At 57.3% G+C, this 57671-nt stretch carries 52 protein-coding genes and 2 tRNA genes (1 of these 54 running past the window's edge); 25 read left to right on the forward strand and 29 right to left on the reverse strand.

The features are described from left to right. Nucleotides 1-178 precede the first annotated feature (178 nt). The 9 genes from msrQ to mrcB form a co-directional block, all read right to left on the reverse strand. Nucleotides 179-799, reverse strand: coding sequence for a protein-methionine-sulfoxide reductase heme-binding subunit MsrQ (msrQ, locus tag PspCFBP13528_RS13765; protein ID WP_137200406.1), 621 nt, complete (start codon nt 797-799; stop codon nt 179-181). Continuing rightward, nucleotides 799-1812, reverse strand: coding sequence for a protein-methionine-sulfoxide reductase catalytic subunit MsrP (gene msrP, locus PspCFBP13528_RS13770; RefSeq protein ID WP_137200407.1), 1014 nt, complete (start codon nt 1810-1812; stop codon nt 799-801). The genes msrQ and msrP overlap by 1 nt, the downstream gene beginning before the upstream one ends. A gap of 63 nt (nt 1813-1875) precedes the next feature. After that, a complete protein-coding gene (pssA, locus tag PspCFBP13528_RS13775) occupies nt 1876-2733 on the reverse strand; it encodes a CDP-diacylglycerol--serine O-phosphatidyltransferase (RefSeq protein ID WP_065952211.1) in 858 nt (285 codons plus the stop codon). 146 nt (nt 2734-2879) lie between these two features. Further along, nucleotides 2880-3896, reverse strand: coding sequence for a ketol-acid reductoisomerase (gene ilvC, locus PspCFBP13528_RS13780; RefSeq protein WP_003176099.1), 1017 nt, complete (start codon nt 3894-3896; stop codon nt 2880-2882). Between the two features lie 46 nt (nt 3897-3942). Next, nucleotides 3943-4434, reverse strand: a complete 492-nt coding sequence (gene ilvN / locus PspCFBP13528_RS13785; RefSeq protein ID WP_003176102.1) for an acetolactate synthase small subunit — start codon at nt 4432-4434, stop codon at nt 3943-3945. Between the two features lie 2 nt (nt 4435-4436). After that, complete coding sequence (locus tag PspCFBP13528_RS13790; RefSeq protein ID WP_137200408.1) at nt 4437-6161, reverse strand: acetolactate synthase 3 large subunit; 1725 nt, start codon at nt 6159-6161, stop codon at nt 4437-4439. Between the two features lie 431 nt (nt 6162-6592). Then, nucleotides 6593-6922: a YqcC family protein gene (locus PspCFBP13528_RS13795; protein ID WP_065892292.1), complete on the reverse strand. Its 330-nt coding sequence runs from the start codon at nt 6920-6922 to the stop codon at nt 6593-6595. Beyond that, a complete protein-coding gene (locus tag PspCFBP13528_RS13800; protein ID WP_137200409.1) occupies nt 6922-7656 on the reverse strand; it encodes a tetratricopeptide repeat protein in 735 nt (244 codons plus the stop codon). The genes PspCFBP13528_RS13795 and PspCFBP13528_RS13800 overlap by 1 nt, the downstream gene beginning before the upstream one ends. A gap of 16 nt (nt 7657-7672) precedes the next feature. Then, complete coding sequence (gene mrcB, locus PspCFBP13528_RS13805) at nt 7673-9997, reverse strand: penicillin-binding protein 1B (RefSeq protein ID WP_065952209.1); 2325 nt, start codon at nt 9995-9997, stop codon at nt 7673-7675. 118 nt (nt 9998-10115) lie between these two features. Here mrcB and PspCFBP13528_RS13810 point away from each other — a divergent pair, with 118 nt between their 5' ends. The 3 genes from PspCFBP13528_RS13810 to PspCFBP13528_RS13820 all read left to right on the forward strand — a co-directional run bounded on the left by PspCFBP13528_RS13810 (nt 10116) and on the right by PspCFBP13528_RS13820 (nt 12576). Then, complete coding sequence (locus PspCFBP13528_RS13810) at nt 10116-11672, forward strand: bifunctional aminoglycoside phosphotransferase/ATP-binding protein (protein ID WP_137200410.1); 1557 nt, start codon at nt 10116-10118, stop codon at nt 11670-11672. A gap of 92 nt (nt 11673-11764) precedes the next feature. Beyond that, nucleotides 11765-12109: a pentapeptide repeat-containing protein gene (locus PspCFBP13528_RS13815; protein WP_065952207.1), complete on the forward strand. Its 345-nt coding sequence runs from the start codon at nt 11765-11767 to the stop codon at nt 12107-12109. Between the two features lie 194 nt (nt 12110-12303). After that, nucleotides 12304-12576 carry a TfoX/Sxy family protein gene (locus tag PspCFBP13528_RS13820; protein WP_065952206.1) on the forward strand — a complete coding sequence of 91 codons (273 nt, stop codon included), beginning with the start codon at nt 12304-12306 and terminating at the stop codon, nt 12574-12576. Nucleotides 12577-12791: 215 nt separating this feature from the next. Here the strand turns inward: PspCFBP13528_RS13820 and PspCFBP13528_RS13825 are convergent, their stop codons facing one another. The 3 genes from PspCFBP13528_RS13825 to PspCFBP13528_RS13835 are packed head-to-tail and all read right to left on the reverse strand — an operon-like array spanning nt 12792 to nt 15471. After that, nucleotides 12792-13559 (reverse strand): heme ABC transporter ATP-binding protein, encoded by a 768-nt coding sequence (locus PspCFBP13528_RS13825; protein ID WP_137200411.1) that lies wholly within the window; start codon nt 13557-13559, stop codon nt 12792-12794. Next, nucleotides 13559-14542: an iron chelate uptake ABC transporter family permease subunit gene (locus PspCFBP13528_RS13830; protein WP_178084432.1), complete on the reverse strand. Its 984-nt coding sequence runs from the start codon at nt 14540-14542 to the stop codon at nt 13559-13561. The genes PspCFBP13528_RS13825 and PspCFBP13528_RS13830 overlap by 1 nt, the downstream gene beginning before the upstream one ends. 50 nt (nt 14543-14592) lie before the next feature. Then, the gene (locus PspCFBP13528_RS13835) at nt 14593-15471 is read right to left on the reverse strand and encodes an ABC transporter substrate-binding protein (RefSeq protein ID WP_065952203.1); all 879 of its coding nucleotides are present in this window, start codon (nt 15469-15471) and stop codon (nt 14593-14595) included. Nucleotides 15472-15667: 196 nt separating this feature from the next. On the opposite strand from PspCFBP13528_RS13835, the gene PspCFBP13528_RS13840 reads away from it, so the two are divergent. Then, nucleotides 15668-15985 carry a Rieske 2Fe-2S domain-containing protein gene (locus tag PspCFBP13528_RS13840; RefSeq protein WP_083218017.1) on the forward strand — a complete coding sequence of 106 codons (318 nt, stop codon included), beginning with the start codon at nt 15668-15670 and terminating at the stop codon, nt 15983-15985. Nucleotides 15986-16030: 45 nt separating this feature from the next. Here PspCFBP13528_RS13840 and PspCFBP13528_RS13845 read toward each other — a convergent pair whose 3' ends face one another. Beyond that, nucleotides 16031-16309: a c-type cytochrome gene (locus tag PspCFBP13528_RS13845; protein ID WP_161594760.1), complete on the reverse strand. Its 279-nt coding sequence runs from the start codon at nt 16307-16309 to the stop codon at nt 16031-16033. Between the two features lie 406 nt (nt 16310-16715). On the opposite strand from PspCFBP13528_RS13845, the gene PspCFBP13528_RS13850 reads away from it, so the two are divergent. From PspCFBP13528_RS13850 to PspCFBP13528_RS13890, 9 genes are all read left to right on the forward strand, one after another. Further along, nucleotides 16716-17153 carry a hypothetical protein gene (locus tag PspCFBP13528_RS13850; RefSeq protein WP_065952201.1) on the forward strand — a complete coding sequence of 146 codons (438 nt, stop codon included), beginning with the start codon at nt 16716-16718 and terminating at the stop codon, nt 17151-17153. A 136-nt stretch (nt 17154-17289) separates the two neighbouring features. Further along, nucleotides 17290-18588, forward strand: a complete 1299-nt coding sequence (locus PspCFBP13528_RS13855; RefSeq protein WP_065952200.1) for an FAD-dependent oxidoreductase — start codon at nt 17290-17292, stop codon at nt 18586-18588. Nucleotides 18589-18644: 56 nt separating this feature from the next. Then, entirely contained in the window at nt 18645-19424 is a 780-nt protein-coding gene (locus PspCFBP13528_RS13860; RefSeq protein ID WP_137200414.1) for a nucleotidyltransferase domain-containing protein, read from the forward strand. Then, complete coding sequence (locus PspCFBP13528_RS13865) at nt 19425-19973, forward strand: hypothetical protein (RefSeq protein ID WP_137200415.1); 549 nt, start codon at nt 19425-19427, stop codon at nt 19971-19973. A 63-nt stretch (nt 19974-20036) separates the two neighbouring features. After that, the gene (locus PspCFBP13528_RS13870; RefSeq protein ID WP_137200416.1) at nt 20037-21191 is read left to right on the forward strand and encodes an MFS transporter; all 1155 of its coding nucleotides are present in this window, start codon (nt 20037-20039) and stop codon (nt 21189-21191) included. 48 nt (nt 21192-21239) lie between these two features. Continuing rightward, nucleotides 21240-21890 carry a hypothetical protein gene (locus tag PspCFBP13528_RS13875; RefSeq protein ID WP_137200417.1) on the forward strand — a complete coding sequence of 217 codons (651 nt, stop codon included), beginning with the start codon at nt 21240-21242 and terminating at the stop codon, nt 21888-21890. Continuing rightward, entirely contained in the window at nt 21883-22704 is an 822-nt protein-coding gene (locus tag PspCFBP13528_RS13880; protein WP_161594761.1) for an NAD(P)-binding domain-containing protein, read from the forward strand. Before PspCFBP13528_RS13875 ends, PspCFBP13528_RS13880 begins: the two co-directional genes overlap by 8 nt. Further along, nucleotides 22701-23813: an aminotransferase class I/II-fold pyridoxal phosphate-dependent enzyme gene (locus PspCFBP13528_RS13885; RefSeq protein WP_137200419.1), complete on the forward strand. Its 1113-nt coding sequence runs from the start codon at nt 22701-22703 to the stop codon at nt 23811-23813. Before PspCFBP13528_RS13880 ends, PspCFBP13528_RS13885 begins: the two co-directional genes overlap by 4 nt. Continuing rightward, complete coding sequence (locus PspCFBP13528_RS13890) at nt 23810-24805, forward strand: NAD-dependent epimerase/dehydratase family protein (protein ID WP_065952195.1); 996 nt, start codon at nt 23810-23812, stop codon at nt 24803-24805. The genes PspCFBP13528_RS13885 and PspCFBP13528_RS13890 overlap by 4 nt, the downstream gene beginning before the upstream one ends. A gap of 77 nt (nt 24806-24882) precedes the next feature. Here the strand turns inward: PspCFBP13528_RS13890 and sfsA are convergent, their stop codons facing one another. Together sfsA and PspCFBP13528_RS13900 are read right to left on the reverse strand one after the other, a co-directional pair. Next, complete coding sequence (gene sfsA, locus PspCFBP13528_RS13895) at nt 24883-25596, reverse strand: DNA/RNA nuclease SfsA (RefSeq protein ID WP_137200420.1); 714 nt, start codon at nt 25594-25596, stop codon at nt 24883-24885. Then, a complete protein-coding gene (locus tag PspCFBP13528_RS13900) occupies nt 25596-26768 on the reverse strand; it encodes a pyridoxal phosphate-dependent aminotransferase (protein WP_065952193.1) in 1173 nt (390 codons plus the stop codon). Before PspCFBP13528_RS13900 ends, sfsA begins: the two co-directional genes overlap by 1 nt. A gap of 319 nt (nt 26769-27087) precedes the next feature. On the opposite strand from PspCFBP13528_RS13900, the gene dksA reads away from it, so the two are divergent. The 12 genes from dksA (at nt 27088) to PspCFBP13528_RS13970 (ending at nt 43769) form a co-directional block, all read left to right on the forward strand. Then, the gene (gene dksA, locus PspCFBP13528_RS13905; RefSeq protein ID WP_065883968.1) at nt 27088-27519 is read left to right on the forward strand and encodes an RNA polymerase-binding protein DksA; all 432 of its coding nucleotides are present in this window, start codon (nt 27088-27090) and stop codon (nt 27517-27519) included. An 84-nt stretch (nt 27520-27603) separates the two neighbouring features. After that, nucleotides 27604-28491 carry a tRNA glutamyl-Q(34) synthetase GluQRS gene (gluQRS, locus tag PspCFBP13528_RS13910; RefSeq protein WP_101219514.1) on the forward strand — a complete coding sequence of 296 codons (888 nt, stop codon included), beginning with the start codon at nt 27604-27606 and terminating at the stop codon, nt 28489-28491. Between the two features lie 62 nt (nt 28492-28553). Further along, a complete protein-coding gene (locus tag PspCFBP13528_RS13915; RefSeq protein WP_003176118.1) occupies nt 28554-28730 on the forward strand; it encodes a hypothetical protein in 177 nt (58 codons plus the stop codon). Then, complete coding sequence (locus PspCFBP13528_RS13920) at nt 28714-31668, forward strand: sensor histidine kinase (RefSeq protein WP_162515427.1); 2955 nt, start codon at nt 28714-28716, stop codon at nt 31666-31668. Before PspCFBP13528_RS13915 ends, PspCFBP13528_RS13920 begins: the two co-directional genes overlap by 17 nt. 22 nt (nt 31669-31690) lie before the next feature. Next, nucleotides 31691-33121 carry a sigma-54 dependent transcriptional regulator gene (locus tag PspCFBP13528_RS13925; protein ID WP_065952190.1) on the forward strand — a complete coding sequence of 477 codons (1431 nt, stop codon included), beginning with the start codon at nt 31691-31693 and terminating at the stop codon, nt 33119-33121. Between the two features lie 708 nt (nt 33122-33829). Continuing rightward, a complete protein-coding gene (locus PspCFBP13528_RS13935; protein ID WP_137200421.1) occupies nt 33830-35233 on the forward strand; it encodes a polynucleotide adenylyltransferase PcnB in 1404 nt (467 codons plus the stop codon). Between the two features lie 2 nt (nt 35234-35235). Then, nucleotides 35236-35721: a 2-amino-4-hydroxy-6-hydroxymethyldihydropteridine diphosphokinase gene (gene folK, locus PspCFBP13528_RS13940; protein ID WP_101219519.1), complete on the forward strand. Its 486-nt coding sequence runs from the start codon at nt 35236-35238 to the stop codon at nt 35719-35721. A gap of 363 nt (nt 35722-36084) precedes the next feature. Continuing rightward, nucleotides 36085-36885 carry a 3-methyl-2-oxobutanoate hydroxymethyltransferase gene (gene panB / locus PspCFBP13528_RS13950; RefSeq protein WP_101219523.1) on the forward strand — a complete coding sequence of 267 codons (801 nt, stop codon included), beginning with the start codon at nt 36085-36087 and terminating at the stop codon, nt 36883-36885. Beyond that, on the forward strand, nt 36882-37733 hold the full coding sequence (gene panC, locus PspCFBP13528_RS13955; RefSeq protein ID WP_137200422.1) for a pantoate--beta-alanine ligase: 852 nt from the start codon (nt 36882-36884) through the stop codon (nt 37731-37733). Before panB ends, panC begins: the two co-directional genes overlap by 4 nt. A gap of 224 nt (nt 37734-37957) precedes the next feature. Beyond that, nucleotides 37958-39622: a glucose-6-phosphate isomerase gene (gene pgi, locus PspCFBP13528_RS13960; protein WP_137200423.1), complete on the forward strand. Its 1665-nt coding sequence runs from the start codon at nt 37958-37960 to the stop codon at nt 39620-39622. Nucleotides 39623-39730: 108 nt separating this feature from the next. Further along, nucleotides 39731-40747 (forward strand): class I SAM-dependent methyltransferase, encoded by a 1017-nt coding sequence (locus PspCFBP13528_RS13965; protein WP_065952183.1) that lies wholly within the window; start codon nt 39731-39733, stop codon nt 40745-40747. 88 nt (nt 40748-40835) lie between these two features. Further along, entirely contained in the window at nt 40836-43769 is a 2934-nt protein-coding gene (locus tag PspCFBP13528_RS13970) for a DUF748 domain-containing protein (protein ID WP_137200424.1), read from the forward strand. Between the two features lie 860 nt (nt 43770-44629). Here PspCFBP13528_RS13970 and PspCFBP13528_RS13975 read toward each other — a convergent pair. The 14 genes from PspCFBP13528_RS13975 to folP form a co-directional block, all read right to left on the reverse strand. Continuing rightward, the gene (locus PspCFBP13528_RS13975; protein ID WP_065952181.1) at nt 44630-45250 is read right to left on the reverse strand and encodes a BON domain-containing protein; all 621 of its coding nucleotides are present in this window, start codon (nt 45248-45250) and stop codon (nt 44630-44632) included. A gap of 295 nt (nt 45251-45545) precedes the next feature. Further along, entirely contained in the window at nt 45546-47651 is a 2106-nt protein-coding gene (pnp, locus tag PspCFBP13528_RS13980) for a polyribonucleotide nucleotidyltransferase (RefSeq protein WP_049711495.1), read from the reverse strand. Nucleotides 47652-47845: 194 nt separating this feature from the next. Next, nucleotides 47846-48115, reverse strand: coding sequence for a 30S ribosomal protein S15 (rpsO, locus tag PspCFBP13528_RS13985; RefSeq protein ID WP_003176135.1), 270 nt, complete (start codon nt 48113-48115; stop codon nt 47846-47848). A 115-nt stretch (nt 48116-48230) separates the two neighbouring features. Next, nucleotides 48231-49148 carry a tRNA pseudouridine(55) synthase TruB gene (truB, locus tag PspCFBP13528_RS13990; RefSeq protein WP_003176136.1) on the reverse strand — a complete coding sequence of 306 codons (918 nt, stop codon included), beginning with the start codon at nt 49146-49148 and terminating at the stop codon, nt 48231-48233. Between the two features lie 3 nt (nt 49149-49151). Further along, on the reverse strand, nt 49152-49547 hold the full coding sequence (gene rbfA / locus PspCFBP13528_RS13995) for a 30S ribosome-binding factor RbfA (protein ID WP_065883945.1): 396 nt from the start codon (nt 49545-49547) through the stop codon (nt 49152-49154). Between the two features lie 159 nt (nt 49548-49706). Then, nucleotides 49707-52223 carry a translation initiation factor IF-2 gene (infB, locus tag PspCFBP13528_RS14000; RefSeq protein ID WP_065952180.1) on the reverse strand — a complete coding sequence of 839 codons (2517 nt, stop codon included), beginning with the start codon at nt 52221-52223 and terminating at the stop codon, nt 49707-49709. 27 nt (nt 52224-52250) lie between these two features. After that, complete coding sequence (gene nusA / locus PspCFBP13528_RS14005; protein ID WP_057725019.1) at nt 52251-53732, reverse strand: transcription termination factor NusA; 1482 nt, start codon at nt 53730-53732, stop codon at nt 52251-52253. Between the two features lie 47 nt (nt 53733-53779). Next, complete coding sequence (gene rimP / locus PspCFBP13528_RS14010; RefSeq protein ID WP_003235029.1) at nt 53780-54238, reverse strand: ribosome maturation factor RimP; 459 nt, start codon at nt 54236-54238, stop codon at nt 53780-53782. A 140-nt stretch (nt 54239-54378) separates the two neighbouring features. Further along, nucleotides 54379-54455: transfer RNA gene (locus PspCFBP13528_RS14015), tRNA-Met, on the reverse strand. Nucleotides 54456-54551: 96 nt separating this feature from the next. Beyond that, nucleotides 54552-54637: transfer RNA gene (locus PspCFBP13528_RS14020), tRNA-Leu, on the reverse strand. 21 nt (nt 54638-54658) lie between these two features. Next, on the reverse strand, nt 54659-55042 hold the full coding sequence (secG, locus tag PspCFBP13528_RS14025) for a preprotein translocase subunit SecG (RefSeq protein WP_010206600.1): 384 nt from the start codon (nt 55040-55042) through the stop codon (nt 54659-54661). Between the two features lie 4 nt (nt 55043-55046). Further along, a complete protein-coding gene (gene tpiA, locus PspCFBP13528_RS14030) occupies nt 55047-55802 on the reverse strand; it encodes a triose-phosphate isomerase (protein WP_065952179.1) in 756 nt (251 codons plus the stop codon). Between the two features lie 66 nt (nt 55803-55868). Continuing rightward, nucleotides 55869-57206: a phosphoglucosamine mutase gene (gene glmM / locus PspCFBP13528_RS14035; protein WP_101219532.1), complete on the reverse strand. Its 1338-nt coding sequence runs from the start codon at nt 57204-57206 to the stop codon at nt 55869-55871. 16 nt (nt 57207-57222) lie between these two features. Next, nucleotides 57223-57671, reverse strand: the 3' portion of a protein-coding gene (gene folP / locus PspCFBP13528_RS14040) for a dihydropteroate synthase (RefSeq protein WP_137200425.1). It continues 403 nt past the right edge of the window; 449 of the gene's 852 nt are visible here — the last part of the coding sequence; its start codon lies beyond the right edge, outside the window; it ends in the stop codon at nt 57223-57225.

Consider the following 57671-nt stretch of genomic DNA (forward strand, 5'->3'; position numbering starts at 1 on the left):
CTACAGCGTTACACGCTGCTGTCAACACCTCTTTTTCAACTTCCTGCTGGCTTCGATGAACTGAAGCAACTTGCTGTCGAAAACTACTTAACTCGTTGTTTACCAAGGAGTTTTCCGTTTCGACTGCGCCGGAAGTGGGGCGAATTATAGGCGCACAGAATCTGCCGTCAAGGCTTAATTACGCTTTTGTTGAAGAAGGCGCTTTTTTAGTAATAAGACGCGGGATTCGACGCATCACCGGCGGCACACGCAGCACCAGGAGCAGTGCCCCTATAGCCGCATATATCGCCCACTCTTTCAGATCCGCCCGAACGATCCAGAGCATATGCAGCAAACCGAGCCCCAGAATGACGTACACCAGGCGATGCAGCTTCTTCCAGCGGCTCCCCAACCGTCGCTGGCTATAACGATTGGAGGTCGCAGCCAAAACCAGCAAGCCCAGAAACCCCAGCGTGCCGACAATGATGTACGGGCGCTTACGCAACTCCACGCCCAACTGCGACCAGTCAAGCCCAAGTACAAATACGCAATAAGACGCCAAATGCAGCACCACATAGGCAAAGCACCACAACCCCAGTTGCCGGCGTACCGCAACCCACCCCGCCCAACCGCTCAGTTTCTGAAGCGGCGTCATGCCAAGCGTGATCAGCAAGAGAATCAAGGTGCCCAGGCCGAGACGATCCACCAGCACTTTCCCAGGGTCGGGCCCGAGGGCAGAACTCCAGGCTTCATATAGCCAGAACAACGGCCATACCGCGACAGCTATAAAGACGCCGATGCGCCAGAGCGGATAGCGCATCAATAGTTCTTCCGCAGGTCGAGACCCGCATATAACGAGGCGACCTCATCCGAGTAGCCATTGAACATCTGGGTCTCACGCACGTTCGGGCTGAAAAGGCCGCTCGGCAGACGACGCTCACGCGCTTGGGTCCAGCGAGGATGGTCAACCGTCGGGTTCACATTCGCATAGAAGCCATATTCATCCGCAGCAATACTTTGCCAGGTCGTTTTAGGCTGCTCGCTGACGAGACTGATGCGCACAATCGACTTCACACTCTTGAAGCCATACTTCCATGGCACCACCAAACGCAACGGCGCACCGTTCTGGTTAGGCAACTCTCGCCCGTACATACCAACGGCAAGAATCGCCAATGGATTCATCGCCTCGTCCAGGCGCAGCCCTTCTATATAAGGCCAGTCGATCAAACCGAAACTGGAGCGCTGACCCGGCATGCTCTTCGGATCCTGCAGCGTTTCAAAGCGGATGAACTTCGCCTTGGAAGTGGGCTCGACCTGCTTGAGCAAGGCGGAAATGGGGAAGCCGATCCAGGGAATAACCATCGACCACGCCTCAACGCAGCGCAGACGGTAGATGCGCTCTTCCAACTGGTAAGGCTTCATGAAGTCTTCAAGCGCGTAACGCCCAGGCTTTGCGACCTCACCATCAATCACAACGCTCCAGGGCTCAGTCTTGAGTGAACCGGCATTTGCCGCCGGATCGCCCTTGTCCGTGCCAAATTCATAGAAGTTGTTGTAGTGGGTTGCGTCCTTGAACGGCGTGATGGCCTCGTCTTTGACGGTCACTGCCTGCCACTTGGTGCCGGGGAGCTTTTGCGCAAACCAGTCAGGCGCCCTGCCCGGCTCGACATCGGCATAGCGTGCCGCCTCCTCAGCACTGGCCCAACGGGGCAAACTGCTGGCGGCAACACCGGCAAGCGCGCCACCGAGCAAGCTGCGGCGAGAGAGGTAGAACGATTCAGGCGTGATATCCGATTCATGGCAATCGGACGCTTTGGGGATCTTGATTAACATGGCAACTCCGCAGCATTGGAGGACAGATGCACCAATAGACTGCGGAGTATGGGGGAAATTACATTAAGGCAATGTTTTGTCCCGGCGAAGATGCAGCAAGTACTGGATCGGCCCGGAAGCAGCGTAGACCAGGAAGGCCAACAATAGAATGCGCGGCGGATCGCTGAACACCACCGCAAACACCAGCACCACAACGAGAATCGCGACGAAAGGCACACGCCCCTTGAGGTCCAGTTCCTTGAAGCTGTTGTACTTGATGTTGCTGACCATCAGCATGCCGGCCGCTGCAACCATCAGCGCTACCAGGAACGACATCTTCGACCCCTGGATGCCGTAGTCACTGAACGCCCAGACGATACCCGCCACCACGCCCGCGGCAGCGGGACTGGCCAGGCCAATGAAGTAACGCTTGTCGGCAGTGCCCACTTGCGTGTTGAAGCGCGCAAGACGCAACGCCGCACCTGCAACATAGATGAAGGCGACCATCCAGCCGACCTTACCCATATCCCCCAACGCCCAGGCAAACGCCAGCAACGCAGGGGCAACACCGAAGGCGACCATGTCCGACAACGAGTCGTACTCGGCACCGAAGGCGCTTTGGGTATTGGTCATGCGCGCCACACGACCATCCAGGCCATCAAGCACCATGGCGACGAAGATAGCGATGGCAGCGAAACCGAAGTACTTGCTGGCACTCGCGGCATCACCTGCCGCCAAGGCGCTCTGGGCGCTCATCGAGTTGATGATGGAATAGAAGCCGGCAAACAGGTTCGCCGTCGTAAACAGGTTGGGCAGCAGATAGATACCACGATGCCGGACCTTGCGGCCTTCCGCGTCATGCCCTTCTTCGACATGTTCATCGATCGGCAGCATGCTTTCGGCGTCGTAAGCCTGGTTTGGCTCTTCGGGACGTTCGCTCATGGACTTTACCTTGCAACGGTGTGAAAAAAATTCGACAGATACTTGCGGCGAGTGTTCGCCCGCAAACGATGCAGCTTTATACCAGAACCCGCTTACCCAAACGAAAAAACGCGGCCTAAGCCGCGTTTTCCCTTGATACGTACGACTTAGTTCTTGGCTTTGTCGACGATCTTGTTGGCACCGATCCACGGCATCATGGAGCGCAGTTGCTCGCCGATGACTTCGATACCGTGAGCGGCGTTGTTACGACGCTTGGCGGTCATCGAAGGGTAGCCGGTCGCGCCTTCGCTGATGAACATTTTGGCGTATTCGCCGTCCTGAATACGTTTCAGGGCGTTGCGCATGGCCTGACGGGATTCGGCGTTGATCACTTCCGGGCCGGTCACGTACTCGCCGTATTCGGCGTTGTTGGAGATCGAGTAGTTCATGTTGGCGATACCGCCTTCGTACATGAGGTCAACGATCAGCTTCAGTTCGTGCAGGCATTCGAAGTAGGCCATTTCCGGCGCGTAGCCCGCTTCAACCAGGGTTTCGAAACCGGCTTTCACCAGCTCGACGGTACCGCCGCACAGTACGGCTTGTTCGCCGAACAGGTCGGTTTCAGTCTCGTCCTTGAAGGTGGTTTCGATGATGCCAGTACGACCGCCGCCAACACCGGCAGCGTAAGACAGCGCAACATTCTTGGCGTTGCCCGAAGCGTCCTGGTAGATCGCGATCAGGTCAGGGATACCGCCGCCTTTGACGAACTCGGAACGCACGGTGTGGCCCGGGGCTTTCGGCGCGATCATGATCACGTCGAGGTCAGCGCGTGGCACTACCTGGTTGTAGTGAATCGCGAAGCCGTGGGAGAAGGCCAGGGTGGCGCCCTTCTTGATGTTCGGCTCGATTTCATTCTTGTACAGCGCGGACTGGAATTCGTCCGGGGTCAGGATCATGACCAGGTCGGCGGCCGCAACAGCGGAAGCCACGTCAGTCACTTTCAGGCCGTGGGCTTCAGCCTTGGCAACGGTAGCCGAGCCTTTGCGCAGGCCAACGGTAACGTCAACGCCGGAATCTTTCAGGTTGCACGCTTGAGCATGGCCCTGGGAGCCGTAACCGATGATGGCGACTTTCTTGCCCTGGATGATCGACAGGTCACAATCTTTATCGTAATAAACTTTCATGAGGTTCCTCTATATATCCAGGCCGTAAGGCCATTCGCTAATTGGGTTAGATGCTGAGTACTTTGTCGCCACGGGCAATCCCGGTGACACCACTGCGTACGGTTTCCAGAATCGAGGCCGTCCCGATCGACTGGATGAAGCTGTCCAGCTTGTCGCTTGTACCGGTCAGTTGAACGGTATAAACGCTGGCGCTCACATCGACGATCTGCCCGCGATAAATATCGGTAGTGCGCTTGATCTCGGCACGCTGGGCGCCCGTGGCCTTGACCTTGACCAACATCAGCTCGCGCTCGATGTGGGCACTTTCCGACAGGTCGACCAGCTTGACCACTTCGATCAGCTTGTTGAGGTTCTTGGTGATCTGCTCGATCACCTCATCGTGGCCCACGGTGGTCAACGTCAGCCGCGACAGGGTCGGGTCTTCGGTTGGGGCCACGGTCAGGCTTTCGATGTTGTAGTTGCGTTGCGAAAACAGGCCGACAACACGAGACAGAGCGCCGGGCTCGTTCTCCAGAAGCAGGGAGATAATGTGCCGCATGATTAAGTACGCTCCGTCTTGTTCAGCCACATGTCGCGCATAGAGCCGTCTTTGATCTGCATCGGGTAGACGTGCTCGCTGGTATCCACCTGAATATCGATGAACACCAGGCGGTCCTTCATGGCGAACGCCTCTTCCATCTTCGGCTTCAGATCTTTCAAATCGGTGATGCGCATGCCGACGTGGCCGTAGGCTTCAACCAATTTGACGAAATCCGGCAACGATTCCATGTAGGAATGGGAGTGACGGCTGCCATAGCTCATGTCCTGCCACTGACGAACCATGCCCAGTACGCCGTTGTTCAGGCAGACGATCTTCACGGGAAGACCGTACTGCAGGCACGTCGACAGTTCCTGGATATTCATCTGGATACTGCCTTCACCGGTGACACAGGCAACGTCAGCCTCCGGAAAGCTCAGCTTCACCCCCATGGCCGCAGGGAAACCGAAGCCCATCGTGCCCAGGCCACCGGAGTTGATCCAACGGTTAGGCTTGTCGAAGGTGTAGTACTGCGCGGCGAACATCTGGTGCTGGCCCACGTCGGAGGTCACAAAGGCATCGCCCTTGGTCACTTCGCACAGGGTCTCGATCACGGTTTGTGGCTTGATGATGCTGCCGTCGCCCTTGTCGTAAGGGAACAGGCCGCGGTCGCAGCGCCATTCGTCGATCTGCTTCCACCAGCTCGCAACGGACTCCTTGTTCGGTGTTTCGCCGATGTCCTTGAGCGCAGCGACCATTTCAGTCAGGACGCTTTCAACAGGACCCACGATCGGCACGTCCGCCTTGATGGTCTTGGAAATGGACGCCGGGTCGATGTCGATATGGATGATCTTGGCATTCGGGCAAAACTTGCTCGCACCGTTGATCACGCGGTCATCGAACCGTGCGCCCACGGCCAGGATCACATCGGCGTGGTGCATGGTCAGGTTGGCGGTGTAGCTGCCGTGCATGCCGAGCATGCCGACGAACTGACGGTCCGAACCCGGGAATGCGCCGAGGCCCATCAAGGTATTGGTCACCGGCAGGTTGAGCAGCTTGGCCAATTCGGTCAGCGGTGCGGAACCGCCCCCCAGAATCACGCCACCACCGGAGTACAGCACAGGGCGCTTGGCCGCCAGGAGCATTTCAGCCGCCTTGCGGATTTGCCCCGAGTGCCCGCGCACAGCCGGGCTGTAGGAGCGCAGCTTGGCTTTCTTCGGGAAAATGTATTCGAATTTCTCGGCCGGGTTGGTCATGTCCTTGGGAATATCCACCACGACAGGACCCGGGCGACCGGATTGTGCGAGGTAGAACGCCTTTTTCATGACTTCCGGAATTTCCGACGCGTGCTTGATCATGAAGCTGTGTTTCACGATCGGCCGGGAGATACCGATCATGTCGGTTTCCTGGAACGCGTCGGTGCCGACCATGGTGCTAGCGACCTGGCCGGAAATGATCACCATCGGAATGGAGTCCATATAAGCAGTCGCGATGCCGGTTATGGCATTGGTTGCGCCTGGGCCGGACGTTACCAGTACCACACCGGCTTTACCGGTGGCACGGGCGTAGCCGTCAGCCATATGGGTCGCGGCCTGTTCGTGGCGAACCAGGATGTGGGTAACAGCCGGTTCCTTGAACAGTGCGTCGTAGACATGCAGCAGAGCACCACCTGGGTACCCGTAGATATAGTCGACGCCTTCGTCACGCAAAAAGCGGACGAGCATCTCACCGCCAGATAAAAGCTCCACGTTGTTCACCTCTAAAACGCCAGAATACCGTCCGTTAAAAACCGACGGGTCTTAATAGGTTTACTTCTCAACAGAGCATGAGCGACGGTGGTCGCCGACTACGTCAGCACTGACTGAGCAAGTATTGGGATCGTCCCAAGTGTTGCGGGCTTTTCCCACCCAGCGCGAGGTAACGCGTTGCGGGTGTTACAGGTCGGCGCGGATGTGCGCCTCATGATCTGCTGAGCGGGCCTGCTTCTGGCAGTCCCGATACAGCGGACTTTGGATTCTTCTGTTTCAGGCCCTTCAAGTCAAGCAATAATTGCGCTTTTTTCCAACTAAGCGCATGAGAACGTAGAAGAAAGGGCTTTGAGGAGGGATAAAACTCGCCTGAATGTCGTCAAGCGGTAGAAATATGCGCAAGACTGCCGGAAAAACCGGCAGTCAGGCAATTAACGAGCGTCAGCGATCAATTGGTCGAACTTTTTCAGCGCATTGCGCAAGCCGAGGCTCTCCCGAGGACGGTCGGCGTAGACCATCTCGGCCATCTCCAGAATCCCGGAAGCATTGGGCAAAGGCAGGTCCTGTTCGAGGATCTGCTTCATACGGACCAGGAAAATCCATTGCAGCCATTGGTGGAAATCCAATGTATCGACCGAAAACGGTTCGACGCTGCCGAGCGCTTCGGCGCTGGGGGACACCTCATCCCACCAGCCCTGCACGCGCAGCTCTCGCTCGATCAGCAACAACTGTTCGGCAATCGCCGGAAAACGTTCATCCATCAGAGGTTGACCTTGGCTTTCGCCCGAGCCTGGGCAGCGCCGGCAGCGTCCCCCTGGGCGGCACGCGCGTCGCCGATCAACGCCCACAGGCTGGCTTGCAGGTCCGGACGACCGTTGGCCATGCTCAAACCACGGCGAGCGAACTGCTCGGCTTGCGGCGCATCACCCTGGGCCATGCGCACCTGGGCCAGGCGATAAAGCACTTGCGGCTCGCGAGGCGCAACGCGCTGGGCACGCTCCAGGCTCGACGAAGCGCCATTGAGGTCACCACCGGCCTGCTGTTGCTGGGCGGTGGTGAGCAGCGCCAATACCGGGCCGTCCAGTTGCTCGTCAGCGGACAGGCCGCCCGCGCTGGATGACGAAGGAATGCCGCTCGGCGTCGACGGCGTCGTGTAGGTGCCCTGGTTGACTGGCGCCGTCTGGATCGGCGCGGAGTCGACCGGCCCCGAAGTGCTTGGCCCCGGGGTCCAGGGTTCGGCGCTGATCGGTGCTGCGGTAGCAGCACCACTGCCAGGCACCATGACCACCACGCCCGAGTCCTGCGGCATTGCCTGCGGCTTGGCCTGTGCCGGACGGTTGGTCACGGTTTGACGAAACCCGCCCTTGGCCGAAATCCGCTCGCTATTGGAGACGCCCGTACTCGCGTCCACCACCGGAATAGAGCCGCGTTGCACGCTGGAGCAACCGCCGAGCAAAGCCAGAACTGTAATCGCTGGAATCCACAACTTGTTCACTTGAAACCCTCTTTGCTTAATTCATCCAGCCCTTGACCCAATCCATCACCGACTCCGCATCAGCCGGGGCACTGCCCCCGCAGGCGGCACCGGGTGGTGGCTCGCTGCCGCGAATATACGGCATCTGCACCGCCCCCGGGCAGTTGGCATCGGAACCCTGGCCTGTGTGCGGATCAATCCAGGCCTGCACGATATTGTCCGGCTGCGGCATGTTGAGTGGCAACGGGTCAGCCTTGCGCATGAAGCTGGTCCAGACCTGCAGCGCACCGGTCGCACCGGTGAACGGCGTCTTGCCATTATCGTCACGGCCCAGCCACACCACGGCCAGTACGTCCTGGCCAAAACCTGCGAACCAACTGTCACGCGAGTCGTTACTGGTGCCGGTCTTGCCCGCCAGCGTCAGGTTCGACGGCAGCACGCTGTAGACCGAGCGCCCGGTGCCTTCACGCATCACGCGCTGCATGGCGTTCTGGATCAGGTAGATGGAGCCCGCATCGAAACGCTGCTGGATCTGGAACGGGTAGCGCTTGAGCGGCTCGCCCTCGGCGGTCAGCACGCTGCGAATACCGCGCATCGGAGTATTGAACCCACCGTTGGCCAGGGTCTGGTACATGGTGGCCACTTCCATCGGACTCATGGCTGCCGCCCCCAGAAGCATCGACGGGAACGCCGGGAACTCTCGTTCGATGCCCAATCGCGCCAGCGTCTTCAACACATTCGGTACACCGACTTCGAGCCCCAGGCGCGACGTCGAAATGTTGTAGGAATGCGCCAGCCCCTGGTACAGAAACACGGTGCCGTGGGAGCGGCGGTCGAAGTTCTTCGGTGTCCACACTTGACCATCGGCGCCTTTGATCGACAGCGGATCGTCCGACAGCCAACTGGTGAGCGTGTACTTGCTCGGCTTCTCCAGGGCGGTCAGGTAAACCGCCGGTTTGACCAGCGAACCGATCGGCCGCACGGCATCCAGCGCACGGTTGAAACCGGCGAAACTGGCCTGACGGCTACCGATCATGGCCTGGACTTCACCGGTTTCCGGGTTGGTCACGACCATGGCGGCTTCGACTTCATCGGAGCCCTTACGGCCGGTCAGGCGTTTGAAGGTGTCATTGACCGACGCCTCGGCCTTCATCTGCAGAATGGGGTCAAAGCTGGTGAAGATGCGCAGGCCTTCCTCGGTCAAGTCTTCGTCGCGGTAGTCTTCGCGCAACTGACGTTTGACCAGGTCGATAAAGCCGGGGAACGAGCTGTCCGCCAGCTTGCCGCGGGTGGTGACGCCCAGCGGCATTTTCTTCGCGGCGGCGACCTGTTCGGCAGTGGCAACGCCCTGCTGTTCCAGAACATCGAGCACCAGGTTACGGCGCTCAAGCGCACGTTCCGGGTTGCGACGCGGGTTGTAATAGGACGGCCCCTTCACCATCCCCACCAGCAAGGCCACCTGATGCAACTTCAATTCGGACAGCGGCTGCCCGAAGAAAAACTGGCTGGCCAAACCGAACCCATGCACCGCGCGCTGACCGTCCTGGCCGACGAAGACCTCGTTGAGGTACGCCTCAAGGATTTCCTGCTTGCTGTAATGCAACTCCAGGAGCATGGCCATCATGGCTTCGGTGAGCTTGCGCGTCAGGCTGCGCTCGTTGGTCAGGTAGAAGTTCTTCACCAACTGCTGGGTGAGCGTGCTGCCGCCCTGGGTCATCTTGCCGCCGGAGGTGTTGACCCAGACTGCGCGGGCAATCGACTTCGGCGAAACGCCCCAGTGGCTGTAGAAATCGCGGTCTTCGACAGCGACCAGGGTTTCCAGCAAATACGCAGGCGCCTGATCGAGCTTGATCAGGATGCGATCTTCAAGGTTCTTCGGGTAAATGCCGCCAATCATCAGCGGTTCGAGACGTACCACCGGCAGCTTGGCGCCGTTGAGCGACGACAGCTCGGCCACATAATCGCCGGAAAAGCGCACGCGTACCGGCTGGGCTTTTTCCAGGCCTTCGTAGAATTGGAAGCCACGGGTGTTCAAGTCGACGGTATTGCCGCTTACCGCCGCCGCGCCCGGACCGTTGCTCACGGGCTCGCGTCGATAGCCCAGCGCATCGAGTTCGGTGAGGAAGTCTTCCTTGCTCAGTTTCTGCCCGGCGAACAATTCCAGCGGGCGTGCATACACCTTGGCCGGAATGGTCCAGCGCTTGCCGGAGAACTTCTCCTGGACCACGGCGTCGAGATACACCGCAACGCCGGCGAGCGCCACAAGGCCAACCAGGCCGAGCTTGAGCGCCCAGCCCAGCCACGGGCGCAGACTGCGCGAAGGAGGTTTTTTACGGGAACGGGGAGATCGGGTTCGAGTCATGGCGGCGGATTATACGCACTTTATTGATGATCAACATGAGCCGGACAGCGGTTTGCACGACCGCCCGTAGCGGCCATAATGCCTGCCATGATTTCTCCCAGACTTTGAAGGATCGCCCGTGAGCCAGTCCCTGATCGCAGCCCTGCAAAACCCGGCGTTGTACCCGCATCCGGTGGAAGCATTTCAAGTCATTGAAACCCATATTTCCTGGGTGATCCTGACCGGTCCTTACGCTTATAAACTGAAGAAACCGATGAACTTCGGGTTCCTGGACTTCACCGATCTGGAAAAGCGCGGCCACTTCTGCAATGAAGAGCTGCGCCTCAACCAGCGCCTGACCGAAGATTTGTATCTTGAAGTGTTGCCAATTACCGGCACTGCCGAGACACCGCAACTGGCTGGCGACGGCCCGGTAATCGAGTACGCGCTGAAAATGCGTCAGTTCCCGCAAAGCCAGATGCTGAGCACCTTGCAAGCCAACGGCGAACTCACCAGCGCGCACATTGACGAAATGGCCAGGCAGATTGCGCAGTTCCATCTCAACGCCCCAAAGGTTGCGCAAGAGCACCCGGCCGGCACCCCGCAAGAAGTGATGGCACCGGTACGCCAGAACTTCGAACAGATCCGTCCATTCCTCAGTGACAAGGCCGACCTGACTCAACTGGAAGCCCTGCAAGCCTGGGCCGAAAGCAGCTTCGAACGCCTCAAGCCGCTGCTGGAACAGCGCAAGCTCAATGGATTCACCCGCGAATGCCATGGTGACATCCACCTGGGCAACGCCACGCTGATCGACGGTCATGTGGTGATCTTCGACTGCATCGAATTCAACGAGCCGTTCCGCTTCACAGACGTGTACGCCGACACCGCGTTCCTGGCGATGGACCTGGAAGACCGCGGCCTGAAATGCCTGGCGCGACGGTTTATCAGCCAGTACCTGGAACTGACCGGGGACTATCAGGGCCTGGAGCTGCTCAACTTCTACAAGGCGTATCGCGCCCTGGTCCGGGCCAAAGTTGCGCTGTTCAGCATGCCGAGCGAAGCCGACCCGGTGCAACGCGCCACCACCCTGCGCCAGTACCGCAACTACGCCAATCTGGCTGAAAGCTACAGCACGATTCCCTCGCGCTTCCTGGCAATCACCCATGGTGTTTCGGCCGTGGGCAAAAGCCACGTCGCCATGCGCCTGGTCGAGGCCTTGGGCGCTGTTCGCCTGCGGTCGGACGTGGAGCGCAAGCGCCTGTTTGGCGAGCAGCACGTGGAAAATACACCGCAGGCCGGCATCTATAGCCATGACGCCAGTGCTGCGACGTACACGCGGTTGAACGAAATTGCCGACACCGTGCTTCGCGCCGGTTTCCCGGTGGTGCTGGATGCCACCTTCCTCAAACGCGAACAACGCGACGCGGCGGCCCGGGTTGCCGAAGCCACCGGGGCGCCGTTCCTGATTCTGGATTGCAATGCGCCCCAGGCCGTCATCGCCAGCTGGCTGGCACAACGTCAGGCAGATAAAAACGATCCGTCCGACGCAACGTTGGTGGTTATCGAGCAGCAGCAAGCCAATCGTGACCCGCTGACAGCGCAGGAGCTGCTGTTGAGCAAGCGCGTCGAGACCAACGAAAGCGGGACACTCGATGCGTTGGTTGCGCACATTCGTCATCGTTTGCCCGGCCTGTAAGAAATATTTCTTGGTCGTGTCGCCTACTTTGGCGCACGGCCCAGCAATAGTGGCACTATAATGGCGCCATAATACCAACAGGAGTCGCCATCATGAGTCAGCCCAAGCTTCTTGATACCCCGCTCTACGCGCTCCTGCACAAGGACGACATCCGCGGCTTCAATCAGGAACGCCCCGACGACGGGGTTATCGACATGCGTGGCGGCGACTTCCGAGGGCTGGACCTGCGCGAACTGAACACCGCAGGTATCGACTTTACCGACGCCTACTTCCGCTCCGCCGACCTGCGCGGGCTGGATTTACGTGACTGCTCATTGGAAGGCGCCAGCCTGGCCCATGCGCAGATTTCAGGCACTTACTTCTCTCCCGAACTGACGGCTGACGAGATTCTGATGTCGGTCAATTTCGGCACCCGCCTGCGTTACCGCACCAAATAACCTCAAGACTTCGGCTCCGGCTGCGCAAGTCGCGCCGGGCGCTTTACCCTGCCTGAGATGCAGCGGCGTTCTTATAAGCTTTTGAGCCGTTCCCGACCAAAGAATCACGCTTTTCCTACTGAGCGCTACACTCATTTTCAGGCTTGCCTGGTCACGATACCCACCGCACCCTTCGGCTGTCGCAAGGAGGCTTGATGAACGATGAGCTGCAGCACCTGAAAAATCTTGGCAAGACGTCGGCGCAGTGGCTGCATGCGGTGGGCATCCACAGCGCATCCGACTTACGTCGTCTGGGGGCGGTCGATGCTTACCGCGCCGTGCGAACTCGCGGGTTCCGAGCATCGAAAGTACTGCTGTATGCCATTGAAGGCGCATTGATGGATGTGCATTGGAACGACATTCCCACGGAGCGCAAAGAGGCGTTGAACCGTCAGTTCGATGCACTCTCGACGCACAAGAAGATTTAGGTCCGCGGACGGGTGCGTGGAGAAAAATACGGGAATGGATAAAACAACTGTTGACTCTCAAATGAGAATCGTTATGATTATCACAACTGGTCGCGAGATCAGCCGATAACTGGAAGACCATTGGTTCGGACTCTCAGATTATCTCCTCATCAGGCTAATCACGGTTATTTGACCCGGCTCTTGCCGGGTCTTTTTTTGCCTGGAAAACGCTGGGCTCAGCGCGCGATGATCAACGGATGACCACGTTCCGGATGCGACTGCACCAACACATCCAGACCAAACACCGCCTTGAGCGGCTCGGGCCGCAGCACCTGTGTCGGCGTGTCGAGGGCATGCGGGCGCCCGTCCTCCAGCAACAGGATACGATCACAATATCGCGCCGCCAGATTCAGGTCATGCAGGATCACCAGCACCGCTGCGCCACGATCGGCAAAGCTGCGGATGGCCTGTAACGTCGTATGCTGATGCAACGGATCGAGCATCGATGTCGGCTCATCCAGCAACAACGTCTGCCCCGCCTCGCCCGGCCATAATTGCGCCAATACTCGGGCCAGGTGCACCCGTTGGCGCTCCCCACCCGACAAGGCCAGGTAACTGCGACCGCTCAGGTGTCCCACATCTGCCGCATGCAGTGCTGCGTTGATAATGTCCTCATCTCGTACCCGACCGGTCTGATGGGGCAAACGTCCCATGCCTACAACCTCCTCGACACGGAATGCAAAATCCAGGGTTGAGGTCTGGGGTAAGACTGCCAGGCGTTGGGCGCGTTGCGCGCCGCTCAAATTCTTCAATTCCTGCTGACCCAGCCAGACCTTGCCCTGATCAGGCAACAATTCACCGCACAGCGCACTCAACAAGGTACTTTTACCCGCACCATTGGGGCCCAATACGCCGAGCACTTCGCCCGGCAGCAGGTCCAGGGTCACATCCGCCAACACGGTCTTGCCTGCGCGACGGATCTGCAACGCTTCCACCCGCAGCATCAGGCGCGCCCTCGCAACAACAAATAGAGAAAAAATGGTGCGCCAATGAACGCGGTAACGATACCGATCGGCAATTCCGCCGGCGCCAACGCCAAGCGTGCCACCAGATCCGCAAACAGCAGCAAACTCGCGCCCGCCAGCACCGACGCCGGCAGCAACACTCGGTGATCCGGCCCTGCCAGCAACCGCACCAGATGCGGCACCACCAATCCGACAAAGCCGATCATGCCGGCCGCAGCCACCGCTGCGCCAACGCCCAGCGCCGTGCAAAACACCAGTTCACGCTTGAGCTTTTCAACATCAATGCCCAGATGGCTGGCCTCGGATTCACCCAGCAACAGCGCATTCAACGCCTTCGCTCGACGCGGTAACCACAGCGCCACGCCCGCACTGACCAGCAGCAACGGCCATAATCGCGAATAGCTGGCACCGTTGAGGCTGCCCAGGTTCCAGAACGTCAGGGTGCGCAAGGTGGCGTCGTCTGCCAGGTAGGTAAACAGCCCGACTGTGGAACCGGCGAGCGCCGTCAGCGCAATACCGGCGAGCAGCATCGTCGCGACGTTGGTCTGGCCATTGCGCCGTCCCAATCGATAAACCAGCGCGGTGACGCCCAAGCCTCCCAGAAACGCGCAGATCGATAATAGATACGGCCCGACTGCGTCCGGTAACCCGCCAAAAAACGAGCCTGCGACAATGGCCACCGCAGCCCCCAATGCCGCGCCACTGGACACGCCGACCAGGCCAGGATCAGCCAGCGGGTTGCGAAACAACCCCTGCATCGCCACGCCCGACAAGGCGAGCACACCCCCGACAGCCAGGCCCAATAACGTGCGCGGCAAACGAATCTGCCCCAGGATCAACTCTGCCTGCTCAAGCCCCGGGGCATCGATCGGCACCCCAATCAATCGCAACGCCGCCCTGAGTGTGTCGAACAACGGCAGGCTGACCGGGCCCAGCGCCAATGAGAGCCAGATCGCCACCAGACACAACAGCGCCAGCCCGATAAACAGCGTTTTCGGTTTAACCAACGTCGTCATGGGGCGGGTTGCGCGCTGGACGGGTAAAAGCCAGCCGACAACTGCGTCAGGCTTTGCGGCAAGCGTGGCCCAAGCCCGCCCACCAGCAGCGTCGGGTCCAACTCAAACACTCGGCCGCTCTTGGCCGCCGGGGTGGTCGCGAGGATAGGATTTTCCTTGAACAGCGCTGCACGGGCTGCCTCACCGCTCAATGCTCGATCAGCAAATACCAGCACATCAGGACTCAACCCGGCCAGCGACTCCACCGAGAACAGCTTGTAACCGGTGTGAGTCGCCAGGTTATGGCCGCCGGCCTGCTGCACGATCCAGTCAGCGGCGGTGTCCTTACCGGCGATCAACGGCTTGCCGCCGGCGTGCCCGAGCAACAGCAACACGCCCGGTGCTTTTTGCGTCAACTGCGCCTTGGCCACCCAGGCTTTCTGCCGGTCCAGGGCTTGCTCATAGCCGCTGAACAATTGGTTGGCCTTGACCTCGCTGTCCAGCAGCTTACCCAAATGCGACAGGTTGGTTTTCAGGCTCGCTAAATCCGGCTGTGCCGAGAACATCTCAACCTGCACCCCGGCGCTGCGGATTTGCGCCAGCACCGGCGGTGGCCCCATCTCCTCGGTACCCACCAGCAGCTGCGGGCGCAGGCTGAGAATGCCCTCGGCCGACAATTGGCGCTGATAACCGATGCTTGGCAATGCCTTGAGTGACGCCGGATGCTGGCTTGTCGTGTCCACGCCGACCAGTTTCGATTCCGCCCCCAATGCCGTCACCCACTCCGATAACGCGCCACCGGCGCTGACCCAGCGTTGCGGCAGCTCCAGGGCTTGGGCCGCGTGGCTGACCAGCAATCCGGCAAAAAGCGCAATAACGCTGGCACTCAGGCGCATAACAGGGTTTCCTTTCAAGACAGAGCCGCTCATGCACTCATCAATGTGACAGATACAGCCTGTCCGGCATCGTAATGAGCACCCGACCAGCTGACGGGCGAAGCGGCATTTGATAATTGTTTGCATTTTCACGTCAAGCGACATGCTTCGGAACGAGCAGCTGTAAGGCCCGACCCGCTAGTAAAATAGGCTAAATATGAAGTTTGTTTGCCCATCCGATGCGCTCGCGCAAAATGCCAGCCGCGGTTTCGAAATTGATGGCCAAAAGCTGTTTGCCGTACGCCGGGAGGGTACTGCCTACTTTTATGTCAATCGCTGCCCACATCGCCGCGTATCACTGGAATGGGAACCCGATCAATTTCTCGACAAAAGCGCCAGCTTGATCCAGTGTGCAACCCACGGTGCACTATTTTTGATAGAAACTGGCGAATGCGTTTCCGGTCCCTGTGCTGGCCAACGTCTAATCACATTGCCCAGCACGGAAGATGAGAATGGCTTATGGGTACAGGTTTAGCGTCAGCGGATATTATTAAACAAGCTATTGAACACGGGCGATCATTTACTTTATGCCACTGAAGTACTCCGCCAACACTTCAATCTTCCTGTCATCCATATCCTTCATGACTCGGTTCATTACCGTACCGTGCGATATGTTGTGCTTATAAGCTTGCATCGCAGTACGGAGAAATTCCTTTGAGCGCCCTTGTAACGAAGGAATAGTGCCAGTAGCCCCGCCTCGCCCCTCATACCCATGACAATTAACGCACCCATTGCTCGCCATGATTCCGATGACGTTTTCTTCCGCTGCCGCCGTAGTCGTCCAGAGAAAAAACAGCATAAACATCAATCCTCGATTCAATACCACTCCATTACACCCTTGTATATTGATTAAACCATTAATACTACAAACAGCGAAATCCACGGCCCTTGGCACTATAACCACATGGCGCGCCAACCGACTGCTTATTAATTTATAGTGCGAAGTTTCGAAAGATCAAGGACGATATTCACTTAAAAACAAATCAGCCACAACGGTACTAATAGCGAACCCTACGCATTGACAGTCAAACACCCTATGTACAAAAAAGATAAATTTGTACAAATAAACACTTTGAAACATATTACAACTTGCCGATTATGAATCCTGTGGCCTTAACTATCGACTCGTGTAATCCCGCACAACTAACGCATTAATGGGGTTACGCACCAACCATCGAATCACAGAAAAGTGGAAAAGGAATTTCATGAAACGCTGCATAGCGCTGTCTATGATATCAATCGCACTGAGCATCAATGCTACCCAAGCCATGGCAGAGGATGCCAAGGCTGCCTTAGCGCCGCAGAAAGCTGTAGTGATAGTGTTCAATCCTCCCAAAGGCATGGAGCAGGAATTTCTTGAATCTTTCACTAAAGAGCAAGCGGCGAACTTCAAAGCGCATGGCAGCAGTGACAAAAAAACGACTGAGTCCATTAACCTAATTCCTACAAAATTAGGTGAGCCGCTCATTCATATCACAATACTCAAAGATAGAGCGGCCTACGAAAAAACCTTCCAAGCATTTGGTCCACAAGAAAACCGGGGCGCTTATGTAGGCAAGCACTCAGAAAAGTACGGCGACCTGAACATCCCTAAAATATACCTTCAAAACTCGCAATCTTACTTTGCAGACGTAGTTAAATAACTTCTTTCTTGTTCCATCTTCATAGAGAGCTTGCTGCCAAGGCCTGTTAAGGGCACTAAATCCGATTGGGTTTTTAGTGTACCGCTTGGCATACGCAAGCAGGCGTCAGGCAGTACGTGTGAATTCGGAAGATACAATGATAGATGATCGTAGAACTCTCCTTAAATGGTTGATCACGGGCGCCGGAATAGCTGCACTAGACGCAGCGGCAGGCCCTTCAATTAAGATGTCACAGGCAAAAGTTTATAAAGTTGTAGTGGTGGGTGGGGGGTTTGCAGGTGCCACATTCGCTCGCACGCTAAAACGTCTCATACCCAACACTGTAATAACATTAATTGAAGAGTATACGGAATACTTCTCGGGCCCGCTCAGTGCGGAGTGCCTGACAGGAAAACGTAATGAAGAGACCTTGACGTTCGACTATAAAAAGCTCGTATCTGAAGGGATAAATGTCGTGCATGAGCGTGCGCTGACAATTGATGCTACTCAAAAAGTAGTAAAAACACCAAACACCACCCACCGGTACGATCGATGCATTGTGGCTGCTGGTATCGACTTTGATTTTGACCATATTAAGGGTCATAGCGAAGGGCTTGCTGATGTTTTTCCACACGCCTGGAAAGGGAAAGACCAGTTGAGTGCCCTGAAAAAACAACTGGAAGAAATGCCGGACGGCGGTACGGTTCTGATGTCGGCTCCCAACACAGAATACAGGTGTCCACCGGGGCCGTATGAGCGAGTGAGTCAGATCGCCGAATACCTTATCGCGCATAAGCCAAACTCAAAGATTATCTTCCTCGACTCCAAAGAGAGGTTTCCCAAGCAAGCCCAGTTCGAATTGGCTTGGAAGCAGTTGTATGGGTACGGGACCGCAGAAAGCATCATTACCTGGATCGGCGCCCAACAGGGCGGAACGGTTACAGAATTGAGGCCGGACACGCGGGAACTTGTGTGCCAGGCAGGGGCTTTCAAGGGCGATGTCATCAATATTATTCCGAGACAAAAAGCCGACCTTTTCACCGCTGCAAACGGCCTGACTGGCGAGAACGGTTGGTGCCCGGTAAATACACAGACATTCGAGTCTTTGAAGGTTGCGAACGTTCATGTTATTGGCGACGCAGCAGACGCTCACAGCTTGCCAAAATCGGCATTCGCGGCCGCGTGTCAAGCACGGGTGTGTGCGCTGGCCGTGTATTCGCTGTTCAATCAATTGCCTCTCATGACACCAGAGTATATGAATGTCTGCTTCAGCCTCTGTGGCACGCATTACGCGATTTCGGTAACAGTGAGTTATCAACAAAATCCGCAAACAAATAAAATTGATGTTATTTCAACAAATATTACACCTCTCGACGCCCCGAAAACACAGTATGTGAGTGAAGTGCAATCCGCCTATGCCATGTTTAACAGCATGGCCAGCGGTGCTTTTGGCTAGCGATTGACAACTGAAGTGACGACACAAAGAACGCTCATAGAAACGGATGTTAACTCATGAATTTCATCGAAGAAGACTTTTTAAGTCGTCTAACAGACAAGGATATCGTTTATACGCTCGCGCTAACTGGATCAACAGCCAGAGGCGAGGCACGCAAGAATACCTCTCGACATGACTACACATCAGACATTGATGTACTTTGCCTCATAGACCCTAAAGATATACCGCAAACCTTGTGTTGTAAGAACGCCTACGAGAAGTGCAGTTCGCTGATATTGATGAGCAGCGAAGCTTTAAAGCACCCTTCAAACGCAATCCTTTCCATGGAGCTTGATTGGTTCGGAGACAATGGTCTTCTCTTGCAGAAACCTGACTTTAGTGGACACCGGGCAGATGAATTCCTGGCGTACCAGACACAACCTCTGGCGTACTACAATGCTCAATTAACGAACTCAACAGCACACGTCGCACGCAGGCTTTATAGCAAAATTTGTATCACCTGTTTAAAACTACTCTATCTATCTGAATATCCAGAACGACGACGTTTCGTATTCGAACACGAATTGATACCTCACCGCTTTCCCGAGGTAAGCACTGCCCTTGTCGAACACATTGTCAACCGAGACCTGCCAGATGATCAGTTGGAATCTGTCGCACAGCATCTAAAAAACTTAATTACACAGCACAGGCTTATAACTGAAAGTGCGACTTTCCTTGATTCGACAGCCCTCTATTTCTCAAGTGAAGACCAGCAGGCCGACAAGATAATCCAAGCCGTATTTTTGGAAAACAACAAGTTAAGTAAACCAGAAAGCTTATTTTTAAGAGTCCATTGAATGATCGATATAATAACGACCCTCGGCCCTATCGGAACCGATTCACACACACAAGCTGCGAGTACTGGATCCACTGTATCTTTACACTCGACCTTTCATGCAGCGATTGAACATGCAAAAAAATTCAAGACGAGGTTATTAGTGCCGGCGGGATTTAGAGAATACCGCGACGGTAAACAATTTTCGTGGGTAGATTTTCACTTCGAATACTTGGATTCATTCGAACTACAAAGCGTCTGGTTTGAAAAAACACTGCCTATGGCGTTATTGCACAAGTCTTATGACTCGATTGCACTACACCCGTCAACGTGCTCACTAATAGCCGACCTGAACTCATACAAAGAAATTAAATACACTCAATCGAAAATCCATGCCTATCAACTCTACAAAAAAGGAGAGGTAGCCTCGGCGTTGACGAGCAGCTCGACATTTGATCAAACACTCGATGAACTTTATATTAAATCCCAATTTACTCCAACAATGGTGTGGTGCCTTTACCGCGCGAATTCTTTAGACATGGGCGTTTCCCGATCAACTGGATCGCCTTAACGGTCGATAACTGTAGCTCATTATTGGAAAACCCAGCGGCGGACATAATCAAAAGGAAAGGCAGTGAAGCGTACCAAAAACCAGATCATCATACTGCTTTGCTTTGTAATTTCGCTCACTGAGCGGTTCACCCAAGCCTCAATACCGCTCATTGTTAACCATTTGGATCTTTCCGGGTTAGAAATGTCGTTATTTCTAAGTGCCATGTCCGCATCGACTGTTTTCATAGGCGTGGCCATTGCCCCCTGTATAGACAGTTTTAGTCAAAAACGTTTTCTTTGCTTGATTGGTTTATTTACGCTCATTGCATCTGTATCGTTCTTCTTGTTCAACCGTAACGAAGCGCTCATTTGGGGCTGTCTGTTGACATTCAACATCGGCGCTATTCTTCGCATAATAAACTTTAAACGACTTTCAACCATAAACCTCGAAGTAGATAAATCCAAATTATCCCACGCACATACTCGCATGCAGTTATCCATAACGCTAGCGATGGCACTGGCGCCATTACTCCTGGCCGTGACGGCGGCTGACAACTATCTGCACCTTGCCTTTTGCCTGCTCATAAGTTCCGTTATTTTAAGCAGCTGTACGTCGTCGGTCGCGCCTCACTCAAAACATTCTACCTCAGTTAAACCCGCAACCATCACAGTTTGCGCGATGACGTCGGCTCACCACTTTATCTTTATCGGCATGCTATTGTCAGGACTATTTCTAAGCATACTACTCAGATATTGCCAAAGCATATCAATTAATCCCACTCAACTTTACTCAACCATTTTGTTCTCGCAAGTCATCGGCTTAATTATTGCCAATAGTATGTTCGAGCGCTTTTTCAATCATCGCTTCAACCGATACGAGCTGCTAATCATCAGCATAGTTGTCGCTGAATCGGCTTTTATTTATACGACGTCGTTCGTGGTGGTAAACACGCTTTCCTTTATCATCGGCTTCTCATTTCAAATTATGTTCCTTAGGTCTCATAACCAGTTTCAGCGCATGATTCCTCATGGTTTGACCGCTAAAGCAAATGGCACGCGTGGACTGTATACGTTTGCAGGAGTCACCATCGGTTACTTCGCGGGGCCTCTACTGTATGAGTTTGGCGGAACGCCTTTATCTTTCGCGACATGCAGCGTCGTAGCGTTGCTTCTCTTTAGAGTTCTCAATCATCTACGCTTAAACAATTCACTCGATTATGCAAGACCTGGCATCTAGGAAGACATTGATGTCGTTTCAACTAAAACTCACTCAGAGGCATACATAATGATAGCCCCTTGGAAGTTTCAATGTAAAAATCTTCACATTCAATTTGAAGCAAACTTTTCTGTTAAAGCGCCAAAGCCTGCCCTATCACAGGCGCTGCGTGTGTTGCCTACTGATGCTGCGATCAGCAATACCTTTCTTCTGACCATTTCAAAAATGCGTTCAACTTGCTTTACTGATGAAGACTTCATCACAAGTCATGAAGCCATATTAAAAGTCGCCATTACATGGCGCTCTGCTCGTTACTATTTCCCGGTACTTGCCGTAGTCGACGCCCCTCACTCCATCGCGCGCGGAGCATTATTGGGCTACATGAAAGACATTGGCACTGTAGAAATGGAAAACGACCATAGTCAATTTGATTGGAACCGCACGGAAAACTCTATAACCTTAAGTTCCACTGACAACGAGATTGAAGATATCTTATTACTCCCACATCTCACATTTCGGAACTACCGCACCCCTGACGTAGGGGTAAAAGGATTATCGACACTGGATATCCAAGATCACACATGTTCGCCGACCTTGCGATGCACGTCGGCAGTGGTCAACCTTCCCTTTCTGGAAAATTTCGGAATATCACCCATCACGCCGTATAAGCTCGGCAAGTTGTCAGAATCTTTCACGCTGAATGGTTGCAACTATGCATAACATCCTTTTTGTTGGAAAAGGATTGATTACTACTTCACTGGCCGAACGCCTCAGTAGTGCTGACTGGAAAGTTGACTATTACTCTCGGACAGAGACAAGATTGAACTTTATCGATCTGTCGAAATATGACTATATTGTTTCTTGTCTTCCCAACGCAGAAATTTCTACACGCGTCTGGAGCAATATTTTAGCAGTCGCGCTTGCCAGCCATGCATTCCAAACAGTGTTCATTGAACTTTCGACACTCACCTGTGAAGCCATCAAGCAAATAGGAAACTCCTTTAACGACGAACGACTGAATTTTATTGAGGCCCCTTTTACTGGTAGCAAAACAGGATCACTGAAAGGGAGCCTGATATATTTCGCCCATTCGCAAAGGGTAGACACTCAACATGACCCATTCTTTAATACGACCTCTTCGAAAGTCTATACGTTCGACCATATCGGCGCAGCCACTCAATTTAAATTATTCTATAACCTGTGGGGACTGACTGCGCTCGGGCTTTTAGGTCAAATGCTAAGGCTACTGGAGGCGCTGCCTCAGAACGAACTGGCTGCCACGATAATCACTTCACACGATGACTTCTGGATGAACTCAATTGCGCAACAAAAGCTTAATCAAAGCCTGGCACGAAACCATCAGGATATACATTGCAAGTTAAAATATGCAAAAAAGGACATAAAGTACGCCTTGGATGAATTCAGCGATTACAAATTAGACTTGTCTCACTGCCTATTTTCTATTTTAGAGTCGGATCAAAGCATCGGCTATGACGAATTGGATTTCACCGCAATGAGTGAATTATTCAAATGACCGGATTACGCCCGATCACCCGTCAAGCGACAAATACACTGGCGCTAGCTAAATATCCCGGCGCACAACCTCACTGGGTAGCGGATATGGGTTTTGCAACGCCAGACCCCATACTTTCTGCCGTTAGAGAAAGAATTGAAGAGGGGCATTTTTCCTATCCAAACATTCCACGTTCTGTCTACAAATCCATTCAACAATGGTGCATAAAGCAGTATGATTGGGGCATACGAGAAGAATGGATTGTTATAGTTCCTAATACAATATCGGGTGTTCGAATCTCTATCAAGAGCACATGCCCCCATGGGACCATTGCTGTGCAGTCGCCTAACTACGGCAAGCTGCTTAATTTAAGCAAGGGATTTAATTTTACGCAGTGGGCGATAGCGCTGACCGAGAACAGCAAGCCGTTCACGACTAGCGATCTCGGTCAAATTAGGCGGACCAGGCCATCGGCAATTATTCTCTGCAACCCTACTAATCCGACCGGCATTGTTTCAACCCGAGAGGAGCTTGAAAGGCTAGCATTCAATATCGAAGATCTTGACGCAGTCGTTATTTCGGATGAGGCTCACGCAGATATAATTCTCGGTGACTGTCGTCATATTCCAGCGGGATCAATAAAGGGACTGGAAAACAAATCTATTACGCTTCTATCGCCTAGTAAGACTTTTAATTTAGCTGGCATATTCGTAGGCTATGCCGTTATCCCATCCCCAACGATTCGCGAGAAGTTTAAAGAGACCCAGGCATTTTTTGCCACCGGTATAAACGCGTTGGGGCTCGTGGCGCTTGAAAGTGCTTACTTCAATTGCTCCAATTGGCTCCAGTCATTGCTGCAGCAGTTGAAGATCAACCAGAACATCATCCAAACTACGCTGCGTCATACGTCCCTTAATTACAGCCCCTCAGAAGCAACCTACCTTGCATGGATTGATACCAGGGCGGCCGACGGGAACGTTTTTGCCAAACTTCTGCAAGCAGGCGTCGCAGTATCCGACGGTCACGAGTTTGGTTCGCCCGGCTGGATCAGATTTAATTTCGCTTGCCCGCAAGATCAGCTGGCGACGGCGACATCCACGTTCTTAGATTTATTCAGGAGTATTAAATGAAAATTCTCATAACTGGAGGCGCCGGCTACATAGGCAGCACAATTTGCTTGGCACTTGCCGACGCCGGGCATCATCCGGTTATCCTTGATGAGCAGCCTTGCCCCACTGAAAAAGCCTCTGGGACGGTTTCATACTATCAAGGTGATATTTCTGACCGACAACTTCTCACGCAGATTGCAAAGGCTCATCCTGACCTTTCCTTGGTCGTTCATTGTGCAGCAAAAATTGACGTCGCCGAATCCATAACACAACCAGACACTTATTATGAAAATAATTTTTCAAAGTCAGTAAGCATGGTCAACCATCTGCTTGATTTGGGCGTCAATAAGTTAATTTTAAGCGGAACTGCAGCTCTTTACAGCGCGGACAATGCACATCGCTTTGACGAGCATTCAAACCCTGTCCCAATGAGTCCCTATGCCAGATCCAAATACTTTCTTGAACTGGCACTCAAAGATATTTCTAACGCAAGGGACTTTCAATTTCTCACTTTCCGATATTTCAACCCCATTGGCAGTGATCACTCATTCAGAACGGGCTTCAGAGGCGACAATAAAAGCAGTCTTTTAAATTCGCTGATCCAATGCGCAGCATCAAGGAAGCCATTTCAAATCAACGGCACTGACTGGAATACTCGGGATGGATCTACGGTCCGGGACTTTGTGGACGTCGCAGACCTTGCCGCCGCACACGTGCTGGCTGCGCTTGCCTTTAACAACAATAGTTTATCGGTGCCGCTGAACCGGTTTGGAATGCCTGTCATCAACCTGGGTTCCGAGCGAGGCGTTACTGTAGAGGAGTTTGTGCTGGCATTCATGAGTGCCACTAAATCTGAATTGGTCGTAAACAGGGCCGGGCGACGTCCGGGCGACATCATTGGCGGTTATGCATCGAGTAAGCTGGCCCGCGAGTTGTTGGGGTGGGCACCTTCAACCCCACTTCAGACTTCCATTCTTAATTCGATCCGTTGGGCCACCACCTTAAACAAGTAGATTGGGGGTGACCTGGTCGATGCGTGACCAGGCTTCGCCGTCTGTCATGATGGTAAGGAGGAAGTCCGCAACGACGTTCAATTACCCAGAACGATCTGGATCGGCCGCTCAATGCGTATTTCTTCGTGCGTGACCCGTACACCGTAAGCTAAAACTTCAACGCCGGCAGCCTTGGCTTCACGCAATGCGGTGGCATAGCCCGCGTCGATTTCCTCGGCGGGCCGCACCGCATCAACACCCGATAGACACACGCAATACAACTGCACCGCCCGCACACCTTCACGCGCCAGGTAAGCCAGCTCCCGCAGGTGCTTGGCACCGCGTTGGGTCACCGCATCGGGGAACGCCGCCACTGAGCTGCCATCAAAGCCCAACGTGACACTTTTGACTTCGACAAATGCGGCCCCCTGCGGGTATTCCAGGCGAAAATCGATCCGGCTTTTTTCCTGACCGTAAGGCACTTCTCGCTTCAACCCAGTGAAACCGTTGAGCTCAGTGATGACGCCGGCGCGCAATGCCTCCTCGACCAACTGATTGGCGCGTGCCGTGTTGATGCATGCCAGCCGGCCCTGAGGCGTTTCGCCGATTTCCCAGGTGCCTGGCAACTTGCGCTTGGGGTCGGCGGAACGGCTGAACCACACCTGGCCACCTTCAACCATGCAATTGAGCATCGAACCGGTGTTCGGGCAGTGAATGGTGAGCAACTCGCCGGTAACGGTTTCGATATCGGTGAGAAAGCGCTTGTAGCGGCGGATCAGCCGCCCTTCTTCGAGAGGAGGATGAAAACGCATCAGCCTTGCCAGCTCCGCAAGCCACGGGCAATCCGCTCCACCGCTTCTTGTAGCCGGTCGAGGTTTTGCGTGTAGGCAAACCGCACGTGATGACCGGCTTGATAACGCCCGAAATCCAGCCCGGGAGTAAACGCTACATATTCTGTCTCCAGGAAATGCCGACAGAACGCGAAGGCATCACCGCCGAACGCGCTGATATCCGCATAGAGATAGAACGCCCCTTCCGGCTCCACGGCGATCCTGAACCCCAACTCGCGCAGAGCCGGCAGCAGGAAGTCACGGCGCCGGCCAAATTCGGCGCGACGCTCCTCCAGAATGCTCAGGGTTTGCGCGGTGAAACAGGCCAACGCCGCATGCTGGGCCATGCTCGGCGCGCTGATGTAGAGGTTTTGCGCCAACTTCTCCAATTCACCGACCGCTTCCGGGGGTGCCACCAGCCAGCCCAGGCGCCAGCCGGTCATGCCGAAATACTTCGAAAAACTATTCAGGACGAAAGCATCGTCATCGACTTCCAGCACGCTCGCGGCGTCTGCGCCGTAGGTGAGGCCGTGATAGATCTCGTCCACCACCAAATGGCCGTCACGCGCTTTGATGGCGCTCGATAGCCCGGCCAGTTCGTCCCGAGTGAGCATGGTCCCGGTAGGATTGGCCGGGGAGGCAACCAGCGCGCCTACGCTGTCCGGGTTCCAGTGTTCTGCCACCAGGCCCGCAGTCAATTGATAGCGTACGTCCGGTCCCACCGGCACCAACTGCGCCGCGCCCTCGACCAGGCGCAAAAAATGCCGGTTGCAGGGATAGCCTGGATCCGCCAGCAGCCAGTGCTTGCCCGGATCCACCAGCAAGCTGCTGGCCAGTAACAGCGCGCCGGAGCCGCCGGGCGTGATCAGAATGCGCTGCGCATCGATGTCCAACCCATAGCGTTGCTGGTAGAAACCGCTGATCGCTTCACGCAACTCGGGCAGCCCACGGGCGGCGGTGTAGCGAGTCTTGCCGTTGGCCAGGGCCGCCTGGCCAGCCTGGATAATCGGTTCGGCGGTGGTGAAGTCCGGCTCGCCGATTTCCAGATGGATCACGTCGCGGCCGGCTGATTGCAGCTCATTGGCCCGCGCCAGTAACGCCATGACATGAAAAGGTTCGATGGCGCGACTGCGCGCACTGTAGGGCTGAGCCATTAGCCTTCCTTAGACGGTGAGGACAAAATCCGGATTCTACCGAACCCTGGCGCTAAAACATGCTCTATTGCCTGCCCGGCCGACTTCACGGCTCGGGCAAGCGCCGGCAAAACGACTAAAATCAACATTCCAGACGCGACATACCCAGCCACGACGGGGCCCTGCAGTTTGCAACCCCGGCGCGACAGGCTCGACAACCGGGAGTGGCGCACCCTGAATCTATCTGGTAAGTTCGCCCGCTTGCAGCCGCAGGGCCGGCAGGTGTCGGTGACGTTGCAATCCTGCGCAATGGATTAGAAGAGTGAGAGGCGGTCTATTCATGTCCACCCAAGAAAAGCAAAGCATCAGCGGCTTCGAACCTTACGTAGAGAAGAAAGGTGAGGAGTACATGGGCGAGCCCATGCGCTTGCACTTCACCAAGATCCTGAACAAGTGGAAACAAGACTTGATGCAGGAGGTTGATCGTACCGTTGACCACATGAAGGACGAAGCCGCCAACTTCCCTGACCCGGCCGACCGTGCCAGCCAGGAAGAAGAGTTCGCCCTCGAACTGCGCGCCCGCGATCGCGAGCGCAAGTTGATCAAGAAGATCGACAAGACCCTGCAACTGATCAAAGACGAAGAATACGGCTGGTGCGAATCCTGCGGCGTCGAGATTGGTATTCGTCGCCTGGAAGCCCGCCCGACCGCGGACCTCTGTGTAGACTGCAAGACCTTGGCCGAAATCAAGGAAAAACAGGTCGGCAAGTAATACCTGCCGAGCTGAACGAATGGGGTGTGCGAACGCCCCATTTTTGTTTCTGGCGTTTACCGATTTTCCAGTAGTATCCGGCCCATGACTGCCTCTACCTATATCGGGCGTTTTGCCCCTACGCCCAGCGGCCATTTGCACTTCGGCTCCCTGGTCGCCGCCCTCGCCTCCTACCTCGACGCCCGCGCCAACCACGGCCGCTGGCTGATGCGCATGGAAGACCTCGATCCGCCCCGGGAAGAACCCGGCGCCCAGGCGGCAATTCTGCATGCCCTTGAGAGCTACGGCTTTGAATGGGACGGCGAACAGGTCCGGCAAAGCGAGCGACACGAGGCCTACGCCAAGGTACTGAACGACCTGTTCAACCACGGCCTGGCCTACGCCTGCACCTGCTCGCGCAAACAGCTGGAGCCCTACAACGGGATTTACCCCGGACTTTGCCGCAATGCTGGCCACGACCAGCAAGATGCCGCTATCCGTCTGCGCGTACCCGAGCTCGAATATCATTTTACCGACCGGGTACAGGGCCAATTCCGACAGCACCTGGGGCGTGATGCGGGCGACTTCATCATCCGCCGCCGCGACGGCCTGTACGCCTATCAATTGGCCGTGGTGCTGGATGACGCCTGGCAAGGGGTTACCGACATCGTGCGCGGTGCCGACCTGCTCGATTCCACACCCCGCCAGCTTTACCTGCAGGAATTGCTCGGCCTGCGCCAGCCGCGCTATCTGCACGTGCCGCTGATCGTCCAGCCCGACGGTAACAAACTGGGCAAATCGTACCGTTCGCCACCGCTGACCGCGGACCAGGCCACGCCGTTGCTGCTCAGAGCACTGCGCGCCCTCGGTCAGCCGGTCGTAGACGAACTGCTTTACGCAAGCCCACGGGAACTGCTGGATTGGGGCATCCAGCAGTGGGATGCCACACTGATCCCGCGCACACTCACGCTGGCCGAAGCGCAATTGAGCTGAAGGCGCTTGCAGCTTGCCGGGCATCCGTTACCATCGCCGCAGTTTTTCAATCAGAGGCCAACATGTACATCTATCGATTGGTCCTGCTGCTGGTCGTCGGGATCTACCTGTTTTCCCCCGCCATCATGGATTGGTGGATCGACGCCACGGGCGCCTGGTACCGCCCTTATCTGCTGTGGCTGATCCTGATCGTCGTGACTTTCATCCTGCAGAGCCAAAAAGATGCCGATGAGCTTTAGCCTCACCCAGATGCTGCTGATCAGCGCCGCCTACCTGGCGGCGTTGTTCGGCGTCGCCTGGATCAGTGAGCGCGGAATGATTCCGCGGGCGATCATTCGCCATCCCTTGACCTACACCTTGTCCCTGGGCGTGTACGCCAGCGCCTGGGCGTTCTACGGTACGGTGGGCCTGGCCTATCAATACGGCTATGGCTTCCTTTCCAGCTACCTCGGGGTGTCCGGCGCGTTCCTCCTGGCGCCGGTGCTGCTGTACCCGATCCTGAAAATCACGCGTACCTATCAGTTGTCCTCCCTGGCGGACCTGTTTGCCTTTCGCTTTCGCAGCACCTGGGCCGGTGCGCTCACCACGATTTTCATGTTGATCGGCGTGCTGCCGTTGTTGGCCCTGCAGATCCAGGCAGTGGCCGACTCCATCAGCATCCTCACCCGCGAGCCCGTGCAACATCGCGTTGCCCTGGCCTTCTGCGCCTTGATCAGCCTGTTCACGATTTTCTTCGGCTCACGCCATATCGCCACCCGCGAAAAACACCAGGGCCTGGTGTTCGCGATTGCCTTCGAGTCGGTGATCAAGTTGATTGCCATCGGCGGTGTCGGCCTTTACGCGCTTTACGGCGTGTTCGACGGCCCGCAACAGTTGGAATTGTGGTTGCTGCAAAACCAGACCGCCCTGGCCGCGCTGCACACGCCGCTGCAGGAAGGCCCGTGGCGAACACTGCTGCTGGTGTTCTTCGCGTCGGCGATCGTGATGCCGCACATGTACCACATGACCTTCACCGAGAACCTCAACCCACGTTCGCTGGTCAGCGCCAGCTGGGGTTTGCCGCTGTTCCTGCTGTTGATGAGCCTGGCGGTGCCGCTGATCCTCTGGGCCGGCCTGAAACTGGGGGCCACCACCAACCCCGAGTATTTCACCCTGGGCATCGGTATCGCGGCCAACAGCCCGGCCCTGGCGCTGCTGGCGTATGTCGGCGGTTTGTCCGCGGCCAGCGGCCTGATCATTGTCACCACGCTGGCCCTCTCCGGAATGGCGCTTAACCACCTGGTGCTGCCGCTGTACCAGCCACCGGCCGAGGGCAATATCTACCGCTGGTTGAAATGGACACGTCGCGCGCTGATCGTCGCCATCATCATGGCCGGCTACGCCTTCTATCTGCTGCTGGGTGCCGGACAGGACCTGGCCAACCTCGGCATCGTGGCTTTTGTCGCCACCTTGCAGTTCCTGCCGGGCGTGCTGTCGGTACTGTACTGGCCCACCGCCAATCGCCGTGGCTTCATCGCCGGGTTGCTGGCGGGCATCCTGGTGTGGCTGGTCACTATGTTGCTACCACTGGTCGGCAACCTGCAGGGGTTCTATATCCCCTTGCTGAACATGATTTACGTGCTGGACGACACCAGCTGGCACATGGCCGCGATCGCCTCGCTGGCCGCCAACGTGCTGATGTTCACGCTGATCTCGTTGTTCACCAATGCCAGCCCCGAAGAAATCAGCGCCGCCGAAGCCTGCGCAGTGGACAACGTGCGCCGCCCGCAACGCCGCGAGCTGCACGCGGCCTCGCCCCAGGAATTCGCCACGCAACTGGCCAAGCCACTCGGTGCCAAGGCCGCGCAAAAGGAAGTCGAGCAGGCCTTGCGCGATTTGTACCTGCCGTTCGACGAGCGCCGGCCCTATGCCCTGCGGCGTTTGCGTGACCGTATCGAAGCCAACCTGTCGGGGCTGATGGGCCCCAGCGTGTCCCAGGACATGGTGGAAACCTTCCTGCCCTACAAGGCGGGCGGCGAGAACTACGTGACCGAAGACATCCACTTCATCGAAAGCCGGCTCGAGGACTACCACTCGCGCCTCACCGGCCTGGCCGCCGAACTCGATGCCCTGCGCCGTTATCACCGCCAGACCCTGCAGGAACTGCCGATGGGCGTGTGTTCCCTGGCCAAGGACCAGGAAATCCTGATGTGGAACAAGGCCATGGAAGAGCTTACCGGTATCGCCGCGCAACGCGTGGTCGGCTCTCGCCTCAATACCCTGGGTGACCCCTGGAAAGAACTGCTCCAGGGCTTTATCAACCTGCCCGACGAGCATTTGCACAAGCAGCACCTGGCCCTCGACGGCCAGACCCGCTGGCTGAACTTGCACAAGGCCGCCATTGACGAGCCCCTCGCACCCGGTAACAGCGGCCTGGTGTTACTGGTCGAAGACCTCACCGACACGCAGATGCTCGAAGACAAGCTGGTGCACTCCGAGCGCCTGGCCAGCATCGGTCGCCTGGCCGCTGGCGTGGCTCACGAGATCGGCAACCCGATCACCGGTATCGCCTGCCTGGCGCAGAACCTGCGGGAAGAACGTGAGGAAGACGATGAAATCACCGAGATCAGCGGGCAAATCCTTGAGCAGACCAAGCGCGTGTCGCGCATCGTGCAGTCACTGATGAGCTTCGCCCACTCCGGCGCCCACCAGAATCAGGACGAAGCGGTATGCCTGGCCGAGGTGGCGCAGGATGCCATTGGGCTGCTGGCCTTGAACCGGCGCAATTTCGAAGTACAGTTCTTTAACTTGTGCGACCCGGACCATTGGGTCGATGGCGACTCGCAACGCCTGGCCCAGGTCCTGATCAACCTGCTGTCCAACGCCCGCGACGCGTCCCCCCCGCACAGTGCAGTCCGCGTCAAGAGCGAGGCTTTCGAGCACACGGTCGACCTGATCGTGGAAGACGAAGGCAGCGGCATTCCACAGAACATCATGGACCGATTGTTCGAACCATTCTTCACCACCAAGGACCCGGGTGAAGGTACCGGTCTGGGCCTTGCACTGGTCTATTCCATCGTTGAAGAGCATTATGGACAAATCACCATCGACAGCCCGGCTGACACCGAAAGCCAACGCGGCACCCGTATTCGGGTGACCTTGCCGCGTCATGTCGAAGCGACGTCCGCTGTGAACTGAGACCGTCGAGAGAATTGAATCAATGCCGCACATTTTGATCGTCGAAGACGAAACCATTATCCGCTCTGCCTTGCGTCGCCTGCTTGAACGTAATCAGTACCAGGTCAGCGAAGCCGGCTCGGTGCAGGAAGCCCAGGAGCGGTTCAGCATTCCCACGTTCGACCTGATCGTCAGCGACCTGCGTCTGCCGGGCGCACCGGGTACCGAATTGATCAAGCTCGGCCAGGGCACGCCGGTGCTGATCATGACCAGCTACGCCAGCCTGCGCTCGGCGGTGGACTCGATGAAGATGGGCGCGGTGGACTACATCGCCAAGCCTTTTGACCACGACGAGATGCTTCAGGCAGTGGCGCGCATCCTGCGTGACCGCCAGTCGGCCAGCAATGCGCCGGTCGAACAACGCCCGGCAGGCAAAGCTGCCGACAAACCGGGCGTCGACAACAGCAACGGCGAGATCGGCATCATTGGTTCCTGCCCGCCCATGCAGGACCTTTACAGCAAGATCCGCAAGGTCGCGCCGACCGACTCCAATGTATTGATCCAGGGCGAGTCGGGCACCGGCAAGGAACTGGTGGCCCGCGCCCTGCATAACCTGTCCAGGCGCGCCAAGGCACCGATGATTTCGGTGAACTGCGCGGCAATCCCCGAATCCTTGATCGAGTCCGAATTGTTCGGCCACGAAAAAGGCGCGTTCACCGGTGCCAGCGCCGGGCGCGCGGGCCTGGTCGAAGCGGCCGATGGCGGCACGCTGTTCCTCGACGAGATCGGCGAGCTGCCCCTGGAAGCCCAGGCGCGCTTGTTGCGCGTGTTGCAGGAAGGCGAAATTCGCCGGGTCGGGTCGGTGCAATCGCAAAAGGTCGATGTACGTCTGATCGCCGCGACGCACCGTGACCTCAAGAGCCTGGCCAAAATCGGCCAATTCCGCGAAGACTTGTATTACCGCTTGCACGTGATTGCGCTCAAGCTGCCGGCACTGCGTGAGCGGGGCGCCGACGTCAACGAAATCGCCCAGGCGTTCCTGCTGCGCCAGAGCGCACGCATCAACCGTACCGACCTGAAATTTGCGCCCGACGCGGAGCAGGCGATCCGGCATTACTCATGGCCGGGCAACGTGCGCGAACTGGAAAACGCCGTCGAGCGTGCGGTCATCCTGTCGGAAAGCCCGGAAATATCCGCCGAGCTGCTGGGCATCGATATCGAACTCAGCGATCTGGACGACGACGACTTCATCGGCCTGGCGCCGCAACAGGGCGCGGGCAGCAATACCAGCCACGAGCCGACGGAAGATTTGTCCCTGGAAGACTACTTCCAGCATTTCGTCCTCGAGCACCAGGACCACATGACCGAGACCGAACTGGCACGCAAGCTGGGCGTGAGCCGCAAGTGCCTGTGGGAACGTCGCCAGCGCCTGGGCATTCCACGGCGCAAGACCGGCGTCGCCAGCGAAAGTTGAGGGGCCGCGCCACAGGTAACACGTGCAGATGTGAAAAAACTGTTACCGCGGATATTTCGCGTAACAAAAGCCGGGGCTTACGGTAACGAAGCCCCGGCTTTTTTTGGTCCCTCAAAAACCCGAATCGGACTCAAACCCCCGGTTTTACTGGGCGACGCTAAAGTTGGCACGCCCCCTGCTATATGCTTAGTACAAAAACAATAACAAGCTTTGTACAAGACAATAAAAATAAGACGAATCGACTCACGCATAACAAAAACAACACGGCGGAGGCGCAGCTAACTGATTCTTTTGGAGAGGCGTTGCATTTGGGGCTTGCCCCGCAACCAGGCCGAGAACAACAAAAACTGCCCTAAGGCAGAGCCTGAACTGGTTGGATCGTAGATCAGCAACACAGCGACCAAAGCAATCCGTTTGCTCTTGGCTCCCGATTGGGAGTGTCATGAAGGTGAAGCTTCATGACGAGGGCGATCAACAAAAACAAGAAGCCCGAAATCAATAATAAAAATAGAGCACGCAACTACTTCTGGGGGAGCTTCGGCTCCCCTTGTAGTTTCCGACAGATTGCCCCTGGATTGGCCCTCAAACGCTTTTGGCGCAACGCCCGCAGCTTGTTCCTACACCATCCCCTGACTAAATGCTAGAATCCCGGCCCATCATGCGGTCATTCTTCGTTATGGCCGAACATTCCTTCAAACAGTGCATCCCATGCTGAAGAAGTTGTTCCAGTCATTCCGTTCTCCCTTGCGTCGTACGCAACACATTCGCAGCACGCCTGAAGTGCTTAACAGCAATCAGCATTCATTGCAGCGCGCTCAATTCAGCCGTTACGCAGTGAACATCGTCGAACGTTTGCAGAACGCCGGCTACCAGGCCTACCTGGTGGGCGGGTGCGTACGCGACATGCTGCTCAATATCACGCCGAAGGATTTCGACGTCGCCACCAGCGCCACACCTGAACAGGTGCGTGCCGAATTTCGCAATGCGCGGATCATCGGGCGCCGCTTCAAGCTGGTGCATATCCACTTCGGTCGCGAAATCATCGAGGTCGCGACGTTCCGCGCCGGCCATCCGCAAAACGATGAAGAGGAAGACACCAACCAGTCTTCCCGCAACGAAAGCGGACGCATCCTGCGCGACAATGTCTACGGCACCCTGGAAGAAGACGCGCAACGCCGCGACTTCACCATCAATGCCCTGTATTACGATCCGCTCAGCGAGCGCATCCTCGATTACGCCAACGGCGTACACGACATCCGCAACAACCTGATCCGCTTGATCGGCGACCCGACGCAGCGCTACCAGGAAGACCCGGTGCGCATGCTGCGCGCGGTGCGGTTCGCCGCCAAGCTGAACTTCGGCATCGAGAAACACACAGCCGCGCCGATTCGCGAACTGGCACCGATGCTGCGGGAAATTCCGTCGGCGCGCTTGTTTGAAGAAGTGCTCAAGCTGTTCCTCTCGGGCTATGCGGCCGACACCTTTGAAATGCTCGTCGACCTGCAATTGTTCGACCCACTGTTCCCGGCCAGCGCCGAGGCCCTGGAATACAACCCGACGTACACCCACACCCTGATCAGCGAAGCCTTGATCAACACCGACTTGCGCATCAAACAGAACAAGCCGGTCACCCCGGCCTTCCTGTTTGCCGCGCTGTTGTGGCCGGCCCTGCCCAAACGCGTACTGCGCTTGCAGGATCGCGGCATGCCGCCGATCCCAGCCATGCAGGAAGCCGCCCACGAATTGATCAGCGAGCAGTGCCAGCGCATCGCCATTCCGAAGCGTTTCACCTTGCCGATCCGCGAGATCTGGGACATGCAGGAGCGCCTGCCGCGCCGCAGCGGCAAACGCGCCGACCTGTTGCTGGACAATCCGCGCTTCCGCGCCGGCTACGACTTCCTGTTGCTGCGCGAAAGCGCCGGCGAGCAGACCGACGGCCTGGGCGAATGGTGGACCGACTACCAGGACGCCAATGACAGCCAACGCCGCGAGATGATTCGTGAACTCGGCAGTAAAGGCGACAGCACCGGCGACGGGCCGAAAAAGCGTCGCCGCAGTTCCAGCAAGCGCAAACGCAGCGCCGCCGATGCCTCAGGCGCAACAGGCGAATAAACGTGGAACGTATCTACATCGGCATGGGCAGTAACCTGGCTGCCCCGCAACAGCAATTGCGCAACGCTATCGAAGCTTTGGCGCAATTGCCCGGCACTGCTCTGGCCGGTGTATCCGCCTTCTATCAAAGTGACTCCCTGCTCCCCGGCCAACCGCGCTACACCAACGCGGTGGCGGCCCTGGACAGCGACCTTGCGCCGCTCGACCTGCTCGACGCGCTGCAAGCCATCGAAAACGATCAGGGTCGCCAGCGCCTCGAGCGTTGGGGGCCACGCACGCTGGACCTGGATATCCTGCTCTTCGGTGATCGCCTGATCGACGAGCCGCGCCTCAAAGTGCCGCATTACCAGATGCATTTGCGGGCGTTTGTGCTTTATCCGCTGGCCGAGCTGGCGCCTGCCGATCTGCAACTGCCTGACGGGCAAAGCCTCAGCGGCCTGCTTAAGGCCTGCCCATTTGTCGGGCTGGAACGCTTACATCAAGAATGACTCGGTCAATGTGGGAGCTGGCTTGCCTGCGATACAGGCGACTCGGTGTATCTGACGTACGGCGGTAATGCTATCGGGGGCAAGCCCCTCCCACCTTTGATCTCTTGTGTCGTAAAAGCTGCGCCCAAGTTGCCGAATCGCTTCAGTAACAGCGGTAACACCGCCATCGTAACAATGCGGTAACACATCCAATTGACTTCCCGTGTCCTCCTCACGACTATAGGCGTCCCGCTGCCGCCAACCCGGCGCTGAAGGGCGCAATCCAGGCCTTATAAGCACTGCTCTCAAGACAGTGCGCCTGTATAAACGAAGACTCACGCGCGTTACTCGCTGTTTCCAAGCGCCTGAACGAGGACCCTTTTCATGCCAGACATTACCCTGACCACCTTGCAGAGCCTCAAGCTCAGAGGTGAAAAAATCACTATGCTGACCTGCTACGACGCTACCTTCGCCCACGCCAGCTGTCAGGCCGGGGTCGAGGTGTTGCTGGTAGGCGACTCCCTGGGCATGGTGCTTCAAGGGAATGACAGCACGCTTCCCGTCACCACCGACGAGCTCGCGTACCACACCGCCAGCGTCAAGCGTGGCAATGACGGCGCGTTTATCATCGCCGACCTGCCGTTCATGGGGTACGCCACCCTCGAACAGACCTTCCAGAACGCCGGCAAACTGATGCAGGCGGGTGCGCACATGGTCAAGGTCGAAGGCGCCGTATGGCTCGCCGAGTCGATCCGACTGCTGGCTGAGCGAGGCGTCCCGGTATGCGCGCACATGGGCCTGACGCCGCAGTCGGTCAACCTGCTCGGCGGCTACAAGGTACAGGGGCGCAATGAAGCCCAGGCACGCCAGATGCGCGCCGACGCCATTGCTCTGGAACAAGCCGGCGCCGCGATGATTCTGCTGGAGTGCGTGCCCAGTGAACTGGCCGCCGAAATCACCCAGGCCGTCAAGATACCGGTGATCGGCATCGGTGCAGGCGCCGCCACCGATGGCCAGGTGCTGGTGCTGCACGACATGCTCGGCTTGTCGATCAGCGGCCACGTGCCCAAGTTCGTGAAGAACTTCATGGCCGGCCAGGCCAGCATTCACGCCGCACTGAGCGCTTACGTCAGCGAAGTCAAAGCCGTGACCTTTCCCGGCACCGAACACGGGTTTTCTGCATGAACACCGTTAAAACCCTACGTGAACTGCGCGCCGCCGTGACCCACGCGCGCAGTGCCGGCAAACGCATCGGCTTCGTGCCGACCATGGGCAACCTGCACAACGGCCACGCCACTTTGGTGACCAAGGCCGCGCAGCAATCGGATTTCGTGGTGACGAGCATTTTTGTCAACCCGCTGCAATTCGGCGCCGGCGAAGACCTGGACAAATACCCGCGCACCCTTGCCGCCGATCAGGAAATGCTGCTGCAAGCCGGTTGCAACCTGCTGTTCGCGCCCACGGTCGAGGAAATGTACCCCGACGGCATGACCGGCCAAACCCGCGTCAGCGTTCCGCAGTTGTCCGAAGGCCTCTGCGGGGCCAGCCGTCCAGGGCATTTCGAAGGCGTCGCCACGGTGGTCAGCAAGCTGTTCAACATGGTCCAGCCGGATATGGCCGTGTTTGGCCAGAAGGACTATCAGCAACTGGCGGTGATCCGCGCCATGGTGCATGACCTGAACATGCCGATCCAGATCATCGGCGAGCCGACCGTCCGCGCAACTGACGGCCTGGCGCTGTCATCGCGCAACGGTTATCTCACCCAGGAGCAACGCGCAATTGCCCCCGTGCTGTACCGCAGCCTCAGCCAGATGGCCGAAGCCATCAAAAGCGGTGAGCGTGATTTCGCCACGCTGCGCGCCGAGCACATCCAGCAGATCGAAGCCGCCGGCTTGCGCATGGACTACCTGGAAGTGCGTCAAGGCATGCACTTGCGTCCGGCCACGCCCGAGGACCGGGACATTGTGATCCTGGTTGCGGCCTATCTGGGCGCGACACGCCTGATCGACAACCTGCACCTGAACCTCAACTGACCCTTCTCGACACCCCGCCGATTGCCTTCATCGCTGTGCCGGTATAAAAAAGTACCGGCCACAGCGCAGACAAAGCCAAGACATATCGACACGCTAGGTTTAATGTAATCGCCCTGCGCTCCTGGTTAGCGCTGTCCGGACCCCGTCGCGTGTTAAAAGACTGGAGGTTCCGGGCTTTGAAGTGTCCTAAAGGCAGTCCCCGTAATAAAAGGAAACCCGCAGCGATGGCGTACTACCGCACCCCTCATGACGTTACCGCGCTGCCCGCCTGGCAAGCGCTCGATCAACATCGCCAAGCCATGCAGGATTTCAGCATGCGCGAAGCCTTTAATGCCGACCCCCAGCGTTTTTCCGAATTCACCCTGAGCAGCTGTGGGCTTTTCCTCGATTACTCGAAAAACCTGATCACCCGCGAAACCCGTGACCTGCTGGTGGGCCTGGCCAACGAAGTCGGCCTTAAAGACGCGATCAACGCGCTGTATGCCGGCGAGCCGGTCAACTCCTCGGAAGGCCGTCCGGCGCTGCACACCGCCCTGCGTCGCCCGGTTGGCGACAAATTGTCGGTCAACGGCGTGAATATCATGCCCGACGTGCACAAGGTGCTGAACCAGATCACTGACCTGGTCGGCCGTATCCACGATGGCCTGTGGCGTGGCTACACCGAGAAGCCGATCACCGACGTGGTGAACATCGGCATCGGTGGCTCGTTCCTCGGCCCTGAACTGGTCTCCGAAGCGCTGCTGTCCTACGCCCACAAGGGCGTACGCTGCCACTACCTGGCGAACATCGACGGCAGCGAGTTCCACGAGCTGACCATGAAGCTGCGCGCCGAGACCACGCTGTTTATCGTTTCGTCGAAATCCTTCAACACCCTGGAAACCCTGAAAAACGCCCAGGCCGCACGTGCCTGGTACCTGGCCCAGGGTGGCTCGGAAGCCGAGCTGTACCGCCACTTCATCGCCGTGTCGAGCAACAACGCGGCGGCCGTCGCGTTCGGCATTCGCGAAGAAAACATCTTCCCGATGTGGGACTGGGTCGGTGGTCGTTACTCGCTGTGGTCCGCAATCGGCTTGCCGATCGCCCTGGCGATCGGCATGTCCAACTTCAAGGAGCTGCTGTCCGGTGCCTACACCATGGACCAGCATTTCCAGAACGCGCCATTCGAAGACAACATGCCCGTGCTGCTGGGCCTGCTGGGCGTGTGGTACGGCAATTTCTGGGGTTCGCAGAGCCATGCGATCCTGCCGTACGACCATTACCTGCGTAACATCACCAAGCATTTGCAGCAGCTGGACATGGAGTCCAACGGCAAGAGCGTGCGCCAGGACGGCACGCCGGTCGCCACCGATACCGGCCCGGTCATCTGGGGCGGCGTGGGTTGCAACGGCCAGCATGCTTATCACCAGTTGCTGCACCAGGGCACCCAACTGATCCCGGCCGACTTCATTGTGCCGATCGTCAGTTTCAACCCGGTCTCCGACCACCACCAGTGGCTGTATGCCAACTGCCTGTCCCAGAGCCAGGCGCTGATGCTCGGCAAGACACGCGCCGAAGCCGAAGCGGAGCTGCGCGATAAGGGCATCCCTGAGGCCGACGTGCAGAAACTGGCGCCTCACAAGGTGATCCCGGGCAACCGTCCGAGCAACACGATCGTGGTCGAACGCATCAGCCCACGCCGCCTGGGCGCACTGGTCGCCATGTACGAACACAAAGTGTTCGTCCAAAGCGTCATCTGGGGCATCAACGCCTTCGACCAATGGGGTGTCGAGCTGGGCAAGGAGCTGGGCAAAGGCGTTTATAACCGCCTGACCGGCGCCGAAGAAAGCTCGGCCGAAGATGCTTCGACCCAGGGCCTGATCAACTACTTCCGCGGTCGTCACCGCGGCTGATCAACGACTGCACCGATAGCCTCGAAATAACCCCCGGCCTGTTCAGGCCGGGGCTGTTAAACTGCGCGCCCCCATTGTCCTCATTCCCCCGCAAGCAAGGCGCGCTCCATGACTTCCTTGAACCAGGCGCTGCGCGCCGCCCTCGACCATCGCCAAGACCTGATCAGTGAACTGCATGCACAAGGCACCGATTGCTACCGGCTGTTCCACGGCAGCCAGGAAGGCGCCGCTGGCCTGACGATCGATCGCTACGGCCCGCAATTGCTGGTGCAAAGCTTCCACCAATCCCTGCAAAACGCTGATCTGCTGGACCTGCACCAACTGATCAGCCAATACATGGGCCTGGAGCTGCTGCTGGTGTACAACGACCGCTCCCGTGGCAACTCACGGATCGACCGTGAAGACAGCGTGTACCGCGCCGAACCTGCCGCGCTGGAGGATCTGGTCGGTCACGAATGGGGCCTCAACTACCGTGTGCGTGGGCGGCATGCCGGGCAGGACCCGCTGCTGTTCCTTGACCTGCGCAACACCCGTGGCTGGGTCAAGGACCACAGCGCCGGTAAAAGCGTGCTCAACCTGTTCGCCTACACCTGTGGCGTAGGTTTGAGCGCGGCGGCTGGTGGCGCACGAGAGGTCTGCAACCTGGACTTTGCCGAGGGCAACCTCGCCGTGGGTCGCGAGAACGGTCTGCTTAACCCGCAGTTGCCGACCATGAAGTTCGTACAGTCCGATTACTTCCCGGCCATTCGCCAATTGGCCGGCCTTGCGATCACTCAGCGCCGTGGCCAGAAACTGCCGAGCTATCCGCGCCTGGAACAGCGCCAGTATGACCTGGTGCTGCTCGATCCGCCCGCCTGGGCCAAAAGCGCCTTCGGCACCGTCGACCTGTTGCGCGACTACCAAAGCCTGCTCAAGCCCGCACTGTTGGCCACCGCCGATAATGGCGTGCTCATTTGCTGCAACAACCTGGCGAAAGTGAGCATGGATGACTGGCGCGAACAGGTGCTGCGTTGCGCGGAAAAAGCCGGTCGCCCCGTACGCGAGTGGCAGATCATGGCACCGGGAGCGGACTTTCCATCGAAAGACCAGCAACCTCCGCTGAAGACCCTGATCCTGCAATTGTAGGAAGTTTCCCAGACCTGGCTGTTCTTCGGAACCGAAATCACGTGCCATACTCCAAGGCACTCCTGTTCGACATAGATGGCTGTCACCCATGCCCAAAGGATTGATCCGCGCCATCGGCGCCTTGTTGACCGCCCTTGCTGTGTATAGCTTGCTGGGCTTTCTGATTCTGCCCGGCATTGCCCTTCGTATTGCCAACCAGCAGTTGGCCAATTACGCAACGGTGCCGGCGCGTATCGAGCGTATCGAACTCAACCCGTTCAGCCTGGAGCTGACGCTATGGGGCCTGAAGATCGGTGACCCGGGCAAGGAACAGCTGGGTTTCGAGCGCCTCTATGCCAACCTGCAGATCGACAGCATCTGGACCCGCGCCCTGCACCTGGCCGATGTTCAACTCGAGCAGCCCAAGACCGAATTGCTCTTCGACAAATCCGGCCAGTTGAACCTGGCGCAATTGTTCAAATTGCCCCCAAGCGAGCCAACCCCCGCCGACCCCGACGCCAAGCCTTTCCCGCTGCGTATCGACAGCATCAAGCTGGCGGGCGGCTATGTGCATTTTCGCGACCTGCGCCCCAGCGAACCCATCGAATTTCTCTACGACAAACTCGACTTCGAGCTGAAAAACCTCAGCACCTTGCCGGAAGACAACGCCGACATGACCTTGGTGGCCGCTGGCCCCCAGGGCGGGCAGATCGACTGGAAAGGCAACTTCAGCCTGGTGCCGATCACCTCCGAAGGCTCGCTGAAAGTCACCGACGGTCAAATGAAAGCCTGGTGGCCGTATGTACGCGATGCCGTGCCGTTGGTGCTTGAGGACGGTGTGCTCAATTTCAGCACCCACTATAAATTCAGCCTGGCCAAAGAGACCGAACTGAACCTGACCAACACCACCGCCAGCATTGCGCCCTTTGCAATCAAGGCGCCGGATGGACGGCCATTGGCACGCCTGGAACGCCTGGACGTCAGCGAGACCACCGTGGACCTGGCCAAGCAACACGTGGTGATTGGCAAAATCCGCAGCAACAAGCTCGAAACCTGGGCGGCCCGGGAGGCTGATGGACAACTGGACTGGCAGAAACTGTTCGCCAGCCAACCCGACAAAACGGCCAGGACGCCGGAGCCGGCCTCCGCGCCCGCGACTGCCGACTCGCCTGAAGCGCCACCGGCGGCGCCGAACAAACCGTGGCAAGTGCTGCTCAAGGACGTGCAACTGCGCAACTACCAGGTGCACCTGGCTGACCGCCAGGCCAAACCTGCGGTAGCCCTGGAGCTGGGCCCGTTGAACGTCGATGTGCAGAACTTCGACAGCCTCAACCAGAGCCCTTTTACCTTGAAGGTCGACACCGGCCTGGGCAAGCAAGGCAAGATCCAGGCAACCGGCGAGGTCAACCTGAATCCGGTCAGCGCCAGGCTCAAAGTGAACACCCAGGACATCGACCTGCGCGTCGCGCAGTCCTATATCAGCCCGTTCATCCGTCTGGAACTGCGCAGCGGCATGCTGGGCAGCAACCTGGATGTCAACCTGAAAAGTACCGAGCCGCTGACCCTGCAAGTCACCGGCCGCGCGCAAGTGGATCAGTTGCACACGCTCGACACCCTCAAGTCCCGTGACTTCCTCAAATGGCAGCGCCTGGTGCTGGAAGGGGTCAATTACCAACATGGCGACAGCCTGTCGATCGACAAGGTCAACCTGCTGCAACCCTATGCGCGCTTCATGATCAACGAGGACCGCACCACCAACATCGACGACCTGCTGATCCCGCAGCCGGCCGACGGCGGCCCCCAGTCGTCAGCCAAACCGGCAGCGAGCAAAGACAAGCCATTGGGTATCCACGTCGGACAGATCGCGATCAACGAAGGCTCGGCCAATTTCGCCGACTTCAGCCTCACGCCCAACTTCGCTACCGCCATTCAACAACTCAACGGCCAGATCGGCACCATCGACAGCCGCCAGGCCAGGCCGGCCAGCGTCGACATCAAGGGCAAGGTGGACCGCTATGCACCGGTGACCATCAAGGGCAGCGTGAATCCGTTTGACCCTATGGCGGCGCTGGACATCGCGACCAGCTTCAAACGTGTCGAGTTGACCACCCTGACGCCGTACTCGGGCAAATTCGCGGGCTTCCGAATCCGCAAAGGTCGTTTGAACCTGGACCTGCATTACATGATCACCAAAGGCCAGTTGAAGGCTGAAAACAAGGTGGTGGTCGAGCAACTGCAACTGGGGGAGAAAGTCGACAGCGCCGATGCCGTGGACTTGCCGATTCGTCTTGCGGTTGCTTTGCTCAAGGACAGCAACGGTAAAATCTCCATAGAGCTGCCGGTAAGTGGTGACCTGAACAACCCGCAATTCAGTGTCATGCCGATTGTGTGGCAGACCCTGCGCAACCTCGTGGTCCGCGCAGCGACGGCGCCCTTCAAGTTCATCGGCGGGCTGGTCACCGGCGGCGGTTCGCAAGACCTGGGCAGTGTGTCGTTCGCGGCGGGCTCCAGTGAACTGGATAAAAACGCCGAAGGTGCCCTCAACACGCTGGCCAAGGCACTCAAGGAACGCCCTGCCCTGCGCCTGGAAATCGAAGGCACCGCAGCGGCCAGCAGTGACGGCCCGTTCCTGGCCGCGCAACGACTGGAGCGTGAGTACCAATACAATTACTACAAAATCCTGCAGCGTCGTGGCGATAAAGTCCCGGCCCAGGCGTCATTGCTTGTCGTGCCCGAGAAGGAAAAAGCGCCTCTGCTGGAAGGCATTTACCGCACCCGCCTGAAACAACAGCCACCGGCCGAATGGAAAGGCCTGGGCGACGATGAGCGCGCGGCCAGGCTCAAGGACGGCGTGATCAAGTTCTGGAGTGGCAGTGACGTGCTTCTGCGCCAGCTCGGCCAGGACCGGGCCAGTACCATCAAGGATTACCTGGTGGACAAGGCTCAGCTGGAAGACGACCGCGTGTACTTCATTGATGCGCAACTGGGACAGGCGGAAAAAGATGGTCGGGTGGTGACGCCGATGCATCTGGATGCCGAGTAACCAAATGTGGGAGGGGGCAAGCCCCCTCCCACATTTTTTGCTCCTCGCCCGGCAAGCTGGAATGTGTCGTGCATCTGGGACAGACGGAAACGGTCGGGTGGTAACGCCGATGCATCGCGTTGCCAAGCACCCAAATGTGGGAAGAGGCTTGCTCCCGATGGCTGTAGGTCAGTCAGTGATAGGTTGACTGATACACCGCCATCGGGGGCAAGCCCCCTCCCACATTTTTTGCTCATCGCCCGGCAAGCTGGAAAGTGTTGTGCATCTGGGACAGACGGAAACGGTCGGGTGGTAACGCCGATGCATCGGGTTGCCAAGCAACCAAATGTGGGAGGGGGCTTGCTCCCGATGGCTGTAGGTCAGTCAGTGATAGGNGCATCAAGTTGCCAAGCAACCAATTGTGGGAGGGGGCTTGCTCCCGATGGCTGTAGGTCAGTCAGTGATAGGTTGACTGATACACCGCCATCGGGGGCAAGCCCCCTCCCACATTTTTTGCTCATCGCCCGGCAAGCTAGATAGTGTTATGCATCTGAGACAGACGGAAACGGTCGGGTGGTAACGCCGATGCATCGGGTTGCCAAGCACCCAAATGTGGGAGGGGGCTTGCCCCCGATGGCGGTAGGTCAGTCAATGATATTGTTGACGGGTACACCGCTATCGGGAGCAACCTCCTCCCACATTTCAATTCCTTGCTTGGCCGGCAAATTATCGCGCCCCAAATAGAACAGGCCCCGACACAAGTGCCGGAGCCTGTAATGACCACATCCGTGTGGTCGGTCGCATGAACTCCAGAGGTGCCTTGGGTGGAAATCTGACTCACCCTAAGCCGCCGCCATTCAGTTCAGACGCGATCTGTAGTGTTACTGAGCTTTCAGGCCATCGGCCGATACAGCTTTAACGCCTTTGATTTTCTTGGCGATCGCTACAGCAGTTTCTTTCTGCGCAGCAGTTACAGCCGTTGGGGACGACAGGGATACGACGCCTTTGTTGGTTTCAACCTTGATGTCGGTGCCAGGGATACCTTTCTCGGTAACCAGGTCCGCTTTTACTTTAGTGGTGATCCAGGTATCGCCAGTCGCCTCGCCAGCGTTATGGGCTGCACCTTTGGTTTTGTCGATACCGTCAGCCTTGGTAGCGCCGCCAGCCAGCAGGCCGTCAGCAGATACAGCGGTCACGCCTTTGATTCTCTTGGTGATCGCTACGGCAGTCGCTTTCTGCGAGTCCGAGACGGCTACTTCGGAGGACAGGGAAACCACACCTTTGTTGGTCTCAACCTTGATGTCCGAACCTGGAATGCCTTTTTCAGTCAGCAGGTCAGCTTTGACTTTGGTGGTGATCCAAGTATCCGAAACGCTTTCCTTAGCCTGGGTGGCTTCGCCGGCCGCCAAAGTCATAGGGGCTTGGGAAGTCTGAGCAAAGGCTACGTTAGCACCCATGGCCAGAGTCAGAGCGGTAGCAGTAGCGAGAGCGAACTTCTTCATACGAGTAACTCCTGTTTTATTAAAAGACTGCAGTACATAAATCTTGGTACTGCAGCGCTAACAGGGTTATTGCAGGCAGTGTGCCAAGTAGTGATACTCGAAAAAAGCCATATAAAACAATAAGTTATAGAAAACTAAGATTTTCGGAATCGTGCAACTTGCATGAAGCTGGTCATGCCTGCATGCAAGTTGCGGCTTTTGGGTCGGGCTAAACAGCTGATTCTGCTTCACTTTCTTGCGCTCATAAAAAAAGGACTCCGAGGAGTCCTTTTTTCAGCGTGACGCTTGCGGGTAATTAAACGCCCGAAGCCTTGGCTGCTGCTACGTCCTTGATGGACAGCTTGATACGGCCGCGGTTGTCCACGTCCAGCACCAGCACTTCCACTTCCTGGCCTTCTTTCAGAATGTCGGTCACTTTCTCAACACGAGCGTCGCTCAGCATGGAGATGTGAACCAGACCGTCCTTGCCCGGCAGGATGTTGACGAATGCGCCGAAGTCGACGATACGCTCAACCTTACCCACGTAGATCTTGCCGATCTCGGCTTCAGCGGTAATACCCAGGACGCGCTGGCGTGCAGCCTCAGCCGCTTCCTTGGTTTCGCCAAAGATCTTGATCGAACCGTCGTCTTCGATATCGATCGAAGCCTTGGTTTCTTCACAGATCGCACGGATAGTCGCGCCGCCTTTACCGATGACATCACGGATTTTGTCGGTGTCGATTTTCATCGCGATCATGGTCGGAGCATTTTCCGACAGCTCGGTACGCGACTGACCAATGATCTGGTTCATCTGGCCGAGGATGTTCAGGCGCGCTTCCAGGGCTTGGCCCAGGGCGATTTCCATGATCTCTTCGGTGATGCCCTTGATCTTGATGTCCATCTGCAGCGCGGTCACGCCTTTGGCGGTACCGGCTACCTTGAAGTCCATGTCGCCCAAGTGGTCTTCGTCGCCCAGGATGTCGGTCAGAATGGCGAATTTCTCGCCTTCTTTAACCAGGCCCATGGCGATACCGGCAACCGGTGCCTTCATCGGCACACCGGCGTCCATCAGTGCCAGGGAAGCACCGCAAACCGAAGCCATGGAGCTGGAACCGTTGGATTCGGTGATTTCCGACACCACACGGATGGTGTACGGGAACACGTCGGCCGCCGGCAGCATCGCGGCAATCGAACGACGGGCCAGACGGCCGTGACCGATTTCACGACGGCCAGCACCGCCCATGCGACCACACTCGCCCACCGAGAACGGAGGGAAGTTGTAGTGCAGCATGAACGGGTCTTTTTTCTCGCCTTCCAGGGTGTCCAGCAGTTGTGCGTCACGGGCGGTGCCCAGGGTCGCGACTACCAGGGCCTGGGTTTCACCACGGGTGAACAGCGCCGAACCGTGAGTCTTAGGCAGCACGCCGACTTCGATGTTCAGAGGACGTACAGTGCGGGTGTCGCGACCGTCGATACGTGGCTTGCCGTTAACGATGTTTTCGCGAACGGTGCGGTATTCGATTTCACCGAAGGCAGCTTTGACTTCGCTGGAAGAAGGCTGGCCTTCTTCACCGGACAGCTTGGCAACAACCTGATCCTTCAACTCACCCAGGCGAGCGTAACGGTCGGCCTTGACGGTGATGGCGTAGGCCTGGGAGATCGCGTCGCCGAACTCGGCACGGATAGCGCCCAGCAATGCGGTGGCTTCAGGCTGTGGAGCCCAGGTCCAGGTTGGCTTGGCAGCTTCGGCAGCCAGTTCCTTGACGGCGTTGATCACAACCTGGAACTCGTCGTGAGCAAACAGCACGGCGCCCAGCATCTGGTCTTCGGTCAGCTCTTTGGCTTCCGATTCAACCATCAACACGGCTTCCGAGGTACCGGCTACGACCATGTCCAGGCTCGATGCTTTCTGTTGCTCGTAAGTCGGGTTCAGCAGGTAGCCGGTGCTTTCGTGGAACGCAACGCGCGCGGCGCCGATCGGGCCGTCGAAAGGAATGCCGGAAATCGCCAGGGCAGCCGAGGTACCGATCATCGCAGCGATGTCCGGATCGGTTTTCTTGCTGGTGGAAACGACGGTGCAGACAACCTGCACTTCGTTCATGAAGCCTTCTGGGAACAGCGGACGGATCGGACGGTCGATCAGTCGGGAAGTCAGGGTTTCTTTCTCGGAAGGACGGCCTTCACGCTTGAAGAAACCGCCAGGGATCTTACCGGCAGCGTAAGTTTTTTCCTGGTAGTGAACGGACAGAGGGAAAAAGCCTTTGCTCGGGTCAGCGGTCTTGGCGCCAACCACGGTCACCAGTACGGTAACGTCGTCGTCAACGGTGACCAGCACTGCGCCGGAGGCTTGACGGGCGATACGGCCTGTCTCGAGGGTAACGGTCGACTGACCGAACTGGAATTTTTTGATAACCGGGTTCACGGTGTCCTACCTTCTTTGTGGCTCTTGGGGAACTTGTCTTCTTGCGAAATTCTTGGGCAACGTCGGGAATCGGCCCAACCCTTGTCCAGGGTAAAACGTGTATCCAGATAAAACTTGAGGCTGGGAGCCTGCCATGGATCAGCGGGAATCCCGCTGACACACGACAGACAACCAACCTCTAGCGCAATCGCTGATTAGCGACGCAGACCCAGGCGACCGATCAGAGCCTGATAACGACCCAGATCCTTGCCTTTCAGGTAGTCCAGCAGCTTACGGCGCTGGTTTACCATGCGGATCAGACCACGACGGGAGTGGTGATCTTTACCGTTGGCCTTGAAGTGACCTTGCAGTTTGTTGATGTTGTGGGTCAGCAGTGCAACTTGCACTTCTGGCGAACCAGTGTCACCAACAGCTTGCTGATAGTCAGCTACGATTTGTGCTTTTTCTTGAACGTCGAGAGCCATGAGGCAATCCTTTTTTCAGGAAACCACCCAGAGGGCAGTTTCAACAGGCCAGGGACAAATCCCTGTATCTAAAAATGAGTGTTGACCATGCCTGTTAACAGCCACACTCGTTCGGTCATTCTGACCGAATCAGTCGACGCGGCGCGATGCGCCCGTCTTCGCTCACTTCACCGATACCGATAAAGCGACCGTTATGATCCTGTACTCGCACCATGCCGAACTTCGGGGCATCCGGTGCGCGTACCGGCTGGCCGTTGAGCCAATAGAACGCGCTGTGCTCCGAGAAGTGCAGCAATGGCCAATCCAGCAAACCGCTGTCCGATGGCATCAGGAAGCGATCAACTGCTTCGTTGCCGCCTTCGGCATGTACCGCTTCGAGCTCTTCCAGCGTGACCGTCTGGGCCAGGGTGAAAGGGCCGGCCTGTGTACGTCGCAGTTCGGCAACGTATGCGCCACAGCCCAGTTGCTCACCAATATCTTCCACCAGGGTACGGATATAGGTGCCTTTGCTGCAGTCCACCGCCAATCGGGCCGTGTCACCTTCACAGGCGAGCAATTCCAGCCGGGCAATAGTAACAGAACGCGGTTCGCGCTCCACCACTTCACCCGCACGTGCCAGCTTGTAAAGTGGCTGGCCATCACGCTTGAGCGCCGAGTACATCGGCGGTATCTGGCTGATTTGCCCACGAAAAGCGGGTAAGGCAGCTTCAATATCGGCACGACCAACGGTCACATCGCGAACCTGCAGGACATCACCTTCGGCGTCGGCCGTGGTGGTGGTCTTGCCCAGTTGCATCAAGGTTTCATAACCCTTGTCGGAATCGAGCAGGTATTGCGAGAACTTGGTTGCCTCGCCAAAGCACAACGGCAGTACACCGGTGGCGAGGGGATCGAGGCTGCCGGTGTGCCCGGCCTTCTCGGCGTTGAGCAGCCAGCGGACTTTCTGCAATGCGGCATTGGAGGTAAAACCAATGGGCTTGTCGAGCAGAATGATGCCACTGACGTTACGGCGGATACGTTTGACCTGAGCCACCGCTTACTCCTTGGCGTCTTCAGGTGTGGACGGATGCTGGCTGTCTTCAGCCACGGCGCGCTCGATCAATGCCGACAGGTGCGCACCACGCACGACGCTTTCGTCGTAGTGGAAGTGCAACTGGGGAACGCTGCGCAACTTCATTTCACGGGCCAACTGCATGCGCAGGAAACCTGCGGCGGCGTTGAGCACCTTGATGCTTTGCGCGATCTCTTCGCTGTTGTCCTGGCCCATCACGGTGATGAAGATCTTGGCGTGACCCACGTCACGGCTCACTTCAACAGCGGTGATGGTGACCAGGCCAACGCGCGGGTCTTTGACTTCGCGACGGATCAGTTGGGCCAGCTCGCGCTGCATCTGATCGCCGATACGCTGGGTACGGCTGTATTCTTTTGCCATGTCTTGTTACCTGTTACTGCCACACGGTGAAACCCGTGGGGTCTGAAAGCGGCAAACGCCCGGCCTGACAAAAGCCAGACCGGGCGTTGCGTTTAGAGTCCGTACGCTGCGCGGGGCATCTGCATGCCCACACGCGACGTGGCTCCGGAAGTGCGCGAGTTAGAGGCTGCGAGCAACCTGAACCTTCTCGTAGACTTCGATCTTGTCGCCAGGCTTGACGTCGTTGTAGCTCTTGACGCCGATACCGCATTCCATGCCGGCACGTACTTCGGAAGCGTCATCCTTGAAGCGGCGCAGGGATTCCAGCTCACCTTCGAAGATAACGATGTCTTCACGCAGTACACGGATTGGACGGTTACGGTGCACAGTACCTTCGATAACCATGCAACCGGCGATCGCGCCGAATTTCGGCGAGCGGAACACGTCACGCACCTCGGCGATACCCAGGATATTCTCCCGGACGTCGCTGCCAAGCATGCCGGTAAGGGCTTTCTTGACGTCTTCGATGATGTCGTAGATGACGTTGTAGTAACGCATGTCCAGGCCTTCCTGCTCGACAATCTTGCGAGCGCCGGCATCGGCACGCACGTTGAAGCCGAACAGTACAGCGTTGGAAGCCAGTGCCAGGTTGGCATCGGATTCGGTGATACCACCGACACCGCCGCCGACAACGCGCACTTGCACTTCGTCGTTACCCAGGCCGTTCAAGGCGCCGTTCAACGCTTCGAGGGAACCACGTACATCAGATTTGAGGACGATGTTGAGCGTCTTCTTCTCTGCCTGGCCCATGTTCTCGAAGATGTTTTCCAGCTTGCCGGCGTGAGCACGAGCCAGTTTGACTTCGCGGAACTTGCCTTGACGGAACAGAGCCACTTCACGGGCTTTCTTCTCGTCGGCAACCACGCTCATCTCGTCGCCAGCGTCCGGGGTACCGTCCAGGCCGAGGATCTCGACAGGGATGGAAGGACCGGCTTCCTTGATTGGCTTGCCGTTCTCGTCGAGCATGGCACGCACGCGGCCATAGTTCGAGCCGACCAGCACCATGTCGCCTTGACGCAGGGTACCGTCTTGAACCAGTACGGTTGCAACCGGGCCGCGACCCTTGTCGAGACGCGATTCAACCACAACACCGCGGCCTGGGGCCGATGGGGTTGCTTTCAGTTCGAGTACTTCAGCTTGCAGCAGGACCGCTTCGAGCAGTTCGTCCACACCGGTACCGACTTTGGCCGAGACCGAAACGAACGGCGTATCACCGCCCCACTCTTCGGAAGTCACGCCGTGAACCGACAATTCGCTACGGATGCGATCGAGATCGGCGCCCGGCTTGTCGATCTTGTTCACTGCAACCACCAGTGGAACACCAGCGGCCTTGGCGTGCTGGACAGCTTCAATGGTCTGCGGCATTACGCCGTCGTCCGCTGCAACGACCAGGATCACGATGTCGGTCGCCTTGGCACCACGGGCACGCATTGCGGTAAACGCGGCGTGACCCGGGGTGTCGAGGAACGTGACCATGCCGCGCTCGGTTTCAACGTGGTACGCACCGATGTGCTGGGTGATGCCACCGGCTTCGCCAGCAGCTACCTTGGCACGACGGATGTAGTCGAGCAGCGACGTCTTACCGTGGTCAACGTGGCCCATTACGGTCACAACTGGCGCACGGGAGAACGTCTCACCTTCAAACTTCAGGGACTCGGCCAGGGAATCTTCCAGGGCGGTGTCGCTGACCAGGGTCACTTTGTGGCCCAGTTCTTCGGCTACCAGTTGAGCAGTTTCCTGATCAAGCACCTGGTTGATGGTCGCTGGGGTACCCAGTTTGAACATGAACTTGATGATTTCAGCAGCCTTGACCGACATCTGGTTGGCAAGATCGCCAACGGTGATGGTCTCGCCGATCTGCACATCACGCACGACAGGGCCGGTTGGGCTCTGGAAACCGTGGGCGTTGCGTTTTTTCAGCTTGGCCTTGCCGCGACCACCACGACGGAAGCTGTCGCTTTCTTCGTCGGTGGTACGTGGGGCAACGCGTGGCGCAGGCGCTTTCTCTTTGACCGAGGCGCGATGCGGAGCGTTTTTACGCTCGCCATCACCGCCACCACCGCGACGATTGTTATCGTCGGCACGTGGTTTGTCCGGACGACGAGGTTCGTCGCGCTTGCGGGCGTCTGCTGCTGGAGCAGGTGCGGCAGCCGCCGGAGCAGCCTCACGCACCGCTTCAACAGGAGCGGCGACCGCCTCAGTGCTGGCAGTTTGCGCAGCAGCAGGCTGGCGACGCGCTTCTTCTTCGGCGCGACGCTTGGCTTCTTCTTCAGCCTTCTGACGAGCAGCATTTTCTACTGCGCGACGTTCATCCAGCTCGCGTTTGCGCTCGGCTTCGATTTCTTCCGGGCTGCGCTGTACGAAGACTTTCTTCTTGCGTACTTCAACGCTGATGCTCTTGCTACCTGCAACACGCAGGGTGCTGGTAGTTTTGCGCTGCAATGTAATCTTGCGCGGTTCTTCCACTTTCGCCTTGTGGCTGCTTTTCAAGTGAGTCAGCAAAGACTGCTTCTCACTGTCGCTCACATGTTCCTCGGCGGCGGTGTGCGGCAGACCTGCCTCACGCATCTGCTGCAACAGGCGCTCTACCGGTGTTTTGACCTCATCGGCCAGTTGTTTCACCGTGACTTGCGTCATGCACTTCTCTCCTCAGGCCGCGCCTAATTACTCGAACCAATGGGCTCGGGCGGCCATGATCAACTTGCCGGCACGATCTTCGTCAATGCCGTCGATGTCGAGCAGATCGTCAATAGACTGCTCGGCCAGGTCTTCGCGGGTAATTACGCCGCGCACCGCCAGTTCCATCGCCAAATCCTTGTCCATACCCTCAAGCGAGAGCAGGTCTTCGGCCGGATGGGCGTCTGCCAGCTTTTCCTCAGTAGCGATGGCTTTAGTCAACAAACGATCCTTGGCCCGAGCGCGAAGCTCGTTGACGGTGTCTTCGTCAAAGCCGTCGATGTTGAGCATTTCTTCCAACGGTACGTAGGCAATCTCTTCCAGGCTGGTGAAGCCTTCATCTACCAGCACCTGCGCCAGGTCTTCATCGACTTCCAGCTCTTCGATAAAGTTGCGCAGGATGTCACCGGTTTCAGCTTGCTGCTTAGCCTGGATGTCCGATTCGGTCATCACGTTCAGGGTCCAACCGGTCAGTTGGCTGGCCAGACGCACGTTCTGACCACCACGACCAATGGCCTGAGCCAGATTGTCTGCGCCAACGGCGATATCCATTGCATGGGCATCTTCGTCAACGATAATTGCCGCCACTTCAGCCGGCGACATGGCGTTGATCACGAACTGCGCCGGGTTATCGTCCCACAGCACGATGTCCACACGCTCACCGCCCAATTCGCCCGACACTGCCTGGACGCGCGAACCGCGCATACCAATGCAAGCGCCCTGCGGGTCGATGCGTTTGTCCTTGGAACGGACCGCGATCTTGGCGCGCGAACCCGGGTCGCGGGACGCAGCCATGACTTCGATCAGGCCTTCGGCGATTTCCGGCACTTCGATACGGAACAGCTCGATCAGCATTTCCGGCGCGGTACGCGACAGGATCAACTGAGGGCCGCGGTTCTCGGTGCGGATTTCCTTGAGCAGCGCACGCAAGCGCACGCCGACACGGAAGGTTTCGCGAGAGATGATGTCTTCACGGGCCAGCAACGCTTCGGCGTTGTTGCCCAGGTCGACGATCACGTTGTCGCGGGTCACTTTTTTCACGGTACCGGAGATGATTTCACCCAGGCGTTCGCGATAGGCGTCAACGACTTGAGCACGCTCGGCTTCGCGAACCTTCTGCACAATGACCTGCTTGGCGGTCTGTGCAGCGATACGGCCGAACTCGATCGATTCGATCTTTTCTTCGACGACATCACCGACGTTGGCGCCAGGGTGCGTTTGCGCAACCTTGCTTGGCCAGGTCTCAATCGCCGGATCATCAAGATCGGCTTCTTCGACGACCGTCCAGCGACGGAAAGTCTCATAGGCACCGGTGTGGCGGTTGATTTCCACACGCAGATCAACTTCATCTTCAAAACGCTTTTTGGTAGCAGTGGCCAGGGCCAGCTCCAGCGCTTCAAAAATCACGTTTGCCGGTACGCCTTTTTCATTGGATACCGACTCAACAACCAGCAGTACTTCTTTGCTCATCGTACGCCTCGCCTTTCGCAAGCCATTGGATCCGCGGGATCCGCGTCTCAGTCAAAACTGGGAATAATGTTGGCCTTGTCGATCATATCGATCGGCAACAGGAACTCATGGTCTTCTACCTGCACCACGACATCCTGCTCTTCTACACCGCGCAGAAGGCCCTGAAAGTTGCGTCGCCCTTCGAATGGGGAGCGCAGCTTGATCTTCACTTGTTCACCGGCAAATTTTGCAAACTGATCAATAGTGAACAGTGGGCGTTCCATGCCTGGCGAGGAAACTTCAAGGGTGTATTCAACGGAAATCGGATCTTCAACATCCAGGACACCGCTGATCTGACGGCTGACAATTGCACAATCGTCCACCAGCACGCCGCCCTCTTTATCGATATAAACGCGCAACATTGAGTGGCGACCTTGAGCCGAAAACTCAATACCCCAGCATTCATAGCCTAGGGCCACGACCACCGGGGCCAGCAAGGCCTGCAACTCTTCTAGCTTGCTCGACACCTGAACCCCCTCGTGCATGTATGTGCATGCTGTGCAAAATAAAAAAATGGGCGAAACGCCCATCCTTGAAACGCCGTCGAACAGCGGCGTTGAAAGTGTCCAGCTAACAAAAAGCCCCTTAAAAGGGGCTCCGCTAAAACTGGTTGCGGGGGCCGGATTTGAACCGACGACCTTCGGGTTATGAGCCCGACGAGCTACCAGACTGCTCCACCCCGCGACAAAGCTGGGGCGGAAGTATACGACCGATCCCTTACAGGGTCAATGTAACCTTCCACCTACAAGAAAGCCCGCAACAGCGGGCTCTCTTGATAATTGGTACCGAGAAGGGGACTCGAACCCCTACACCCTATGGGCACAACCACCTCAAGGTTGCGTGTCTACCAATTCCACCACCTCGGCAATACAGCGTTTACAACCTTCTTACTTCTGCTCTTGAGCTGGAGGCACGTCAGTCGCTGGAGTAGCCGACTTTTGCTCTTGAAGCACCGGGACATCATCAGAAGCCGGTTTTGCTTTTGGTACTTCCAACACTGCTGGGTTTGGCAAACCTACTTGAGTCAGCACATGAGCCTTCTCTTTAGCAAAGTAACCTAACCCCAAGCTGGTTATGAAGAAACCGGCGGCAAGTATAGCAGTAAACTTACTAAGAAAGGTAGAGGAACCTTGGCTTCCGAACACAGTATTTGAAGCACCTGCACCGAAAGACGCACCAGCATCCGCACCTTTACCCTGTTGCAACAAAACCAGGGCAACTACGCCCAAGGCAGCCAACAGATGAAAAACGACTACGACTGTTTCCAGCATTTTTTCAGTTTCCCGCGGCGCGACAGATCGCACCGAACTCATCTGCATTCAGGGACGCTCCACCAATGAGCCCCCCATCGATATCCGGCATGCCGAACAGTTCGACCGCATTGGCCGCCTTCACGCTGCCGCCGTATAGAAGCCGCACACCTTGTGCGACTTCAGAATTCTCTGCCGCCAACTGGGCGCGGATGGCGGCGTGCACATCCTGCGCCTGTTGCGGTGTAGCAGTCAGCCCGGTACCAATGGCCCAGACCGGCTCGTAAGCGATTACTGCCTTTGCAAACGCACCAACACCCAGCTCCTCGATGATGCTGCCCAGCTGACGCGAGACAACTTCAAGCGTTTTGCCCGACTCGCGCTGCTCAAGGGTTTCCCCTATGCACAACACCGGAATCAAGCCACAAGCCTGTGCGGCGGCGAACTTGCGGTTGAGCGTCTGATCGCTCTCACCCATCAACTGGCGGCGCTCGGAGTGCCCAACAAGTACATAGGCACAACCCGCATCAACTAACTGACTCGGTGCAATCTCACCGGTCAACGCACCTTGGGCGGGCTCCACCGCAGAATTCTGCGCGCCGACCTGAATCGACTGACCTTCCAAGCCATCAACCACTTGGCCGATATGCAGGAAAGGCGGGAAAACCGCGACATCAACACCGCCAGGCAAGGCCAGGTGACGAAGGCCATTGATCAGCTCAGCGACACTGGCGCGGGTACCGTGCATCTTCCAGTTACCAGCTACCATCGTGCGACGCATGCTGTACCCCGTCGGTCAAAGTGGGCGCAGATGTTACCCAACCACATCATCACTGGCAAGCCGAATTCAGGCGCAAACTTCAGTTACCAGTTTTGCCAGGTCTTCGGCATGGCCGCGAACCTGTGTTTCGTCCTCGCCTTCGACCATGACACGCACCAGAGGCTCTGTGCCAGACTTGCGCAACAACACGCGCCCACGCCCAGCCATAGCCTGGGTTACACGCTCGCAAGCTTCCTTGACAGAGGGGTGCTCGATTGGATTTTCGCCACCGCCGAAACGCACATTGAGCAGCACCTGCGGGCACTTGCGCAGAGCCTGCCGCGCCTGCGCCAGGCTCTCTTCGCGACGACGCAAGGCCAGCAACACCTGCAGCGCGGCGATGATTGCGTCGCCTGTGGTGGTGTGCTGGAAGCAAACAACATGCCCCGAGTTTTCACCACCAATCACCCAGTTGCGTTCCAGCAACTCGGCAATCACGTAACGGTCACCGACATTGGCGCGAATGAAGGGGATCCCCAGTTCAGCCAACGCCAATTCAAGGCCCAGGTTACTCATCAGCGTACCGACGACACCCCCTTGCAGCTTGTTACGCTCATGCAAGTCACGGGCAATGATGAACAGCAGGTCATCACCATCCACGATCATGCCAGTGTGATCCACCATCAACACACGGTCGCCATCGCCGTCAAAGGCAATGCCCAAGTCTGCATGCTCGGCCAGAACCGCCGCCTGCAACTGCTCCATGTGCGTGGAACCGCAGTTGTCGTTGATGTTCAACCCGTTAGGCTGAGCCGACAGCACAGTGACTTGCGCACCGAGTTCCTTGAATACACTCGGCGCCACCTTGTACGTTGCTCCGTGGGCACAATCGACGACGATTTTCAGCCCGGCAAAATTGGTGCTGCTCGGCACGCTGCTCTTACAGAATTCGATGTAGCGACCGGAGGCATCATTGATACGCGACACCTTGCCCAGCTTGCTGGACTCGACCACCGTCATCGGCGCATCCAGCAACTCTTCGATCATCAGCTCGATCTCGTCCGGCAACTTGGTGCCCTGCCCCGAGAAAAACTTGATGCCATTGTCATCGTGCGGATTGTGCGAGGCACTGATCACGATACCGGCTTGAGCATGAAAGGTACGCGTCAGGTAGGCGATCGCCGGTGTGGGCATGGGGCCCAGCAGCATCACGTCGGCGCCCGCAGCGGACAACCCCGCTTCCAGCGCGGATTCAAACATGTAGCCCGAAATACGCGTGTCCTTGCCCACCAGGATGCGGCACGCACCCATGCTGCGGAACGCCATGCCTGCCGCCCAACCCAACTTGAGCATGAAATCAGGGGTAATCGGGTATTCGCCGACCCGACCACGGATACCGTCGGTGCCAAAATATTTTTTAGTCATGAGTGCTCCATCATTCTTATTCGGCTGATTCAACAGCGGCAATCATGCGCACCACGTCCACCGTCTCGGCGACATCATGCACACGCAAAATACGCGCGCCCTTGGTCATAGCAAGCGCAGCCAGCGCGAGGCCGCCAAACAAGCGCTCACCGACCGGGCGATTCAGGGCATGCCCTATCATGCTCTTGCGTGAAACACCGACCAGAAGAGGCCGGCCAAGGGCGTGCAGGGCTTCCATATGCTTGAACAGGCTTAGATTATGTTGCAGGGTCTTGGCGAAGCCAAACCCCGGATCGAGAATGATCTTTTCAGCGCCAATGCCCACTGACGCGCACTGGGCGATTCTGTCAGCAAGAAAGCTACTGACCTCGCCAACCAGGTCGTCGTAGTGCGGATTATCCTGCATATTGCCGGGTTCACCCAGCATATGCATCAGACACACGGGCAGGCCGGTCGCTGCAGCGG

The sequence above is a fragment of the Pseudomonas sp. CFBP13528 genome (assembly GCF_005233615.1).
GTDB lineage: Bacteria > Pseudomonadota > Gammaproteobacteria > Pseudomonadales > Pseudomonadaceae > Aquipseudomonas > Aquipseudomonas fluorescens_AM.

What these genes read in the sequence shown, in the direction of transcription:
- PspCFBP13528_RS13840 (WP_083218017.1), top strand. Translation starts at nt 15,668, where the DNA reads ATGAAGTTTGTTTGCCCATCCGATGCGCTCGCGCAAAATGCCAGCCGC.
- mrcB (WP_065952209.1), bottom strand. Translation starts at nt 9,997, where the DNA reads ATGACTCGAACCCGATCTCCCCGTTCCCGTAAAAAACCTCCTTCGCGC.
- PspCFBP13528_RS13845 (WP_161594760.1), bottom strand. Translation starts at nt 16,309, where the DNA reads ATGCTGTTTTTTCTCTGGACGACTACGGCGGCAGCGGAAGAAAACGTC.
- nusA (WP_057725019.1), bottom strand. Translation starts at nt 53,732, where the DNA reads ATGAGCAAAGAAGTACTGCTGGTTGTTGAGTCGGTATCCAATGAAAAA.
- PspCFBP13528_RS13975 (WP_065952181.1), bottom strand. Translation starts at nt 45,250, where the DNA reads ATGAAGAAGTTCGCTCTCGCTACTGCTACCGCTCTGACTCTGGCCATG.
- PspCFBP13528_RS13860 (WP_137200414.1), top strand. Translation starts at nt 18,645, where the DNA reads ATGAATTTCATCGAAGAAGACTTTTTAAGTCGTCTAACAGACAAGGAT.
- sfsA (WP_137200420.1), bottom strand. Translation starts at nt 25,596, where the DNA reads ATGCGTTTTCATCCTCCTCTCGAAGAAGGGCGGCTGATCCGCCGCTAC.
- PspCFBP13528_RS13835 (WP_065952203.1), bottom strand. Translation starts at nt 15,471, where the DNA reads ATGCGCCTGAGTGCCAGCGTTATTGCGCTTTTTGCCGGATTGCTGGTC.
- PspCFBP13528_RS13875 (WP_137200417.1), top strand. Translation starts at nt 21,240, where the DNA reads ATGATAGCCCCTTGGAAGTTTCAATGTAAAAATCTTCACATTCAATTT.
- PspCFBP13528_RS13825 (WP_137200411.1), bottom strand. Translation starts at nt 13,559, where the DNA reads ATGCTGCGGGTGGAAGCGTTGCAGATCCGTCGCGCAGGCAAGACCGTG.
- PspCFBP13528_RS13890 (WP_065952195.1), top strand. Translation starts at nt 23,810, where the DNA reads ATGAAAATTCTCATAACTGGAGGCGCCGGCTACATAGGCAGCACAATT.
- PspCFBP13528_RS13915 (WP_003176118.1), top strand. Translation starts at nt 28,554, where the DNA reads ATGTACATCTATCGATTGGTCCTGCTGCTGGTCGTCGGGATCTACCTG.
- msrP (WP_137200407.1), bottom strand. Translation starts at nt 1,812, where the DNA reads ATGTTAATCAAGATCCCCAAAGCGTCCGATTGCCATGAATCGGATATC.
- PspCFBP13528_RS13820 (WP_065952206.1), top strand. Translation starts at nt 12,304, where the DNA reads ATGAACGATGAGCTGCAGCACCTGAAAAATCTTGGCAAGACGTCGGCG.
- PspCFBP13528_RS13970 (WP_137200424.1), top strand. Translation starts at nt 40,836, where the DNA reads ATGCCCAAAGGATTGATCCGCGCCATCGGCGCCTTGTTGACCGCCCTT.
- PspCFBP13528_RS13965 (WP_065952183.1), top strand. Translation starts at nt 39,731, where the DNA reads ATGACTTCCTTGAACCAGGCGCTGCGCGCCGCCCTCGACCATCGCCAA.
- PspCFBP13528_RS13925 (WP_065952190.1), top strand. Translation starts at nt 31,691, where the DNA reads ATGCCGCACATTTTGATCGTCGAAGACGAAACCATTATCCGCTCTGCC.
- PspCFBP13528_RS13885 (WP_137200419.1), top strand. Translation starts at nt 22,701, where the DNA reads ATGACCGGATTACGCCCGATCACCCGTCAAGCGACAAATACACTGGCG.
- PspCFBP13528_RS13855 (WP_065952200.1), top strand. Translation starts at nt 17,290, where the DNA reads ATGATAGATGATCGTAGAACTCTCCTTAAATGGTTGATCACGGGCGCC.
- ilvN (WP_003176102.1), bottom strand. Translation starts at nt 4,434, where the DNA reads ATGCGGCACATTATCTCCCTGCTTCTGGAGAACGAGCCCGGCGCTCTG.
- ilvC (WP_003176099.1), bottom strand. Translation starts at nt 3,896, where the DNA reads ATGAAAGTTTATTACGATAAAGATTGTGACCTGTCGATCATCCAGGGC.
- secG (WP_010206600.1), bottom strand. Translation starts at nt 55,042, where the DNA reads ATGCTGGAAACAGTCGTAGTCGTTTTTCATCTGTTGGCTGCCTTGGGC.
- pgi (WP_137200423.1), top strand. Translation starts at nt 37,958, where the DNA reads ATGGCGTACTACCGCACCCCTCATGACGTTACCGCGCTGCCCGCCTGG.
- panB (WP_101219523.1), top strand. Translation starts at nt 36,085, where the DNA reads ATGCCAGACATTACCCTGACCACCTTGCAGAGCCTCAAGCTCAGAGGT.
- tpiA (WP_065952179.1), bottom strand. Translation starts at nt 55,802, where the DNA reads ATGCGTCGCACGATGGTAGCTGGTAACTGGAAGATGCACGGTACCCGC.
- PspCFBP13528_RS13880 (WP_161594761.1), top strand. Translation starts at nt 21,883, where the DNA reads ATGCATAACATCCTTTTTGTTGGAAAAGGATTGATTACTACTTCACTG.
- rbfA (WP_065883945.1), bottom strand. Translation starts at nt 49,547, where the DNA reads ATGGCAAAAGAATACAGCCGTACCCAGCGTATCGGCGATCAGATGCAG.
- PspCFBP13528_RS13795 (WP_065892292.1), bottom strand. Translation starts at nt 6,922, where the DNA reads ATGGATGAACGTTTTCCGGCGATTGCCGAACAGTTGTTGCTGATCGAG.
- panC (WP_137200422.1), top strand. Translation starts at nt 36,882, where the DNA reads ATGAACACCGTTAAAACCCTACGTGAACTGCGCGCCGCCGTGACCCAC.
- rpsO (WP_003176135.1), bottom strand. Translation starts at nt 48,115, where the DNA reads ATGGCTCTCGACGTTCAAGAAAAAGCACAAATCGTAGCTGACTATCAG.
- gluQRS (WP_101219514.1), top strand. Translation starts at nt 27,604, where the DNA reads ATGACTGCCTCTACCTATATCGGGCGTTTTGCCCCTACGCCCAGCGGC.
- PspCFBP13528_RS13850 (WP_065952201.1), top strand. Translation starts at nt 16,716, where the DNA reads ATGAAACGCTGCATAGCGCTGTCTATGATATCAATCGCACTGAGCATC.
- PspCFBP13528_RS13865 (WP_137200415.1), top strand. Translation starts at nt 19,425, where the DNA reads ATGATCGATATAATAACGACCCTCGGCCCTATCGGAACCGATTCACAC.
- pssA (WP_065952211.1), bottom strand. Translation starts at nt 2,733, where the DNA reads ATGAGCGAACGTCCCGAAGAGCCAAACCAGGCTTACGACGCCGAAAGC.
- PspCFBP13528_RS13935 (WP_137200421.1), top strand. Translation starts at nt 33,830, where the DNA reads ATGCTGAAGAAGTTGTTCCAGTCATTCCGTTCTCCCTTGCGTCGTACG.
- dksA (WP_065883968.1), top strand. Translation starts at nt 27,088, where the DNA reads ATGTCCACCCAAGAAAAGCAAAGCATCAGCGGCTTCGAACCTTACGTA.
- infB (WP_065952180.1), bottom strand. Translation starts at nt 52,223, where the DNA reads ATGACGCAAGTCACGGTGAAACAACTGGCCGATGAGGTCAAAACACCG.
- PspCFBP13528_RS13920 (WP_162515427.1), top strand. Translation starts at nt 28,714, where the DNA reads ATGCCGATGAGCTTTAGCCTCACCCAGATGCTGCTGATCAGCGCCGCC.
- PspCFBP13528_RS13815 (WP_065952207.1), top strand. Translation starts at nt 11,765, where the DNA reads ATGAGTCAGCCCAAGCTTCTTGATACCCCGCTCTACGCGCTCCTGCAC.
- glmM (WP_101219532.1), bottom strand. Translation starts at nt 57,206, where the DNA reads ATGACTAAAAAATATTTTGGCACCGACGGTATCCGTGGTCGGGTCGGC.
- msrQ (WP_137200406.1), bottom strand. Translation starts at nt 799, where the DNA reads ATGCGCTATCCGCTCTGGCGCATCGGCGTCTTTATAGCTGTCGCGGTA.
- PspCFBP13528_RS13900 (WP_065952193.1), bottom strand. Translation starts at nt 26,768, where the DNA reads ATGGCTCAGCCCTACAGTGCGCGCAGTCGCGCCATCGAACCTTTTCAT.